The following is a 57,671-nucleotide window of genomic DNA, read 5'->3' on the forward strand; positions in this document are numbered from 1 at the left end:
TTCGACGCGTCGACCTACGAACTGTGGGTCCCGTTGCTGCGCGGCGGCACCGTGGTGGTCGCGCCACCGGGAGAGCTCGGGGTGGAGGACCTGCGCCAGGTGCTTTCCCGGCACGGGGTGACGGCGCTGTGGCTCACCGCGGGCTTGTTCCGGGTCGTCGCGCAGGAGGCCCCGGAGTGCTTCCGCGGGGTTGGAGAGGTCTGGACCGGTGGGGACGTGGTGCCGTCGGCGTCGGTCCGGCGGGTGCTCGAGCACTGCCCGGGGTTGACCGTGGTCGACGGATACGGGCCGACGGAGACCACCACCTTCGCCACCGCCTACCGCGTGCCGTCCACCGGGGTGCCGGAGCAACTGCCCATCGGGCGGCCGCTGGACGAGATGCGGCTGTACGTGCTGGACGCGGCGCTCGATCCGGTGGCCGACGGTGAGCCGGGTGAGCTGCACATCGCCGGAGCCGGGCTGGCGCGGGGCTATTGGGCGCGGCCCGGACTGACCGCGGAGAACTTCGTCGCCGATCCGTTCGCGATGCCGGGCGAGCGGATGTACCGGACCGGTGACCTGGTGCGCTGGAACCGGCTCGGCGAGCTGGAGTTCCTCGGCCGCGCCGACGACCAGGTCAAGGTCCGTGGCTTCCGGGTCGAACTCGGGGAGATCGAGGCAGTCCTCCACGGACATTCCGAGGTCACCGAGGTCGTGGTGGTAGCGCGGGAGGACCGCCCCGGCGTCAAGCGCCTGGTGGCGTACCTGGTCACGAACGACGGCGCGGAACCCGCGGATTTGCGTGCGCTGGCCGCGGCTTCACTGCCGGAGTACATGGTGCCGTCGGCATTCGTGGTGCTGGACCGGCTGCCGCTCAACGACAACGGCAAGGTCGATCGCCGTGGGCTGCCACGCCCCCCGGCCGAAGGGAACCAGTACGTCGAGCCGCGCACCGATGCGGAACGGCGGATCGCCCAGGTGTGGGCGGAGGTGCTGGGGGTCGAGCGCGTCGGTGCCGAGGACGACTTCTTCGCGCTGGGTGGCGACTCGATCCTGAGCGTGCAAGCCCTTTCGCGATTGCGCGCGGTGTTCGGAGTGGAACTTCCCACCAGAGTTCTGTTCGATGCCCGGACCGTCGAGCGGCTCGCCGAGAGCCTGCCGTCCCGGCCTCGGACCGCCGGCGCGGAGCCGATCCAGCCGGTGCCGGCAGGCGTCGAAGTGCCGCTTTCCCCGGCGCAGCGAAGACTGTGGTTCCTGGACGAGCTCTCCGGGAACGCGGGGGCCGAATACAACACCGGCGTCGGCCTGCGCCTGTCCGGACCGCTGGACGTCGCCGCGCTGGCCGGCGCCTTGAACCAGTTGTGCGCCCGCCACGACGCGCTGCGCACCACCTTCGACGAGGTGAACGGGCGGAGCATCCAGCGAATCGCGGAAACGGCGGAAGTCCCGCTCCCGGTTGTCGATTCGGTGTCCGATGTGGACGCCACCGTGGCCGAGGAGCTGAACCGCCCGTTCGATCTCCGGAAGGGGCCGCTGGCCCGTGCGGTGCTCTACCGGCTCGGCGCGGAGGACCACCTACTCCTGCTGTGCCAGCACCACATCGTCACCGACGGCTGGTCCATCGGCCTCCTCACCCAGGAGCTGGTGGACCTCTACGCGGGCGCCACCCCACCCGAACCGCCCCTCCGGTACGCCGATTTTTCGGTATGGCAGTGCGCAACGCTCACCGACACGGCACTCGAACCGCAACTGGACTACTGGCGGCGCACCCTCGACGGCCTGGAACCGCTGGCCGTGCCGACGGACCGGCCCCGGCCGGCGAAGCGGACGACCGCAGGTGCGGTGCACCGGTACCCGCTCGGGCAGCCATTGCTCCACCGGCTCACCGAAGTGGGCCGCGAGCACGGCGCCACCCTGTTCATGACGCTGGCCGCCGCCGTGCAGATCCTGCTGGCCCGGTACAGCGGGCAGCGGGACATCGCGCTCGGTACCGCGGTCTCCGGGCGCCAGCGCGCCGAACTCGAGAAACTGGCCGGATTCTTCGTCAACACGCTGGTCTTGCGGTCCCGGATCGAGAACGAGCAACCTTTCGCCGATTTCCTCGCCGATGTACGGGAGACCGTGCTGGATGCCTTCGCCAACGCCGACGCGCCGTTCGACCGCGTCGTGGACGCGGTGCGGCCGGAACGCGACGCCTCGCGGACACCGCTCGTGCAGGCCGTGGTCGTGCTGCAGAACCCGCTCGTGCGCCCGCGCCAGGTCGGCGGGCTCCGGGTGCGCGAGCAGGACCTGCCCCGCCCGTCGGCGCGGTTCGACCTGGTGGTGGAGTTCTGGCCGCGCGAGGACACCTTCGACGTCGCCATCGAGTACAACACCGACCTGTTCGACGCCGGGACCGTCGAGCGGCTGGCGCGGCAGCTGGAGGTGCTGCTCACCGGCATCGCCGAAAACCCGGCCCGGCCGGTCGCCGAACTGCCCTCGCTCACCAGCGAGGATCGCCGGTTGCTGCTCCAAGAGCACGCCGGCACCGCCGACCCGGTCAGGACGGTCCCCGATCTGTTCGACGAGCAGGCACGCCGGACACCCGACGCCCCGGCGGTCACCGGGCTCGACTATCGCGAGCTGCAGGTCAAAGCCAACCGGCTCGCGCACCACCTGATCGCGCTGGGGGTGCGGCCGGAGGACCGGGTCGGGGTCCTGATGGACCGCTCATCCGAGTTGGTCGTTGCCCTCCTCGCCATCCTCAAGGCGGGCGGCGCGTACCTGCCGCTCGACCTGCGCGCCCCCGCCGACCGGATGCGACGGCTGCTCGATGGCACCGCGCTGCTGCTCACCGACGACTCCTGGCTGGCGGTCGCCGAGGACGTGCACCCGCGTGCCGTCCCGGTGGCCGATCCGGCGGAGTCCGACGACCCCCCGGACGTGCGGCTGGACGCCCGGAACCTGGCCTACGTCGAGTACACCTCCGGCTCGACCGGGGCCCCCAAAGGGGTGGCCGTGCGGCACGCCGACGTGGTCGCGCTGGCCGCCGACCCGAGCTTCGCCGGTGACGCGCACGAGCGGGTCCTGCTGCATTCGCCGCTGGCCTTCGACGCATCCACCTACGAGCTGTGGGTGCCGCTGCTGAACGGCGGCGAGGTGGTCATCGCGTCGCCCGGTGAGCTGGACGTCGACCGCCTGCGCGAGCTGATCGCCCAGCACCGCGTGACCGGGCTGTGGCTCACCGCCGGGCTGTTCCGGCTGGTGGCGCAGGAGGCGCCGGACTGCTTCGCCGGCGTGCGCGAGGTGTGGACCGGCGGGGACGTGGTGCCGGCCGGAGCCGTGCGCCGGGTTCTTGCCGCCTGCCCGGGACTGACCGTGGTCGACGGCTACGGGCCGACCGAGACCACCACCTTCGCGACTTCGTTCCCAATGTCCTCGGCGGACGCCGTGCCGGAGGTGGTGCCGATCGGCGCGCCGCTGGCGGCCATGCGGGCGTTCGTCCTGGACGCCGGGCTGCGCCTGGTTCCGCCGGGCGCCATCGGCGAGCTGTACCTCGCCGGGGCGGGGCTGGCCCGCGGCTACTGGGACCGGCCAGGGGCCACCGCGGAACGCTTCCAGGCGAACCCCTACGGCGAGCCCGGCAGCCGGTGCTACCGCACGGGAGACCTGGTGCGCCGACGCGCGGACGGCCTGTTCGAGTTCGTCGGCCGCGCCGATGATCAGGTCAAGATCCGTGGCTTCCGGGTGGAGCCCGCCGAAGTCGAGGCCGTGTTGAGGGCAGATCCCGCGGTGGCGGAGGCGCTCGTGCTCGCGCGGGACGACTCGGAGCGCAAGCGGCTGGTGGCCTACGTCGTTCCGGCGCCCGGTGCGGTGGCGGATCCGGTGCGGCTGCGTTCGGCGCTGGCCGCCGTCCTGCCCGACTACCTGGTGCCATCGGCGATCGTGGTGCTCGACGCGTTGCCGTTGAGCCGTAACGGAAAGGTGGATCGGGGGGCACTGCCCGCGCCGGTGTTCGACAGCTCCGGCACCCGGCACCTCGCACCACGCACGGAGACCGAACGACTGCTCGCCGGGATCTGGGCCGAGGCGCTGGGCCTGGACGAGGTCGGGATCGAGGACAACTTCTTCGAACTCGGCGGTGATTCGATCGTCAGCATCCAGGTCAGCGCGCGGGCGCGGCGGGCCGGGCTTCGGCTCACCACGAGCGACCTCTTCCAGCACCAGACGATCGCTTCGCTGGCGGCCACGGCCACCACGGCCCCCGTGTCCGCGACGAGCGGGCCGGTGACGGGCAAGGCGCCGCTCACCCCCATCCAGCACTGGTTCTTCGCCACGCAGACCGCTGAGCCCGAGCGGTTCCACCAGTCCATTTCGCTCGAACTCGCCTCGGACGTCGACGAGGACGCGCTGCGCACCGCCCTGTCGGCGCTGGTCGGGCACCACGACGCACTGCGGATGCGGTTCACCCACGTGGACGGCCGGTGGCAGCAGGAGAACGCGCCTTCCGAGCCGGTGGACGTGTTCTCGGCGCGGGCCGATCTCGCGAGCGGACCGTTGCTGCGGGCTTCGCTGTCCGGGAACGTGCTCCGGATGGCGGTGCACCACCTCGTGGTCGACGGGGTGTCCTGGCGAATCCTGCTGGAAGACCTGGACCAGGCCTACCGGCAGGCCGTGCGCGGCGAGGCCGTCGATCTCGGGCCGAAGTCGACCTCGTTCCGCGACTGGGCGTGCCTCCTCGCCGAGCACGCCGCGACGGGAGCCTTCGACGACGAACTGGGCCACTGGCGCGCGGTGGCCGGTGACACCGCGATCCCGGTGGACGGGGACGGGCCGAGCACGGTCGCGTCGGCGCGTTCGGCGACCGTGCGGCTGACCGAGCAGGAGACCACCGCGCTGCTGCGGGACGTGCCGGGCAGCTACCGGACGCAGGTCAACGACGTGTTGCTGGCGGCGCTCGGCCACGTGCTGTGCGACTGGACCGGCCGCGACCGGGTGGTAGTGGACCTGGAAGGCCACGGCCGGGAGGACCTGTTCGACGACGTCGACACCTCACGCACGGTGGGCTGGTTCACCAGCATGTTCCCGGTGACGCTGAGCTCGGCCGGGGACTGGGGCACGGCGCTCAAGGTGGTCAAGGAACGGCTGCGCGCGGTGCCGCGGCGGGGCATCGGCTACGGGGCTCTGCGGTACCTCACCGGAACCGCACCGGAGATCTCACCGCGGGTGAGCTTCAACTACCTCGGCCAGTTCGACCTGCCGGTGACCGAAGGCGGGCCGTACTCGTCCGCCGGCGATCTGGTCCTGGACGCGTGCCCGGTGGAGGTCCGCCCGCACCTGCTCGACGTCGTCGGCCGAATCGACGGGGGTGCGCTGCGATTCGACTGGTTCTTCGCCGAGGGTGTGCACGACCCTGCCACGATCACCGCCCTCGCGCGTGGGCTGGTGGACGCGCTGCGCGGAATCATCCGTCACTGCGCCGAGCCGGGCTCCGGTGGGCGCACGCCATCGGACTTCCCCCTGGCCCGGCTTGACCAGTCCGGAGTGGACAGGCTGGTCGGGGATGGGCGTGCGGTCGAGGACGTCTACCCGCTGACCCCGATGCAAGCGGGCATGGTGTTCCACGGACTGGCACAGGGGGAGCAGCAGGTCTACTTCGAGCAACTGGCCTTCGTGCTCGGCGGGGTGGCGGACCCGCACCGGTTCGGTGAGGCGTGGCAACGGGTGGTGGACCGGACGCCGGTGCTGCGCAGCCGGATCGCCTGGGAGGGCGTACCGGAGCCGCTGCAGGTGGTGGAGTGCGAGGTGGTGCTGCCGATCACCCACCTGGACTGGACCGGACTGTCCGAAGAGGAGCGTGCGGAGGAGTTGCGCCGCTTGCTGGCGGCGGACTCCGCCGAGCGGCTGGAGCTGACGCGGGCGCCGTTGACCCGGCTCGTGCTCGCCCGGTTGCCGGGTGACGAGGTGCAGGTGGTGTGGACGTTCCACCACGTGCTGCTGGACGGCTGGAGCCTGTTCCAGGTGCTCTCCGACGTCGCCGCGCTGATGCGCGGGGATGCCGCGGCGCTGCCCGAACGGCGGCCGTTCCGCGACTACCTCGCCTGGCTGGCCCGGCAGGACGGCCGGCTCGCCGAGGAGTACTGGCGAGGGGAACTCGCCGGCTTCTCCGCGCCGACGCCGCTGCCGTACGACCGGGTGCCCGCGCGTGCTCAGGCGTCCGGTGCCACTGGCCGGTTCGCCGCCGACCTGGGGGAGCCGGAATCCAGCCGCCTGTACGAGTTCGCCAAGCACCACCGGTTGACGGTGAACGCCGTGGTGCAAGGCGCGTGGGCGTTGCTGCTGTCGCGGTACAGCGGGGAGCGCGAGGTCTGCTTCGGCGCGACGATCTCGGGTCGTCCGCCGGAGTTGCCCGGGGTGGACGACATCACCGGCATTTTCATCAACACCCTGCCGGTGCGGGCCGGCGTGGACCGCGAGCGGGGGGTGGTGGAGTGGTTGCGGGAGTTGCAGTCGGCGCAGGCGGAGGCACGCCGATTCGGGCACGTGCCGCTCAACCGGTTGCAGTCGTGGAGCGGACTGCCGGGCGGAACGAACCTGTTCGACAGCATCGTGGTGTTCGAGAACTACCCGATCGACGAACTGGGCCCCGGCATGCGGGTGCGGGAGCTGCAGGCTGCTGAGCGGACCAACTACCCGCTGAGCGTGGTGGTGTATCCGGGTGCCCGGCTGTCACTGGCGTTCGACTACGACTCCTCGCTGTTCGACGCCGCGACGGTGGAGCGGATGGCGGGCTGGTTGCGTGTGCTGCTGGACGGTATCGCGGCGGATGCCGATCGTTCGCTGGGTGGGTTGCCGTGGGTGAGTGGTGCTGAGCGGGAGCTTGTTCTGCGGTCGTGGAATGGGCGTGCTGTTGCCGGGTCTGGGGTGCCGCTGTCTTCGTTGTTTGAGGAGCGGGTGCGGCGTGCTCCTGCTGCGGTGGCGGTGTGGTGTGAGGGGGTGGGGTTGTCGTATGGGGAGTTGAATGCGCGGGCGAATCGTTTGGCGTGGTGGTTGCGGGAGCGGGGTGCTGGGCCGGAGCGGTTGGTGGGTTTGGTGTTGCCGCGGTCGGTGGAGTTGGTGGTGGCTGTGGTGGCGGTGTTGAAGTCCGGCGCCGGTTATTTGCCGATTGATCCTGCTTATCCGGCTGCTCGGATCGAAGGCATGCTGGCCGATGCCGAGCCCGTGGTGGTTCTGGATTCTTTGGAATCGGTGAATGATACGGCTGGTTATCCGGATGCGGATCCGGGTGTAGGGGTTGATCCGGGGAGTGTGGCGTATGTGATTTATACGTCGGGTTCGACGGGGAGGCCGAAGGGGGTGATGGTGTCGCATGGGAATGTGACTCGTCTTTTTGAGGCGACGCGGGGGTGGTTCGGGTTTGATGAGTCGGATGTGTGGACGTTGTTTCATTCGTATGCGTTTGATTTTTCGGTGTGGGAGTTGTGGGGGGCGTTGGTGCATGGTGGCAGGTTGGTGGTGGTGTCGCAGGAGGTGGCGCGGTCGCCGGAGGATTTTGTGGGGTTGCTGGTTGAGCAGGGGGTGACGGTGTTGAATCAGACTCCGTCGGCGTTCTACCGGTTGGTGCATGATGACCGTGAGCTGGCTTTGCGGTATGTGATTTTTGGTGGTGAGGCGTTGGATCCGGGCCGGTTGGTGCCGTGGTTGGAGCGGCGTGCGGGGGTTCCGGCGTTGGTGAATATGTATGGGATTACTGAGACGACGGTGCATGTGACGTATCGGTTGCTGGGGGATGGTGGTGGGGGGATTGGGGTGCCGATTCCGGATTTGCGGGTGTATGTGCTGGATGGGGGGTTGGGTTTGTTGCCGCCGGGGGTGGCGGGTGAGTTGTATGTGGCGGGTGCTGGGCTGGCGCGTGGTTATTTGAACAGGCCGGGGTTGTCGGCTTCCCGGTTTGTGGCGGATCCGTTTGGGGGGCCGGGTGCGCGGATGTATCGCACGGGGGATGTGGTGCGGTGGTCGGTGGGTGGTGAGTTGGAGTATGTGGGTCGTGTTGATCATCAGGTGAAGATTCGGGGGTTCCGGGTCGAGTTGGGTGAGATCGAGGCTGTGTTGAGGGGGCATGTGGATGTGGCTGAGGCGGTGGTGGTGGCGCAGGAGTCGGAGGGGACGCACCGGCTGGTGGCATATCTTGTCGCGCCTCCAGGAAAGGTGATTCCGGGGTCCGCTGCTGTGCGGGAGTTTTTGGGGAGGACGTTGCCGGGGCATATGGTGCCTGCGGTGTTCGTGTCGTTGGATGCGTTGCCGTTGACGGGGAATGGGAAGCTGGATCGGCGGGCGTTGCCTGCGCCGGGTGGGCGGGTGGAGACCGGCATGCGGTATGTGGCGCCGAGGACACCGGTCGAGATCGAGCTGGCCCGCATTTGGTCTGCGGTACTCAACGTGGACCAGGTCGGGGTCGAGGACAACTTCTTCGGCCTGGGCGGCGACTCGATCCTGAGCATCCAGGTCGTCTCCCAAGCTCGCCAAGCCGGGTTGAATCTCCTGCCCGGTGACCTGTTCACCCATCCGACGATCGCCGCACTGGCGATCTCGGTGACGCCCACCGAAGCCGCGGTCGAGCGCGGGCCGGTGAGCGGGGCAGTCCGGCTGACGCCCGCCCAGCGGTGGTTCTTCGAGACGCAGACCGAGGACCCCGGGCACTTCGACCAGCGTGTCCAGGTGTGGTTGGCCGAGCCGGTGGACGAGCAAGCGTTGCGAGCGGCGTTGTCCGCGTTGGTCGAGCACCACGACGCGCTTCGGATGCGGTTCGAACGGATCAACCAGGAGTGGCGGCAGGACAACGCCACCGTGGAAACCGCCGACCCGCTCCGCGACTCCTTCGAGGCGGACTTGGCGACAGGGCCGATGTTGCGGGCCGTCCTTTCCGGACAAGAACTCACCCTCGCGGTGCACCACCTCGTGGTCGACGGCGTGTCCTGGCGGGTGCTGCTGGAGGACTTCCACCGCGCCCACCGCCAAGCCCGGCGTGGTGAGCCCATCGACCTTCCGGCCAGGACGACCTCCTTCCAGGAGTGGGCGGACCTGCTGGCCGAGCACACCGCAGCCGGGCGGTTCGACGACGAACTGGACCATTGGCGCGGCCTGGCCGGGTCCACCGCACTACCGGTGGACGGCGATGGGCCCAACACGGCTGGCGCGGTGCGCGAGGTGACCACCCACCTCGACCAGCAGGAAACCGCGGCTCTCCTGCGTGAAGTGCCGGAGGCGTATCGCACGCAGGTCAACGACGTCCTGCTGACAGCACTCGGCCGGGTGCTGCGGGACTGGACCGGTGAGCAGCGCGTCCTGGTCACCCTCGAAGGCCACGGCCGGGAGCAGTTGTTCGATGGGGTCGACCTGTCCCGGACGGTCGGCTGGTTCACCACGCTGTTCCCGGTGGCGCTCGAAGTCCCCGACGACTGGGGCACGGCGCTGAAGTCGGTCAAGGAGCAGTTGCGGGCTGTACCGAGGCGCGGCATCGGGTACGGCGCCCTGCGTTACCTCGCCGGAACCGCGCCTCGAATCGATCCGCAGGTCAGCTTCAACTACCTGGGCCGCTTCGACGAGAACTCCGGCAGGCTGGAGTCCGCCGAAAGCCCGCGCTCGGCGCGGCCGCACCTGCTGGACGTGGTCGGCCGCGTCGAGGACGACCGCTTGGAGTTCACCTGGTACTTCGCCGACGGCGTGCACCACGAAGGCACGATAACCCGCTTGGCGGAAGCCCTGCTCACCGCGTTGCGCGAGATCATCGCGCACTGCGAGGCCGGTGCGTGGGGTCGAACCCCGTCGGACTTCCCGCTCGCCCGGCTCGACCAGGCGACCGTGGACCAGCTGGCCGACCGGTCGGTGGAAGACCTCTACCCGCTGACCCCGATGCAGGCCGGCATGGTGTTCCACACCCTCTCGAACGGTGATGAGCGGCTCTATTTCGAACAGGTCGCGTTCGTGCTCGACGGGGTGACCGATCCCGGGGTCCTCGCACGGGCTTGGCAGCGGGTTGCCGACCGGACGCCGGTGCTGCGGACGCGAATCATCTGGGAAGGCGTGGCCGAACCCGTCCAGGAGGTGCGGCGGAACGTCCGGGTGCCGATCACCCACCACGACTGGCGAGCGCTTTCCGAGGCTGAGCGCGAGGCAGCCTGGCGGCGAGTGGTCGATGACGACCGCGCGCAGGGGCTCGACCTGGCGGAAGCCCCGTTGCTGCGCCTGGTGCTGGCGAGGCTTTCCGACACCGAGGTCCGTCTGCTGTGGACGTTCCATCACGTGCTGCTGGACGGCTGGAGCGTGTTCCGCGTGCTCTCCGACGTCTTCGCCTGCCACGCCGCGCTGACCACCGGCGAACCCGAGGCGCTGCCGCACCGGCAGCCGTTCCGCGAGTACGTCCGGTGGCTCACCGACCAGGACGACGAGCTCGCGGCGCAGCACTGGCGAGCCGTGCTCGGTGACCTCACCGCCCCGGCGCGACTGCCGTTCGACCGCCCGCCTGCGCGGGCGCACAGCTCCAGCTCGTCGGAGTGGCTCCGGTTGCACCTGGACGAAGAGGCGACCACTGCGCTTCGGGACACCGCCCAACGGGCCGGGCTCACCCTGAACACGATGGTCCAGGGCGCCTGGGCGCTGCTGCTCGCGCGCTACAGCGGCGACCGGGACATCTGCTTCGGCACCACGGTGTCCGGCCGTCCGGTGGATCTGCCGGGCGCGGACGACATCGCGGGCCTGTTCATCAATACCTTGCCCGTGCGCGTCGCGGTCGACGGCACCGCGAACACGATGGCTTGGCTGCGGGACCTCCAGGCCGCACAGGTCGAAAGCCGCCGCCACGGGCACCTGCCGCTCACCCGGCTGCAGAGCTGGAGCGGGGTGCCCGCTGGGGCCGACCTCTTCGAGAGCATCGTGGTGTTCGAGAACTACCCGATCAACGACGAAGCCGCCGCCGAGCACGGTCTGCGGCTGCGGGCGCTGGACGCGGTGGAGACGACGAACTACCCGCTCAGCGTGGTCGCGTCCCCCGGCGAGCAGTTGTCGATCGACTTCGGTTACGACCCGGAGCTGTTCGACGGGACCTCGGCCCAGCGGATGGCCCGGCAACTGGGTGACATCCTCCGCAACCTCGGCGAGAACGCCTCCTGCTCGCTCGACGAGATCGACCTGCTCACCGACGAGGAACGGCGCCAGGTGCTCGTCGAGTGGAACGACACGGCGAATCCGGTTCCACGGGGCACGATTGCCGGGCTGTTCGAGGAGCAGGCGCGGCGCACACCGGACGCCACCGCGGTGGCCTCCGGTGGCGTCGAGCTGAGCTACGCCCAACTGGACGAACGGGCGACCCGGCTCGCCTGGCACCTCGTAGAGCTGGGTGTGGGCGTGGAGGACGTCGTCGGCCTGCTGATGCGGCGGTCGGTCGAGCTGGTGGTCGCCCAGCTCGCGATCGTCAAAGCGGGCGCGGCGTACCTGCCGCTGGACGCCCGCGCTCCCGAGGCACGGCTTCGGCTGCTCTTGGCCCAGGCGGGAACCCGGGTGGTGATCACCGATCCGGCGGGGGAGGGCCTCAGCCGCAGTGTCCACACCGGACACGTGGTGGTGGGCGAGCGGCCGGGGGAGCAGGTGGCACTGCCCGTGGCGCGGCCGGACAACCTCGCCTACGTCATGTTCACCTCCGGCTCCACCGGCGTGCCGAAGGGCGTGTCGGTCCGGCACCGTGACGTGGTGGCACTGGCCTTCGACCGCCGATTCGCCACCGGCGCGCACGAGTGCGTGCTGCTGCACTCACCACAGGCCTTCGACGCGTCCACCTACGAGTTGTGGGTGCCGCTGCTGACCGGTGGGCGCGTGGCGGTCGCCCCGCCCGGTGAGGTGGACGCCGATGTGCTCCGCCGGGCGGTCGCCGAGCACGGGATCACCGGACTGTGGTTGACCGCGGGCCTGTTCCGCCTGCTGGCGCAGGAGGACGCCGAGTGCTTCGCGGGCCTTCGCGAGGTGTGGACCGGTGGAGACGTGGTGCCTGCCGAGTCGGTGCGCCGGGTGCTGCGGGCCTGCCCCGGGGTGACCGTGGTGGACGGCTACGGGCCCACCGAGACCACCACGTTCGCGACCTCGCGGCCGATGTCCGCCGCGGACGCCGTGCCGGAGGTGGTGCCGATCGGCTCGCCGTTGGACAACATGCGGGTCTACGTGCTCGATCGCGCCCTGCGGCCGGTGCCACCCGGTGTGCCCGGCGAGCTGCACCTGGCCGGAAAGGGGCTGGCTCGCGGTTACCTCGGCGAGCCGGGGTTGACGGCCGACCGGTTCCTCGCCGACCCGTTCCGGGCTGGGGAGCGGATGTACCGCACCGGTGACGTCGTGCGCTGGACCGCCGGCGGGGAACTGGAATTCGTCGGACGGGTCGACGAGCAGGTCAAGATCCGCGGCTTCCGGATCGAGCCGAGCGAGATCGAAGCAGTGCTGGCCGCACACCCCGTCGTCAGCCAGGCGGCGGTAGTCGCCAGGCAGGACCAGCCAGGGGTCAAACGGCTGGTGGCCTACGTGGTCTCGGCGTCGAGCGAGCCGGATACCGCGGCACTGCGGGAGTTCCTCGGGCGGGAGCTGCCGGACTACATGGTGCCCTCCGCGATCGTCGTGCTGGACCGATTGCCGTTGACCACCAACGGGAAACTGGACCGCCGCGCCCTGCCCGCCCCGGACTTCACGGAAGCCGCCACCGAGTGGACGGCCCCGCGGTCGGAGGCCGAACGCACGCTCGCCGCGATCTGGAGCGAGGTGCTGGGCGTCGGCGACGTCGGTGTCGAGGCCGACTTCTTCCAACTCGGCGGTGACTCGATCCTGAGCATCCAGGTGGTGTCGCGGGCCCGGCGGGCGGGGCTGAACCTGCTGCCCAAGGACTTGTTCCGCTATCCCACGCTCGGTGCGCTGGCCGCCAACGCGCAGGGCCCGGCGCGCACTCACGCCGAGCAGGGCCCGGTGACCGGCGCCGTGCCGCTCACCCCGATCCAGCACTGGTACTTCCGGAATCAGCCCGAGCGCTTCAGCCAGTCCGTGCTGGTCGAACTCGCCGAGGACGTCGACGAACAGGCGCTGTGCGGGGCGCTGGCCTCGGTGCTGGAACACCACGACGCGCTGCGTCTGCGGTTCGACCAGGAAGACGGCCGCTGGGTCCAGCACAACGCACCGGTGACCGGGGAGGACGTGCTGCAGCCCGGTGAACCCTCCGAAGTGGACTTCGATCTGCGGCACGGGCCGTTGCTGGCGGCGAGGTTGTCCCGGACCGAGCAGGGCAGGCCGCTGCTGTTCCTGGCCGCGCACCACCTCGTGGTGGACGGGGTGTCGTGGCGGGTGTTGCTCGAAGACCTGGACACCGCCTACCGCGGTGGCCGGCTGGGCCCGAAGACCACCTCCTTCCGCGACTGGGCCCATCGGTTCGCCGAGCACACCGCGGCGGGCGGGTTCGACGATGAACTGGTCCACTGGCGGGCCGTGCCGCGTCCAGCAGCAGGGCTGCCGGTGGACCGCCACGGCCCGAACACCCACGATTCGGCACGCACGGTCACCGTGCGGCTCGATCGGGACGGGACCAGGGCACTGCTCCAGGACGTGCCCGAGGTGTACCGGACCCAGATCAACGACGTGCTGCTCGCCGCGCTCGGCCGGGTGCTGGGCGAGTGGACCGGCGACGGCACCACCGTGGTCGATCTGGAGGGCCACGGCCGGGAGGACCTGTTCGAGGACGTGGACACCTCGCGCACGGTGGGCTGGTTCACCAGCATGTTCCCGGTCGCGCTGGAGTCGCCGCCGGACTGGGGCGCGGCGCTGAAGTCGGCCAAGGAACGCCTGCGGGCGGTGCCCCGGCGCGGCATCGGTTACGGTGCGCTGCGCTACCTCGCCGGCACCGCGCCCGAGCTCTTCCCGCAGGTCAGCTTCAACTACCTCGGCCGCTTCGACTGGACGGTGGACGGGCTCTACCAGGCGTTCCACGGGAGCCTGGGCGGGGACGTGGACCCCGCCGCACCGAGGACGCACACCTTCGACGTGGTGGCCAGCGTCGAGCAGGACGAGCTGGCGGTGTCCTGGTCCTACTCGGCGAACCTGCACGACGAGTCCACGATGAACCGACTGGCGAACGCGCTGCTGGCGGCGTTGCGCGGGATCATCGAACACTGCGCACAGCCGGACGCGGGTGGCCGGACCCCCGCCGACTTCCCGCTGGCCGGGCTTGATCAGGCACAGGTCGACCGATTGGCCGGAGATGGGCGCTCGGTCGCGGACATCTACCCACTGACCCCCATGCAGAGCGGCATGCTCTTCCACACGCTTTCGCAGCCCGAGCTGTACTTCGAGCAGGCGACGTTCGTGGTCGAGGGCGCCACCGACCTGGCCGCACTGGGTGATGCCTGGCGGGAAGTGGTGGACCGCACACCGGTGCTGCGGACTTCGTTCGTGTGGAACGGCGTCGCCGAGCCGGTGCAGGTGGTGCACCACGGCGTCACGCTGCCCGTCCAGTACCTCGACTGGTCCGCTCTCTCGGACACCGAACGGGCGGAGGAACTGCGGAAACTGCTGGCCGAGGACCGCGCGCAGGGGCTCGACCCGGCGCGGGCGCCGCTGACCAGGGTCACCTTGGCCCGGTTGTCGGCGACCGAAGTCCAGGTGCTGTGGACCTTCCACCACGTCCTGCTGGACGGCTGGAGCGTGTTCACCGTGCTCACCGACGTGTTCACCGCCTGCTCCGGGCAGCCACTGCCGCCCCGGCCGCCGTTCCGGGACTACCTGGAATGGCTGGGCGGACGGGATCGCGCCGAGGCCGAGCGGTTCTGGCGTCGGGCACTCGACGGCCTGGAGTCGTCGACCCCGCTGCCCTACGACCGGACACCGGCGCGGGCACACGAGTCGTGCTCGGCGGAGTGGATGCCGTTCTCACTGGACGAGGACGAAACGGCGCACCTCGACGAGTTCGTCAAGCGGCACGGGCTCACCGTCAACGTCGTGCTCCAGGGCGCCTGGGCGCTGCTGCTGTCCACCTACAGCAGGCGGCGCGACGTGGTGTTCGGCGCGACCGTCTCCGGCAGGCCCGCGGAGTTGCCCGAAGTGGACGACATCGTGGGCATCTTCATCAACACCCTGCCGGTGCGGGTCGAGGTGGACCCGGGAGCGACGGTGGTGCGGTGGCTGCACGAGCTGCAGTCCGCACAGGCCGAAGCCCGCGGCTTCGACTTCGTGCCGCTCACCAGCCTGCAGAACTGGGCCGGGCTGCCGGGCGGCACGAACCTGTTCGACAGCCTGGTGGTGTTCGAGAACTACCCGATCAAGGACGACACCGGGAACGCTCTGCGGTTGCGCGGGCTGTCCGCGCTGGAGACCACGAACTTCGGCCTCACCGTGGTGGCGTCACCGGGTGAGCGGATGTCGGTGGAGGTCGGCTACGACCCCGCCCTGTTCGACACCGCCACGGTCACCGGCCTCGCCGGCCGGCTGCTCCTGCTGCTGCGGGAACTGGTCGCCGACGCCGACCGGCCGCTGGGCCGGGTCCCGGTGCTCAGCGCCGCAGAAGAGCGACTGGTGGTGCGGGAGTTCAACGCCACCGGTGACGGGCCGCCGGCGCGGTCGCTGCCCGAGCTGTTCGCCGAGCGGGTCCGGGCCCAGCCGGACGCGACGGCGGTCGTGGCGGACGGCGAGGCGCTGACCTACGCGGAACTGGACCGGCGCGCGAACCGGCTGGCCCACCGGCTGCTCACGCTCGGCCTGCGCCAGGAGGACCGGGTCGGGCTGATGCTGGAACGGTCCACGGCGGTCGTGGTCGCCGAACTCGCGATCGCCAAGGCCGGTGGTGCCTACGTCCCGCTGGACGTGCGGGCTCCGGCCGACCGCCTGCGCCGGTTGCTCACGGGCGTGGATTTCGCGGTCACCGACGAAACCTGGTTCGGCACGCTCGACGGGGTGCACGACGGGCACCTGGTCGTGGTGTCCCGAGTGGACGACCAGCCCGACCACGAGCCCGCCGTGGTGGTGGAGCCCGAGCAACTGGCGTACGTGATGTACACCTCGGGCTCGACGGGAGCGCCGAAGGGAGTCGCCGTCCGGCACCGGGACGTGGTCGCGCTGGCGGCCGAGCACCGCTTCGCCGGTGGCGCCCACGAGCGGGTGCTCCTGCATTCGCCGCTGGCCTTCGACGCGACCACCTACGAAATCTGGGTGCCGCTGCTGAGCGGGGGCCAGGTGGTCGTCGCGCCGCCGGAGGAGGTGGACGCGCACGTCCTCCGGCAGGTGATCGCCGAGCACGGGGTCACCGGCGTGTTCATGACCATCGGCTTGTTCCGCGTGCTCGCCCAGGAGTCGCCTGGTTGCTTCGCCGGACTGCACGAGGTCTGGACCGGTGGGGACATCGTGCCGGCGGCCGCGGTGCGCCGGGTGCTGGACCACTGCCCCGGCCTGCGGGTGGCGAACGTCTACGGGCCGACCGAGACCACCACCTTCGCCACCGCGCGGCTGATGGCGGGTTCGGCCGCGGTGCCCGACGTGCTGCCGATCGGCGGTCCGCTGGACGGGATGCGCGCCCATGTGCTCGGGCCGGACCTGTCCCCGCTGCCACCGGGCGTGCCAGGGGAGCTGTACCTGTCCGGCGCTGGTGTGGCACGCGGGTATCTCGGCGCTCCCGGGTTGACGGCTGATCGGTTCGTCGCGGATCCGTTCGGGCCACCCGGGTCCCGGTGTTATCGCACCGGTGACGTCGCGGCGTGGACCGCCGACGGCGAGATCCGCTTCCTCGGCCGGGTCGATCAGCAGGTGAAGCTCCGCGGCTTCCGGATCGAGCCGGGCGAGATCGAAGCGGCGCTGGCCGAGCACCCGGCCGTGGCGCTGGCCGCCGTCCTCGTCCGCGAAGACCAGCCGGGGAGCAAGGTGCTCGTCGCCTACGTGGTGCCGGAAGCGGTGGCACCCGAGGTGACGGAACTGCGGACGTTCCTGGCCCGCACGCTGCCGGACTACTCGGTGCCCTCCGCGTTCGTCGTGCTCGACCGGCTTCCCCTGAACATCAACGGGAAGCTCGACCGGCGCGCGTTGCCCGCGCCGAGCCTCGCGGACGCGGGCAGGGAGTACACCGCGCCCGAGACCGAAACCGAACACGCCGTCGCGGCCATCTGGGCGGAGGTGCTCGGCCTGGAGCGCGTCGGCGTGGACGACAACTTCTTCGACCTCGGCGGGGACTCGATCCGGAGCCTGCACATCGCGTCCCAGGCGAGCGCGGTGTTCGACATCCGGCTGACCCCGCGCGACGTCCTGACCGCCCGCACCGTGGCCACGCTGGCCGAGACGGTCGAGGAGAAGATCCTGCGCGATCTCGAACTCCTCGCGTCCGGCGACCACCAAGACCAGTGAGGACGCAACCCATGTCGTCATCCAGACAGGACCGCATCGCGGCACTCCCGGCCCACTTGCGGGAGAAGCTGCGCACCCGGCAGGCAGGCCGCGCCGGACGGGCCGACCGGATCCCGGTCGCGGACCGCGACCGGCCGCTGCCGCTGTCCTTCGCCCAGCGCCGTCTGTGGTTCTTCGACCAGCTCCACCCCGGCGACCCGGAGTACAACAGCGCGCTGGCGTTGCGGATGCGGGGCCCGCTGGACGTTCCGGCACTGGCCTCGGCGCTGCGGGCGCTGGTCGCCCGGCACGAACCGCTGCGGACCACCTTCGCCGAGGCGGACGGGGACGCCGTACAGGTCGTGCACCCGCCGTTCGACCTGCCGTTGCCGGTGGTGGACACCGATCCCGACGATTTGGGCGAGGTGCTGCTGCAGGAGTACTCCCGGCCGTTCGACCTGCGGCGCGGGCCGCTGGTCCGGGCGGTGCTGGTGCGCACCGCGCCCGCCGAGCACGTGCTCCTGCTGTGCGTGCACCACATCGTCACCGATGGCTGGTCGATGGGCCTGCTCACCGGGGAACTCGCCGAGTCGTACAACGCGGGCGGGAAGGCGGGGCTGCCACCGCAGCCGATCCAGTACGCGGATTTCGCGGCCTGGCAGCGGGAACAGCTGACCGACGCGGTGCTCGAAGACCGGCTCGGTTACTGGCGGCGCAAGCTCACCGGTGTCGCTCCGCTCGAACTGCCCGCCGACCGGCAGCGCCCGCCCACCCGGAGCACCGCGGGCGCGGTGCGTGAGTTCAGCCTTCCGGACGGTACCGCCGCGCGGCTCGCCGAGCTGGCCAGGACCGCCGACACCACGTTGTTCACCGTGCTGCTCGCGGCCTGCCAGGTGTTGTTCGCCCGGTACGCCGGGCAGCAAGACGTGGCACTGGGCACGGTCGTGCAGGGCCGCAACCGGCCGGAACTGGAGCGACTGGTCGGGTTCTTCGTGAACACCGTGGTGCTCCGGTCCGAAGTGGACGCCTCGGCGACCTTCCGCGAGTTCCTGGGTTCGGTCCGGGAGACGGTGCTCGACGCGTTCGCGCACGACGATGTTCCGTTCGAGCGGCTGGTGGACGCCGTGCACGCCGATCGTGACGCCAGCCGTAGTCCGTTGTTCGACGTCATGGTCCTGCTGCACAGCGCGCCGGGCGGTGACGGCGGATTCGACGGGCTCGCGGTGGAGAACGTCGGGGTGGCCAGGAGGTCGTCCAACTTCGACCTGAGCGTGGAGTTCGAGGAACGCGACGGCACGCTCGCCGGGCTGGTCGAATACAGCACCACCTTGTTCGACGCGGACACCATCGACCGCATGGTGGCGCACTTGGCGGTGCTGCTGGACGCCGTCGCGGCCGACCCGGACCGGGCCGTCGCGGACCTGCCACTGGCGAGCGAGGCCGAACTCCACCGCACGCTCACGTGCTGGAACGACACCGGTTTCGAGGTGCCGGACACGACCGTCGCGGACCTGCTCGCGGCTCAGGCCGACGCGAGACCGGACGACACGGCCCTCGTCTGCCGGGGCGAGTCGCTGACCTTCTCGGAGTTGACCGAGAAGGTGAACCGGCTGGCCACCGGCCTGGTGGCGCGGGGAGCCGGGCCGGAGCGGGTGGTCGCCGTGGTGCTGCCGCGCTCGGCCGACTCCGTGGTGGCGTTGTTCGCGGTGCTCAAGGCAGGGGCGATCTATTTGCCGATCGATCCGCGACTGCCGGCCGAGCGGGTGGAGACCCTGCTGCGGGACGCGGACCCGGTGGTGGTGCTGCGGGACATCACGCCGGTGCACGAGGGGCCGGTGCCGCCCGGGCCGGAGCCTGAGCACGCGGCCTACGTCATCTACACCTCGGGCAGCACCGGCACGCCCAAGGGCGTCGTGGTCGAGCACCGGGCGCTGGTCAACCTGCTGCACAACCACCGGCGGGTGTTCGGCACCGAGCGGATGCGGGTGGCGCTCACCGCCGCTCTGTCGTTCGACACGTCGTGGGAGGGACCACTGCTGCTGGCCGACGGGCACGAACTGCACCTGGTCGACGACGACACCCGGCTCGACCCCGCGGCGCTGACCCGGTACGTCGGCGAGAACCGGATCGACTTCCTCGACCTGACCCCGTCCTACCTCCAGCAGTTGCTGCCCGCCGGCCTGCTGAGCGGCGCGCACCGCCCGAAGCACCTGATGCTCGGCGGCGAGGCGATGGGGGAGGCGCTGTGGCGGGAGCTCGGCGCGCTGCCGGAAACCACCGCCCACAACTACTACGGGCCCACCGAGACGACCGTCGACGCGGTGTGCACGCCGGTGACCGGTGACCGGCCGCTGATCGGCCGGCCGCTGGGCAACCTGCGGGCCTACGTCCTCGACGCGTCGCTGTCGCCGGTGCCGGTCGGGGTGCCGGGGGAGCTGTACCTGGGTGGGGCGCAGCTCGCCCGCGGATACCTCGGGCGGCCGGGGCTGACGGCGGACCGGTTCGTGGCCGATCCGTTCGGCGAGCCGGGCGCCCGGCTGTACCGGACGGGGGATCTGGCCAGGTGGACCGCGGACGGGCAGTTGGACTACCGCGGGCGGGCCGACGAGCAGGTCAAGATCCGCGGGTTCCGGGTGGAGCCCGGTGAGGTCGAGGCGGCGCTGCTGCGTCACGTGGCCGAAGCGGCGGTGGTGGCCCGTGAGGACCCGGCCGGTGGCAAGCGGCTGGTGGCCTACGTCGTTCCGGCCGAGAAGGCGCTGACGCCGCGGGAACTGCGTGAGCTGCTGGCCGCTTCGCTTCCCGACTACCTGGTGCCTTCGGCGTTCGTCACCCTGGACCGGCTGCCACTGACCCGGCACGGCAAGCTCGACCAGGCAGCACTGCCCGCGCCGGACTTCTCCGCCGCCCGTGCGCACTACGTCGCCCCTCGCGACGACGCCGAACGCCTTGTCACCACGGTCTGGACCGAAGTGCTCGGCGTGGACAGCGTAGGCGTCGACGACAACTTCTTCGACCTCGGCGGCGACTCGATCCTCGGCATCCGGGTCATTTCCCGCCTGCGCGTGGCGCTCGGGGTGGACGTGCCGGCGCGGTTGCTGTTCACCGCACCGACCCCCGCCCGGCTCGCCGCCGCGCTTCCCCGCCACGGGCAGGCCGAGGCCGCCATACCGGTGCTGGAGCGGGACGGCGGGACGTTCTCCGCACCACTTTCCTTCGCCCAGCAGCGGTTGTGGTTCCTGGACGAGTTCGAGCCGGGCAGCACGGAATACGTCTCGCCGACGGCTCTGCGGTTGCGCGGGGAACTGGACACCGAGGCGCTGGATCGGGCACTGACCGCGCTGGTCGAGCGGCACGAGTCCCTGCGCACCACCTTCGGCGCCGTAGACGGGCACGGCATTCAAATGGTGCACCCGCCATCACCGATCCACGTGCCGCTCACCGATCTCAGTGGGGCGTCCGACAGCCTCGCCGAGTTGGACGGGTTGCTGGCGTCGTCCGCGACCGAGCCGATCGACCTGCGCGAGGGCCCGCTGCTGCGCGCCCGGCTCGTGCGCCTGGCGCCGCAGGATCACGTGCTGACGCTGGTGCTGCACCACATCGTCACGGACGGCTGGTCGTCGGGGATCCTGGTCGGCGAGCTGAGCGCCCTCTACACCGCCTTCGCCCGTGGTGAGCGACCTGAACTGCCGCAGTTGCCGGTGCAGTACGCCGACTTCGCCGTGTGGCAGCGGGAACGGCTGGCCGGGAGTGCGCTGGACGGCCAACTGGCCTACTGGCGCAGGCAACTCGAGGACGTGCCGCCGCTGGAGCTGCCGGCCGACCGCCCACGGCCGCCGGTGCGCACGAAGAACGGCGCGTTGCTGGAGTTCGAGATCTCGGCGGCCACCACCGCGCGGCTCAAGGAACTTTCCCGCCGCCAGGACGGCACGCTGTTCATGACCCTGCTCGCCGCGTGTCAGTTGCTGCTGGCGCGGTGGTCCGGGCAGGAGGACGTTGCGGTCGGCACGGTCACCTCCGGCCGTGAACGCGGTGAGCTGGAGGGGCTGATCGGGTTCTTCGTGAACACCCTGGTGCTCCGGTCCACTGTGGATCAATCGCGGCCGTTCGGCGATTTCCTGGCGGACGTGCGGGCGATGACGCTGGACGCGTTCGCGCACCAGGAAGTCCCGTTCGACCGGGTGGTGGATGACCTGCAACCGGTGCGCGACACCAGCCGGACACCGCTGTGCCAGGTGATGGTGGTGCTGCAGAACACACCGGAGAGCCAGTCGTCGCTGCCGGGGATCGAGGTCGAAGAACTGGCGCCGCCGGTGGTGAACGCCGCCTTCGACCTGATGATCCAGTTCCAGGAGTACGCCGGGCGACTCGATGCGGTGGTCAACTACAACACCGACCTGTTCGACGCCGCGACGGTGGAGCGGATGGCGGGCTGGTTGCGGGTGCTACTGGACGGTATCGCGGCGGATGCCGATCGTTCGCTGGGTGGGTTGCCGTGGGTGAGTGGTGCTGAGCGGGAGCTTGTTCTGCGGTCGTGGAATGGGCGTGCTGTTGCCGGGTCTGGGGTGCCGCTGTCTTCGTTGTTTGAGGAGCGGGTGCGGCGTGCTCCTGCTGCGGTGGCGGTGTGGTGTGAGGGGGTGGGGTTGTCGTATGGGGAGTTGAATGCGCGGGCGAATCGTTTGGCGTGGTGGTTGCGGGAGCGGGGTGCTGGGCCGGAGCGGTTGGTGGGTTTGGTGTTGCCGCGGTCGGTGGAGTTGGTGGTGGCTGTGGTGGCGGTGTTGAAGTCCGGCGCCGGTTATTTGCCGATTGATCCTGATTATCCGGCTGCTCGTATTGAGGGCGTGGTCGCGGATGCGAAGCCGGTGTTGGTGCTGGATTCTGTGCCGGACACGGCTGGTTATCCGGATGCGAATCCGGGTGTGGGGGTTGATCCGGGGAGTGTGGCGTATGTGATTTATACGTCGGGTTCGACGGGGAGGCCGAAGGGGGTGATGGTGTCGCATGGGAATGTGACTCGTCTTTTTGAGGCGACGCGGGGGTGGTTCGGGTTTGATGAGTCGGATGTGTGGACGTTGTTTCATTCGTATGCGTTTGATTTTTCGGTGTGGGAGTTGTGGGGGGCGTTGGTGCATGGTGGCAGGTTGGTGGTGGTGTCGCAGGAGGTGGCGCGGTCGCCGGAGGATTTTGTGGGGTTGCTGGTTGAGCAGGGGGTGACGGTGTTGAATCAGACTCCGTCGGCGTTCTACCGGTTGGTGCATGATGACCGTGAGCTGGCTTTGCGGTATGTGATTTTTGGTGGTGAGGCGTTGGATCCGGGCCGGTTGGTGCCGTGGTTGGAGCGGCGTGCGGGGGTTCCGGCGTTGGTGAATATGTATGGGATTACTGAGACGACGGTGCATGTGACGTATCGGCCTGTGGGGGCGGGGGATGCTGGGGGGATTGGGGTGCCGATTCCGGATTTGCGGGTGTATGTGCTGGATGGGGGGTTGGGTTTGTTGCCGCCGGGGGTGGCGGGTGAGTTGTATGTGGCGGGTGCTGGGCTGGCGCGTGGTTATTTGAACAGGCCGGGGTTGTCGGCTTCCCGGTTTGTGGCGGATCCGTTTGGGGGGCCGGGTGCGCGGATGTATCGCACGGGGGATGTGGTGCGGTGGTCGGTGGGTGGTGAGTTGGAGTATGTGGGTCGTGTTGATCATCAGGTGAAGATTCGGGGGTTCCGGGTCGAGTTGGGTGAGATCGAGGCTGTGTTGAGGGGGCATGTGGATGTGGCTGAGGCGGTGGTGGTGGCGCAGGAGTCGGAGGGGACGCACCGGCTGGTGGCATATCTTGTCGCGCCTCCAGGAAAGGTGATTCCGGGGTCCGCTGCTGTGCGGGAGTTTTTGGGGAGGACGTTGCCGGGGCATATGGTGCCCGCGGTGTTTGTGTCGTTGGATGCGTTGCCGTTGACGGGGAATGGGAAGCTGGATCGGCGGGCGTTGCCTGCGCCGGGTGGGCGGGTGGAGACCGGCATGCGGTATGTGGCGCCGAGGACACCGGTCGAGGTTGAGCTGGTCCGCATTTGGTCTGCGGTACTCAATGTGGATCAGGTCGGGGTCGAGGACAACTTCTTCGGCCTGGGCGGCGACTCGATCCTGAGCATCCAGGTCGTTTCGAAGGCCCGCCAGGTGAACCTCAACGTCTCCTCCAAGGACCTGTTCCTGCACCAGACGGTCGCCGAACTCGCGGCGGTGGTGCAGCAACGTGCGGTGCCCGAGCCCGTCGTGCAACCGGAGCCGTCCGGGCCTGTGCCGCTGGGGCCGATCCAGTCGTGGTTCTTCGACAGCGGACTCGCCGACGGGCACTTCACCATGTCCGTCCACGTGGAACTGGCCGCCGATGTGGACATCCGGGAGCTGCGCCGGGCGATGGCGAAGGTGGTGAGCCACCACGACGCCCTGCGAATGCGCTTCTCCCGCCCGGCGGGCGAATGGCTGCAGGAGCCCGCCCCGGACACCGCCGAAATGAGTGTGGTCGAGGCATCCACCATGGAGGCGATGCACGCGGCGGCTTCCAGAGCCCAACGTGAGTTGAGCATCACCGAAGGGCCGCTTTGGCGCGCCATCGTGTTCACGCCGGACAACGACACGCCACCGCGCCTCTTCCTCACCGTCCACCACCTGGTGATGGACGGCGTATCCTGGCGCATCCTGCTCGGCGATCTGGAAACGGCCTACCGCGGTGGCGAGCTGGAGCCGGTGGGAACCTCCTTCACCCACTGGGCGCGCTCGCTGGCCGAGCACACCCGCGCCGGCGGCCTCGACGCGGACCTCGAGTCCTGGAAAACCGTGCTCAGCGGCGCACGCACGGACCTACCGGTCGACCGGCAAGGCCCCAACACGGCGGGCTCGGCGCGCACGGTTTCCGCGACCCTGGGCCGCGCCGAGACCACCGCGTTGCTGCGGGAGGTGCCGGAGGCCTACCGCACCCAGGTGAACGACGTCCTGCTGTGCGCGCTCGGCCGTGTGCTGGCGGCATGGACCGGCCGCGAACGCGTCGTGGTCGCGGTGGAGGGCCATGGCCGCGAGGAAATCGTCGAAGGACTGGACCTCTCCCGGACGATCGGCTGGTTCACCGCCCAGTACCCGGTCGCGCTCAGCGTGCGGCCGGGCGCGGACTGGGGTGTTGAGCTGAAGTCCGTCAAGGAGCAACTCCGCGCGATCCCGCACAAGGGCGCCAGCTATGAGGCGCTCCGGTACCTGAGCCGGGAAGGGGCCCCGGCCAACCTGCTCCGCGACGACCCGGCTCCGCAAATCTCCTTCAACTACCACGGGCAGTGGGACGTCGCACCGTCCGGCGAGAGCCTGTACCAGGCACGGCACGAAAGTCTCGGCCAGGATTCCCCGCCGGAGGCCCACCGGACCTACCTCCTGGACGTCATCGGCGTCGTCGAGGACGGCGAACTGCGGTTGTCGTGGGAGTACTCCGCCGACGTGCACGACGAGGAAGTCGTCCGCCGCCTCGCCGAGGACACCATCGGCGCGCTGCGGGAGATCGTCGAGCACTGCGCCGGCCCGGACGCCGGTGGGCGCACCCCATCGGACTTCCCCTTGGCCGGCCTCGACCAAGCGGCGGTGGACCGGCTGGCCGGCGACGGCCGCGAAGTCGAGGACATCTACCCGCTGACCCCGCTGCAGGCGGGCATGGTCTTCCACAGCCTGGTGGACACCGGTTCCACCGCCTACTTCGACCAGTTCCGCATGCGCCTGTCGGGCGTAGGCGACCCGGAGGCCCTCGGTAAGGCGTGGCAGCAACTCGTCGACCGGACACCGATCCTGCGCAGCAGCGTGGCCTGGGAGGGCGTCAGCGAGCCGGTGCAGGTGGTGCACCGGCGAGTGCAGGTGCCGATCGCGCGGCATGACTGGCGCGGACAGTCCGAAGAGAACCAGGCAGCCGCGCTGGAGCGGCTCCTCGATGAGGACCGCGCGGCAGGCATGGACCTGACCACTCCACCGCTGATGCGGCTGGCGATCGCCCAGCTGTCCGATGACGAGGTGCAGCTCATCTGGACTTCGCACCACGTGCTTCTCGACGGCTGGAGCACCGCCCAGGTCTTCGGCGAAGTGTGTGAGCGCTACAGCGCGCTCGTCGAGGGCAGGCCGCCCGAGGTACCGACCCGGCGTCCGTTCCGCAACTACCTGACCTGGCTGGCTGCCCAGGACCGGCCCGAGGCCGAGCGGTACTGGCGTCGCGTGCTCGGTGACGTCACCGCGCCGACCCCGTTGCCGTACGACCGCACGCCCGTCGAAGCGCATCGCGCCGAATCCGGAGCGACGGTGCTGGTCGAGTTGTCGCCAGAGGAATCCCGGCGGCTGCACGACCTGGCGAAGCGGTCCGCGCTCACCGTCAACACCGTGGTGCAAGGGGCGTGGGCGCTACTGCTGTCGCGCTACAGCGGGGAAGCCGACGTGCTGTTCGGCACCACCGTGTCCGGGCGCCCGGCGGAACTACCCGGCGTCGAGTCGATGATCGGCATGTTCATCAACACGGTGCCGACCAGGATCCACGTTCCGGGTGACCAGGACGTCGCCTCCTGGCTGCGCGAGACGCAGGCCGCGCAGGCCGACTCCCGCCGATTCGACTTCCTGTCGCTGACCCAGCTCCAGGCGCTGAGCGAGGTCCCGGCCGGGACGAACCTGTTCGACAGCGTGGTCGTCTTCGAGAACTACCCGATCGACGACGCGGTGGGCGAAGGCAGTGAAGTTATCGCAGTCCGGGACGTCGATTCGCTCGACAACACCAGTTTCTCCTTGAACCTCACCGCCTACCTGCACGAACGCCTCGGCCTGGAAGTGTCCTACGACCCGAGGTTGTTCGACGCGACGACGGTGGAGCGGCTGGCTGCGCACCTGGCCACCCTGGTCCGCCACCTTGTCGAAGACTCCGGCTGCCGCGTCGCCGACCTCCCGATGCTGAGCGCGGACGAGCGGCACCGGGTGCTGGTGAAGTGGAACGACACCGCGGCCGAGGTGCCGTCCGGCACGATGCTCGACGCGTTCGAAGCCCAGGTGGCCCGGCTACCGGAGGAAACCGCGCTCGTCTTCGGCGACACCGCGCTGACCTTCGCCGAACTGGACGATCGGGCGAACCGGCTGGCGCACCACCTCGCCGAGCGCGGTGCCGGGCCGGAGCGCACGGTCGCCGTGGTCCTGCCGCGGTCCGCCGAGTCGATCGTCGCCATCCTGGCCACCTTCAAGGCGGGAGCGGTGTACCTGCCGGTGGATCCCGGACTGCCCGCCGAACGCATCGAGTGGCTGCTCCGCGACGCGGAAGCCGTGGTCGTGCTCGACGACCTGGCCAGCACCCGTGACTGGTCCCGGCGCACCGCACCGCTGCGAGCAGCCCGACGGCCTTCGCCGGGCGAAGCCGCGTACGTCGTCTACACCTCGGGTTCCACCGGCACCCCCAAGGGCGTGGTCGTCGAGCACCGGGCGCTGGCGAACCTGCTGCACAACCACCGGCAGGCTTTCGGCGGCCAGCGGATGCGGGTGGCGCTCACCGCGGCGCTGTCCTTCGACACGTCGTGGGAGGGACCGCTGCTGCTGGCGGACGGCCACGAACTGCACCTGATCGACGAGGAAACCCGGCTGGACCCGCCCGCGCTCACCGGGTACGCCGAGCGGCACCGGATCGACTTCCTCGACCTCACCCCGACCTACCTCCAGCAACTCCTCCCCGCCGGGCTGCTGACCGGGCAGCACCGCCCGAAGCACCTCATGCTCGGCGGTGAGGCGCTCGGACCGGCGCTCTGGCAGCAGCTCACCGACCTGCCGGGCACAACGGTGCACAACTACTACGGTCCGACCGAGTTCACCGTGGACGCCGTGTGCTCGCCGGTGTCCGGCTCCCGGCCGGTGATCGGCAGGCCGCTGGCGAACCTGCGGGCGTACGTGCTGGACGCGTCGCTGTCGCCGGTACCCGCCGGCGTGCCGGGTGAGCTGTACCTGGCGGGAGATCAGCTCGCGCGGGGTTACCTCGGCAGGCCGGGGCTGACCGCCGACCGCTTCCTCGCGGACCCGTTCGGTGAACCCGGGGCGCGCCTGTACCGCACGGGCGACCGGGTCCGCTGGGTCGAGGGCGGTCTGCTCGAGTACCTCGGGCGCACCGACGAGCAGGTCAAGATTCGCGGGTTCCGCATCGAACCCGGTGAGGTCGAAGCCGTGCTGCTGGGGCATCCCGAGGTCACCGAAACGGTGGTCGTCGCCCGCGAGGACGAACCGGGGGACAAGCGGCTGGTCGCCTACGTCGTACCCGGTCGAGGCAGGCCCGGTGCCGCCGAGCTGCGGGCGTGGTTGAGCAGGGTGGTGCCCGGGCACCTGGTGCCCTCGGCGTTCGTGGTGCTCGACCGGCTGCCGCTGACCCGGCACGGCAAGATCGACCGGGGGGCGCTGCCGGCGCCCGAGGGCCGGCCGGCCGTTGCCGCCCACGTGGCACCGCGCACCGCCGCCGAGCGCACGCTGGCGGCGATCTGGGCCGAGGTGCTCGGCGTGGAGCGGGTCGGCGTCAAGGACAACTTCTTCGAGCTGGGCGGCGATTCGATCCTGAGCATGCGGATCATTTCGCGGGTGCGCGAAGTGTTCGGGGCCGACGTGTCGCCGCGCGCGTTGTTCACCACGCCCGAACTCGGGCGGTTCGCGGAGAGCTTGCCGGAAAGCCCGGTCGCCGCCGCGGCCATTCCGGTGGCTTCGCGCGATGGTGCGCTGCCGCTGTCGTTCGCGCAGCAGCGGTTGTGGTTCCTCGACCAGTTCGAGCCCGGCGGTACCGAATACGTTTCCCCGACGGCAGTGCGCTGGCGTGGCGAGCTGGACGCCGGGGCGCTGGACCGGGCGGTCACCGCGCTGGTCGCCCGGCACGAGTCGCTGCGGACGACCTTCGACACCGTCGAGGGGAAGGGTGTGCAGATCATCGGCGCGCCGTACGAGGTCAGGGTGCCGTTGCTCGATCTGTCCACCGGGGAGTCCTCGCTGGCGGACGTGCTGGAGCGGGACGCCCGCGCGCCCTTCGACCTGCGGCACGGGCCGCTGCTGCGCACGCGGCTGATCCGGCTGGCTCCGGACGAGCACGTGCTCGCCTTGGTCCTGCACCACATCGTCACCGACGGCTGGTCGTCCGGTGTGCTCCTCGACGACCTGCACGAGCTGTACGCGGCGTACGTCCGCGATGTCCAGCCGGAGCTGCCCGAGCTGCCGATCCAGTACGGCGACTTCGCCGTGTGGCAGCGGGAAATCCTCGACGGTGAGGTGCTCACCGGCCAACTGGACTTCTGGCGGGAGCGGCTGGCGGAGCTGCCCCCGCTGGAACTGCCCACCGACCGGCCCCGGCCCGCCGTCCGCACCACCGAGGGCGACTGGCTGTCCTTCGACCTCTCCGCCGACCTCGCCACCGGCCTGAAGGAACTGGCCCGCGGCCATGACGGCACGCTGTTCATGGTGCTGGCCGGAGCCTGCCAGGTGGTGCTGAGCCGGTGGTCGGGCCAGGACGACATCGCGGTGGGCACGGTCACCTCGGGCCGGGACCGGGCCGAACTGGAACGGCTGGTCGGCTTCTTCGTGAACACGCTGGTGCTGCGGTCCTCAGTGGACTCCACGCGGTCATTCCGCGAGTTCCTCGGCGAGGTCAGGGAAACCGTGCTGGACGCCTTCGCCCACCAGGACGTGCCGTTCGAGCGGGTGGTGGACGCGGTGCAACCGGCCCGCGACGTCAGCCGCACGCCGATCTTCCAAGCGATGGTCGTGCTGCAGAACACCGGTGCCACCACCGCCGAGGAGGTCGCCTTCCCGGCGACGACCGCCGCCTTCGACCTGCTGGTGCAGTTCGAAGAGCACGACGGCGGCCTGCGCGGCGCGATCAACTACCACACCGGCCTGTTCGACGCCGCCACCATCGAGCGGCTGGCCGGTTGGCTGCGCCTGCTCTTGGCCGCCGTGGTGGCCGACCCGGACCGGCCGCTCGGCGAAATCTCGCTGCTCACCGGAGGCGAGCGGAACCACCTGCTGCACACCCTCAACGACACCGGCCGTCCGCTGGCGGCGGAAACGCTGCCCGGAGCATTGCGCGCACAGGCCGCCCGCACACCGGACGCGATCGCGGTGGACGACGGCACCACCACGCTCACCTACCGCGAGCTGGACACGCGGGCGAACCGGCTGGCGCATCGGCTGATCGCCGCGGGTGCCCGCGCCGAGCGGCGGGTCGCGGTCATGCTGCCGAACTCGGCCGAATTGCTGGTGGCGTTGCTCGCGGTGCTCAAGTCGGGCGCGGCCTACGTGCCGATCGACCCGGCCTACCCGCCGGAGCGCGTCGCGTACCTGCTCGACGACTCCGGTGCGTCGATCGTGCTGGACAGCCGTGAGTCCGTCATGGACACCGCCGCGCTACCGGAAACCGACCCAGCGGTCCGCCTGCTGCCCGAACAGCCCGCCTACGTCATCTACACCTCGGGGTCGACGGGCAGGCCGAAGGGCGTGGTGATCACCCATCGCAGCGTGCTGAACTACCTGCGCTGGGCCGTCGACGCCTATCCGGGCCTGCGGGGTACGGCGGTCCTGCACTCCGCGCCCGCCTTCGACCTGACGGTGACCACGCTGTTCGGCCCGCTGCTGACGGGCGGCCGGATTCGCGTCGCCGAGCTGGCCGAGGCTCCTCCGGGACCGGCCTGCTCGTTCCTCAAGGCGACACCGGGGCACCTGCCGATCCTCACCGTGCTACCGGACGACCTGTCACCGACGGGGGAACTCGTGGTCGGCGGCGAACAGTTGCTCGGTGCGGTCGCCGACGGCTGGCGCGCGGGCCACCCGACCGCGACGGTGATCAACGAGTACGGCCCGACCGAGGTCACGGTCGGGTGCATGGAATACCGGATAGCGCCGGGTGAACCGGTCGCCGCCGCGGCGGTGCCCATCGGCCACCCCATCTGGAACACCCGGCTGTACGTGCTCGACGGCTCGCTGAACCCGGTGCCGATCGGGGTTCCCGGCGAACTCCACGTGGCCGGCGCCGGACTGGCCCGCGGTTACCTGGATCGCCCTGGGCTGACCGCCGGCACCTTCGTGGCCTGTCCGTTCGGCGAACCCGGCGAGCGCATGTACCGCACGGGCGACTTGGTGGTCCGCCGCGCGGACGGTGAGCTGAGTTACCTCGGCCGTGCCGACGAGCAGGTGAAGATCCGGGGCTTCCGCGTGGAACCCGGGGAGATCGAGACCGTGCTGCGCGGCCACCCGGACGTCGCCGAGGCGGCGGTGGTGGCGCGGGACGACGACGGCCACCGGCGGCTCGTGGCGTACCTGGTTCCCGCGGGGGACGCGCCGGGCGACCTGCGGGAGTTCCTGAGCCGTTCGCTGCCCGAGCACATGGTGCCTTCGGCGTTCGTGGTCCTGGACGCGCTTCCGCTGAATCGCAACGGGAAGCTGGACCGTGCGGCACTGCCCGCACCGGACGCGCCGGTGGCCGGGGCGACCTACGTGCCGCCGGACGGGCCGACCGAGAGCACGCTCGCCGGAATCTGGCGCGAGGTGCTCGGGCTGGAGCGGATCGGCGCGCAGGACAACTTCTTCGAGCTGGGCGGCGACTCGATCCTGAGCATCCAGGTGGTCCACCGCGCGCGCCAGTCCGGGCTGCGAATGACCTCGAAGGCGTTGTTCCTGCACCAGACCATCGCGGAACTGGCGCGGGTGGTGACGGTGGCCGAGCCCGAGGTGGCCGCGCGGGAACCGGTGACCGGGCCGGTGCCGCTGACGCCGATCCAGCGGTGGTTCTTCGACGTGCACACCGCCGATCCACACCACTTCAACCAGTCCGTGCTGCTCGAACTGGACCCTGCGGTGGAGCCGGAGGTGCTTCGGGGCGCCTTGGACACCGTGGTGGCGCACCACGACGCGTTGCGGATGCGTTTCGAACTGGTCGACGGCGAGTGGCGGCAGCACAACGCACCCGTCGAGCCGGCGCAGGTGCTCCAGGTGCACGCGCTGGCCACTGCGGACCTCGAGGAACTCCGGGTGGTGATGGAGAAGGTTGCCGACGAAGCCCACACCGGCTTCGACCTGTCGGTGCCGCCGCTGCTCAAGGCGGTGTTGTTCGAAGGGGGACCAGGGCCGGTGCTGTTCGTCACCGCGCACCACCTGGTGGTCGACGCCGTCTCGTGGCGGATCCTGCTGGAAGACCTCGACCAGGCCTATCGGCAGCTGGCGAGCGGTGGGGTGGCGGACCTGGGCGCCAAGACGACCTCGTTCCGCGACTGGTCGATCCGGTTGCGCGAGTTCGTCGACAGCGGTGGCCTCGACCACGAACGGGAGCACTGGTCCCGTGCGCTGCCTGCCGTTCCGCTGCCGGTCGACGGGACCGCCGCCGGTGCGGAGCAGGACTCGGTGGCGATATCGCTGGACGCCGAGGACACGGGTGCTCTGCTGCGGTCCGCACCCGGCGTCTACCGCACGCGCATCAACGACGTACTGCTCACCGCGCTCGCTTGGGCGCTGGCGCGGTGGACGGGGGAGTCCACGGTCACCGTGGACCTGGAGGGTCACGGTCGGGAGGAGATCTTCGACGACGTCGACCTCACGCGGACCGTCGGCTGGTTCACCACGCTGTTCCCGCTGGCGCTGCGGATCACCGCGGTGGATGAACCGCAGTGGCGGGCGGCGGTGAAGTCGATCCGCAACCAGCTGCGCGCGGTGCCGGGCAACGGGTTCGGCTTCGGTGCGCTGCGGTACCAGCGGTTCCCGGAGTTGGGGGAGCGCACGTCGCAGGTCGCGTTCAACTACCTCGGCCAGGGTGATGGCACCTCCGGCGCGGCCGGTCTCGTCCGCGTCTCCCACCCGCCGATCGGCCGTGAGCAGGCCCCGGCGAACTCCGGGCACCTGCTGGAGGTCGTCGGCGGCGTCCACCACGGCAACCTCGAGTTCTCCTGGTTCTACCGGCCGGGCGTCCACGACCGGGCAACGGTGGAGGCGGTCGCCGCCGACTTCACCGACGCGCTCCGCCGGATGGCGGCGGACTGCCGGGGTGCGGGGAAGTGAGCGCGCCGACAGCGCCGTCCCGGTTGTCCCGCAACCGGAACTACCAGCTGCTCTGGGGCGGACAGGTGTTCTCCGAAGCCGGGTTCAGCGCCTCGATGATCGCGTTCCCGTTGCTGGTGCTCGCCATCACCGGCTCGGCCGCGCAGTCGGGACTGGTGCTCGGCGCGGTCGCGGTGGCGCAGCTGGTCGCCGGACTGCCCGCCGGTGCGCTGGTGGACCGCTGGAACCGCAAGAAAATCATGCTCGCCTGCGAGGCTGCACAGGCGGTGGCGGTGGCGAGCCTGGTGTTCGCGCTGTGGTGGGGCGAGGTGAACCTGGTGCAGCTGGTCACCGTCGCCGCGGTGATGGGATTGTGCCGGGCGTTGTTCGAACCCGCCGAAGACGCGAGCCTGCCGCGCCTGGTGACCACCGCGCAGGTGCCCGCGGCCGTGTCGATGAACGCCGCGCGGTCGAGCGCCGGACAGCTGGCGGGCACCGCGCTCGGTGGTTTCCTGTTCGCGCTTGGCCGGATCGTGCCGTTCATCTTCGACCTGTGCACGCACGTGGTGGCGTTCTTCGCGTTGCTTTTCGTGCGGCTGCCCGCGAAGGTGGTGGCCCCGGCAGCCGATCGGCGGCTCGGCGCGGACATGCTGGAAGGCCTGCGCTGGGTGTGGCATCAGCCCCAGGTCCGGGTCACCGCGCTGTGCGCGATAAGCCTGAACCTGTTCTTCAGCGCGTACTACCTGATCATCATCGTGCTGGCGCAGGCACGCGGGATCCCGTCCGGCGAGATCGGTGTGATGGCCGCGATGCTGGGCGGCGGCGGCATCATCGGCGCGCTCGTCGCGCCATACCTGCACCGCCGGTTCAGCCCGTACCTGATGATCATCGGCGTGTTCTGGGCACTGACCGTGCTCACGCCCTTCGCGGTGTTCGTGCACAACGGCTACCTGATGGGCGCCTTGTTCGCGGCGATGGCGTTTCTGCCCCCCGCGGCCAACACCACCATCAACACCTACCAGCTCCTGCTCACCCCGGACGAACTGCGCGGCAGGCTCGGCGGCGCGATGGGCGTGGCAGGCGGCGTGGCCGCCGCCGTGGGCCCGGCCCTCGGCGGCTGGCTCGCCGACACCCTGCCCGGCGAAGTCGCCGTACTCGTGTGCACCGGCGCGATCGCCGGCGTCACCCTCTTCGCCACCGCGAACCCCACACTCCGCCGGTTCCCCCGGCGAATCGAAAACAACGAGGAAGGAAAAAACGATGGACGATGACGCTACCTACCAGGTCCTGATCAACGACGAGGAACAGTACTCGCTGTGGCTGATGGAAAAAGAGGTGCCCGCCGGCTGGAGGCCGGTGGGCAAGCACGGCAGTAAAGAGGAATGCATGGACTACGTCGATTCCGTCTGGACCGACATGCGTCCCCGCAGTCTCCGCGAGCGGATGGCCTCTCAAGGGGGTTGAGCTCCTTCGCAAGGGCATACGCGGCGGATACCGGTGCGGGGACCGTGAGCAATGCGGCGAACACCCTGCCAGCCGCCCACTGACTGCCGGTCCGCTCGCATGGTGGGATGAAGGTGATGGGCGGGCCGTTCGAACCCGTCCATCACTTCCCTGCGTGAGGTACTCCGGCAGCTGACCGGGCGCGGCGATACACGCCAGCGACCGCCGGACGATGACCTGCCTGCTGGAGTCGGCAACGGCATCGGCGTGGCCGGAGTTGGTGACTGCGCGGTGTTTTGACTTTCTGGTCGGCTAACAGCACGTGCAGGTGCTGGCCGACCAGCACCCGGAATCGCGGGTCGGTGTAGGCGGCGTCCTTGCCCGAAGGTCCGTTGAACGGGGCGTCGGGCTCGAGCACGGTGGCCAGCAGCACGTGCAGGCGGTGGTGTGCGAGGTGGCCAGGGTCTGTAGCCGGGTGAGGTCGTCGGGGTCGGGCTGTTCGCCCCGCTGTGCGAGAGCGGCGGTGTAGTAGGCGAGGGTGTCGTGGGCAGTGCGGTCGATGAGGACGACGTCGGCATCTAGTTCGGCGGCGAGCGCGTCGGCTGTGCGGCACAAACTCACCCAGCTCGGACTGTCCCACCTCGTGTAGCCGCTCGGCCGGCCAGCACGGCCGCGCGCCACTGCTGGTCAAGGACAAGGTGCGGATCACCGGCCTGGCGAAGCACGATCGCCTGATCGGCATCGACGCCCGCCCCGCCACCGGCGCGGTCTACGCACTGGGCGACTCGGGGCAGCTCTACACGGTCGACCCCAAATCGGGGAAGGTGACCAAGATCGGGGTGCCCGTCCCGCTCGGGGGCAAGGCGGCCGGGTTCGACTTCAACCCCACTGTCGACCGGATCAGGCTGGTCACCGACACCGGCCAGCTCTTCACCGTCGGGCGGCTCGGCCTCGACATCACCTCGGTCAACGGGTTCGACATCGGCGCCGACCACGCCGTCGCGGCCGTCCGTTTCCACGGACTGTCGATCTCCGCGCTGGTGAAGATCGACCCCGGCACCGGCCACGCGAAGGTGGTCGCGCCCCTGCTGAGCACACCGATCGGCGTCACCTTCGTGAAGTAGGGCACCAGCCGGGCGTTCGGTGGGTGGACCAATCCACTTCCTCTCCGGCGGCGAATGCCCGGCGAAGACACCGGCCGCCCGGCCTGGGTGGTAACCAGCGGAGGTCGTTCGGTGAAGCCGGCACACGGCGGTGCGATCGAGGCGGTGCACCGTCCCGAAGAACTACTGAGCCGGGTCGCCGGTGGGGAAAGCGGAGCGTTCGAAGCGCTGTACGACGTGATCGCCGGCCCGGTGATGGGTGTGGTGGTGCGGGTGCTGCGTGATCGTGCGCAGGCGGAGGAGGTCACCCAGGAGGCGCTGGTCGAGGTCTGGCGGCAGGCGGCGCGGTTCGCACCTGAACGGGCGAGTGCGTTGTCGTGGGTGCTGATGATCGCCCACCGTCGTGCGGTGGACCGGGTGCGCTCGCACCAGGCCGCGCTCGACCGGGACGACCGCGCGGGCCGGATGGACGTGCAACGGCCGTTCGACCAGGTCGCCGAATCCACCATCGCGAACGTCGACCGGCAGCGCGTGCGGCAGTGCCTGACGGCGCTGACCGGACTGCAGCGTGAATCCATCGTGCTCGCCTACTACAACGGCTACACCTACCGCGAGGTCGCCGCGGTGCTGAAGGTCCCGCCGGGAACGGTGAAGACCCGCATCCGGGACGGACTGATCCGGCTGCGCGACTGCCTGGGAGTGACAGCATGACCGCCGATCTGCACATGATGACCGGCGCCTACGCGCTCGACGCCTTGCCGGAGTTCGAGAATGCCGCGTTCGAACGCCATCTCGGAATATGTTCCGCCTGCTCGCAGGAGGTCCGGGAACTACGGGCCACTGCTGCGCGCCTGGGTGCTGCGACGGCTGTCGATCCCGCCGCCGAGTTGAAGCGGGCGGTGCTGGCCCACATCCGTGGTGTTCGCCAGTCGCCCCCGCAGGTTCCTGCACGGGAAGCCGGTAAACAGCCGAGGAAGCGCGGCACCGTAATCGCTCTGTTCGGTGCCGCGGCGGCCGCGGTGGTGGCACTCGCCGTGGGTATCGAAGTCGGCGGCCAGGAGGTGCCCAGGGCCGGTGTCGCCCGGCCGGCGGTGGACCCGGCCGGCGCGGTGCTCACCGCCTCGGACGCGGCGACCGTGCGCGACCCGGACGACGAAGGCGGGACGACCGTGGTCCTGTCCCGCAGCCTGGGCAAGGCCGTGGTGCTGCCCGCGAACCTGCCGCCGCTCGAAGCCGGCCGGGTGTACCAGGTGTGGCTGATCGGATCGGCCGGTCCACACTCGGCCGGCGTGCTCCACGCCGGCGCGCAGCAGCGCCTGCGGCCGATCGTGACCGGGCTGCCGCCGGGCACCGACCGCGTCGGCATCACCGCCGAACCCGCGGGCGGCTCGCCCGCCCCCACCACGCCCGCGGTCACGATGATCGCCTTGTCGTGAGGACGGTTCCTCCCATCGGGTGACCCATCCGGCGAGGTGACGGCTCCGAATCACCGGCATGAACACCGCGAAGCATGCGACAGCCACCCTCGGCGCGGTCCGGGCGGCCCTGCTGGGGGTGCTGGCACTGGCCGCGGCCTTGGCCGCTGGTCACCTGGTCGCGGCGTTCATCAACCTCAACGCGTCGCCCTATCTGGCCGTGGGCAACGGCGCGATCGATCTGACTCCGGTGGAGCTGAAGGATTACGCGATCCGGACCTTCGGCACCTATGACAAGCTGGTGCTGCTGGTGGGTATGGCGGTGGTGATGGTCGTCGCGGCCGCGCTGGCCGGGATCGCCTCGCGCCGGACCCCGGTGCCGGGTGCGGTGGCGATCGTCCTGTTCGGACTTCTCGGGGCGGTCGCGGTAGTGCAGCGGCCGGACCTGGGGACCGTGGCGCTGCTCGCCCCGGTGGCGAGCCTGCTGACCGGCACGGGTGTCTTCCTGTGGCTGCATGGTCTGGCCCGCTCTACCAGTGGTGACACCGTCGAGAACGGGCGACCGTCGCGCCGCAGTTTCCTGCTTGCCGGGGCCGGTGTGGTGGTGGGTGCGGGAGTGGCCGGCGCGGGCGGGCAGTTGCTGGCCGGAACGCGTGATGCCGCTTCCTCACGCGCCGCGGTCGGCGCACTGGTGCCTGCCCGCACGGCTCCGGCGATCCCGGCAGACGCCGACTTCGCCAAACTCGGCACACCGACTTTCCTGACCTCCAACAAGGACTTCTACCGCGTCGACACGGCGTTGTCGCTCCCTCAGGTGCGCACCGAGGACTGGAGTCTGCGGCTGCACGGCATGGTCGACAACGAGCGCGACTACAGCTACACCGACATCCGCGACCGGCCCCTTGTCGAGCGCACCATCACCATGACCTGCGTGTCCAACGAGGTGGGCGGCACCTACGTGTCCACGGCGAACTTCGTCGGCGTGGACCTGGCGGATCTGCTCGCCGAGGCCGGGGTCCGGCCCGGGGCCGAGCAGTTGTTCTCGACCAGCGCGGACGGCTGGACCTGCGGCAGCCCGGTCGCCGCGGCGGCCGACCCCAGCCGGGGCGCGATGCTGGCGATCGGGATGAACGGTGAACCGCTGCCGATCGAGCACGGGTTCCCGGCGCGGCTGGTGATCCCGGGTTTGTACGGCTACGTCTCAGCCACCAAGTGGGTCGTCGATCTGGAGGTCACCACCTGGGCGGCGCGGCGGGCGTACTGGCTCGAACGCAGCTGGGCTGAGCAGGCTCCGATCAAAACCCAGTCCAGGATCGATTTCCCGAAGGGGTTCGAGACCGTGCCCGCGGGGAAGGTCCGCGTCGGCGGTGTCGCCTGGGCTCAGCCCACCGGGATCGCCAAGGTCGAGGTGCGCATCAGCAAGGGAGCGTGGCAGGAAGCCACCCTGACCCGCGAGGTCAACCCGGACACCTGGCGCATGTGGTGGCACGAATTCGAGGTGCCCCCGGGCAGCCATCAGGTCACCGTGCGCGCCACCGACAGATCCGGCTACACCCAGACCGATGCCCGCGCGGGCACCGTGCCCGACGGTGCCACGGGCTGGCACGTCATCAACTTCACGACCCGTTGAGAAATTTCCGCACCACCACCAATCCGGATCGATCCCTGCTCCGAATCCCCATCAACAAGCAAGCCGGACCTGGCTTTCCGATAAATGGAGTGATTTTTGTGAAGAAGCTTCGCGTCGCTGGAATCGGCATCACCGCGGTGGCCGCACTTTCGCTGGCCGCCTGCGGCACTGACGACCCCGCGCCTTCGGGCAGCGGCGCCACCAACGCTCCCGCGCCCGCACCGACGAGTGAGATGGCTCCGTCGATGCCCGCCCCCGCCGCGGGGGGTGCCGGGGTGACGACCAACGCGGACGTGTTCGGTCCGGCGTGTTCGCAGCTGCCGCAGGGCAACGAGCCGGGTTCGCTGGACTCGATGGGCCCGCAGCCGGTGGCCAGCGCCGCCTCGACGAACCCGCTGCTGACCAAGCTGGTCGCCGCGGTGAAGGCGACCAATCTGGTGGACACGCTGAACAGCCAGGAGGCGATCACCGTGTTCGCCCCGGCCGACCCGGCGTTCGCCGAACTGGGCGACGCCAAGTTCACCGAGCTGGCGGGCAAGCCGGATGAGCTGGCGCCGATCCTGCAGTACCACGTCGTGGCCAAGCGCTACGACGCCAAGGGCCTCGAAGCCGCCGGTGGTTCGCTGGACAGCCTGAACACCGCCGGTGGCCCGCTGAAGATCGTGGGCAGTGGCGAGAACATGACCGTGAACGGCGCGAAGGTGCTGTGCGGCAACATCCCCACCAAGAACGCCACCGTCTTCGTCATCGACAAGGTCATGATGCCCGGCACCAACCAGTAGCCACCTGAAACCGCTGCGGCGGCAACTCCACCCCGGGTTGCCGCCGCAGCTTCCCGACCGGGTGCCCTGGCCAGGCGGGGCAGGTATCCCGGGCCGCCGCTGTGGCCATCCATCACTCCGTGGCCACAGCGGCGGCGCTCCGATTCCCCGGCAGACCAATCCACTCCGCGCGCGGCATCGAAGTCCCCGTACCGGCGTGGCACCACCCCGCCTGCAGCAGCATCGGCCACCGCCGGCCCACCCGGAGACCAACTCGGTCCCGGGGTCGAAAGGAGACCGCAGGTGTTCGGCAAACGATACGCAGCAGCCATGATCAACCGCAGCGCCGAGAACGAGCGAGACCGACGGCGGTTCCTGCACGCGGCGGGCATGAGCGGGCTGGGGGTGGTCGGCGCCGGCGCGCTCGGCGGGCTGACCGCGCCCCTGGCCACCGCCGCACCCGCCCGGCAAGCACCCGGAGGCGAGATCAGCGACGCCGCGGTGCTGAACTTCGCGCTCAACCTGGAATACCTGGAAGCCGAGTTCTACCTCTACGCCACCACCGGCAAGGGCTTGCCGGACTCGCTCACCGGCGGCACCGGCATACCCGGCGGGGTGACCGGCGGGAAAGCCGTGCGATTCAAGACAAAAGCGGCCCGGCAGTACGCCCAGGAAATCGCCGGCGACGAAAAGGCCCATGTCGCGTTCCTGCGGACTGCGCTGGGTTCGGCCGCGGTGAGCAGGCCGGCGATCGATCTGCAGAGCAGTTTCACCGCCGCCGCGCAGGCAGCCGGCCTGGTCAAACCCGGCAAACGCTTCGACCCCTTCGGTTCGGAGGAGAACTTCCTGCTCGCGGCGTTCCTGTTCGAAGACGTCGGGGTCACCGCCTACAAGGGGGCCGCGCCACTGATCAGCAACAAAACCTACCTGGAGGCCGCAGCGGGCATCCTGGCGGTCGAGGCCTACCACGCCGCGAACATTCGCACCGCGCTCTACGCACACCGCGGTGGCCTGCTCGACCTGGGTCTGCTGGGCCGTGATCTGGCCGAAGCAGCCGGGAAGCTGTCCAACGCCCGGGACAGCCTCGACGGACCCACCGATCTCGACCAGGGCGTCACCGACGGCCAAGGGCGCGCCAACATCGTGCCCGCCGACGAGAACGGCATCGCCTACTCCCGCTCACCCGGTCAGGTGCTCAACATCGTGTACCTGACCAACAAGGCGGCGACCTCGGGCGGGTTCTTCCCGAAGGGCGTCAACGGCGAGGTCAACACCAGCGCCGCCAACGGCTGACCCTCGCGTGAACTCCCACCGGCCCGGTGCGCCACGGCCTCGGCCACCGGGCCGGTGGGTCCGCAAAGGACGACCACAGTGGATGTGAACCGACGCGAGCAACTCGTGCGAGCCATCACCGGCCAGCCGGTGTCCGGTCGGCTCTGGAGCCGAGCGCACGCGGTGTGCACGGTGACCACCAGGGAACTCGGCCTGGACGCGGCCGCGCTCTCGCTCTACCTCGAACCCCGGATCCAGGAACCCATCGTCACGACCAGCTCCTGGGCCGCTCACCTCAACGACCTGGAATACACCCTCGGCGACGGACCGAGCGTTACCGCTTTCCAAGCCGAACGCGCCATCCACCTCCCAGATCTGGCCGCAGCACACCGGGATCGGACCGGCTATGCCACCTTCGCCGGTGCGGAGGAACTCGCCGCCCAGTTCTGCTGGCCCGTGCTCACCGGCGATGGGGAACCGATCGCCGTGCTCAACGGCTACCGGCGCCGTCCCGGTCCCCTGTCCGCCCGCCAGACACAGGACTCCGATATCCTCGTGATGCTGCTGGCACGCGCGCTCGAGGACCGCGACACCGGCCTGCCCGCCGCCCTCGCCGCAGTCGAACGTGGGCAACTCCGCCACTACGCGACCGTGGCGCTGGCCATCACTTTCACCGCCGCACGGCACAAGCTCAGCTCCGATGACGCCTACGCGCTCCTGCGCGCACACGCCTTCAGCCACGGCAAAACCCTGCGCGACATCGCCGACGCCGTCGCCAGCAGGCGCCTTGACCTGGGTCCTCGTTGACGACAAGGGTTCGATTCCCGAGGTTGGATCGTCGGTCATACCAGCCGTATGGGCAACGGAAGTGCGCCTGCACGTGGGTAGCTGCTGGCCGCCTCGTCATGGTCGCGTACTGCTGCAAGGCGCTAGTGCTTTGTTAGGTGTTGCTGACCTGGGCTGTTGTGTTGGGTGTTCGGGTTTGGATGGGTTGTCGGCAGGTGTGGCAGACGCCTGTCCAGACCGCGAGCAGGGCCTGGAGTTCGCGCAGGACCGCGTAGGGGCTCAGGCCTGCGCAGGGGCTTGTGGGGTGCGGCGGAGCTGGGTGCAGATGGCTTGGGCGATGGCGGCGAGGGTGACGTGGCGGTGCCAGCAACTGGACGCCGTTGCCGACCTGGCCGTGATCGACACGTGCGACTGGTCGGCTGTCGACGACAGCACCCCGCGGTCGAGTGCGGCCCACCGCTGACGACGGTTCGCCACCCATGGGGACAAGGCGGCCGAGATGATCCGGCTCCTGGTGGAACGCATGGAGCAACCGGATCGCCCGATCAGTTCCGCCGTGTTCCAGCCACCCTGGTGGTCCGCCGGTCCGGGTGACGCGCTCAGCCCACCTGCCGGCGCATGTCGAGCAGGTGGTGGCGCACCTCGTGGACGGTGTGCACCGCCACCCAGCGAAGTGATCGCTCACGCGGTTCGGGGCTCGGATACGGATACAGGAGAGTGCGCTCCCAGTCCGGTCCCAGCCGATCGAGCACGGTGCCGAACAACCGGGCCGCGTCGAGGAGTTGGCGGGCGACATCGCCGGAGTCCTGCTCGGCGTAACCGTCGTGCTCGACCCGCTCATCCCGGCCCATCGGCGCGCAGACCGGCCGAGCGGTCCGACGCGCGGTGAGCACCCGTTCCCTCTGCACGAGCAGCACGTCGCGAACGTGACAGCCGTACTCCAATGGCGACCACACGCCAGGACGCGGTCGGGTCCGCAGGTCGCCGATCCGGTGGGCCCGCAGGATGGCCGCGACCTCGGCGACACCGTCCCTGACCGTCCGCGCGGCGGCAGGGGCCTCGTCCTCGTCGTAGGTGAAGCCGCACTCAGGACAGTGATCCACCGCGACACGCTATGCCCGATAGCGGCCACCTGTCGACACTGTTGATTCCTCGAACGGCGGAACACGCGCGGATGACGGTTCGTCTGTGAGCGAGCACATGTGTCGTACTACGGCGGCGCCACCCAGGGTATGGCCTGATCATCGAAGTCTGGGACGTCGACCCCGCACCACCAGGCCAGCTACCCGCTGTCGAGCAGGTGAGTACCCGGACCGGGATGTTCCGGCCCGTGAGGGCGGGAAGGTCGGCTGGGCAGAGATCCACACGCTCCCGCCGCCCGCGCGCGGAGCAGGGCACGCTCCCGCGCCGTGTTGCGCAAGCCATTCCACCCTCGCGGGCGGCTTCACCGTCGCCGGTTCTGCGCCGTGTCCTTGACGGACTTCATCGCCTCGGATGACAACCCGCGGGGACGGCACCAGAACAGCGGTGAGGTGCTGTGTCTCGGGCGGCACGGCCCTGGGTGACTCGGACAGTCAGCACAGTTTTGCTTGATTCAGCGAAAGTTTGCTCCGTTTCGGCGAACTTTCGTAAATGATGTTCAAAAGTGGCTATGGTCTACCTGCCACCTCGGTCTGCTCCCGCTCAGACAAGGCCGTCTGGAAGGAAGACCTACATGCTGAGAACCCTGCGTACGCTCACCCTTCTCGGCTCGGCTGCCCTGCTCGTCGCCGCCGGTGCCACCGCGACACTTTCCCCGCCGGAATCCGCTGCCGCTCCCGCGGCCCCCTCGTTCCAACAGGTCACGCTCGCCAAAGGGGAGAGTGAGATGGGCGAGCCGATGTCGATGACCGTGCTCCCCGACCGTTCGATCCTGCACACCTCACGCGACGGCACAGTCCGGCGCACCGACGCCGCAGGTAATACCACAGTGTCCGGGGAGCTCTCCGTCTACTCCCACGATGAGGAAGGGCTGCAGGGCATCGCGGCCGACCCGAACTTCGCCGCCAACCGCTACGTCTACCTCTACTATGCTCCGCCACTGTCCACACCGGCCGGCGACGCACCTGGCGACGGGACCGACTTCTCCGCCTGGAACGGCGTGAACAGGCTGTCCCGTTTCGTGCTCAACAGCGACGGCACGCTCAACCTCTCCAGCGAGAAACCCGTGCTGGACGTGCCCACCAGTCGCGGGATGTGCTGCCACGTCGGCGGGGACATCGACTTCGACGCCGCAGGCAACCTGTACCTGAGCACCGGCGACGACACCAACCCGTTCGCCTCCGACGGCTACACCCCGATCGACGAACGCGCCAACCGCAATCCCGCCTTCGATGCCCAGCGCAGCAGCGGCAACACCAACGATCTGCGCGGGAAACTCCTGCGGATCAAGGTGAACGCCGACGGCGGCTACTCCATCCCGGCCGGCAACATGTTCGCGCCCGGCGCGGCCGGCACGCGGCCCGAGATCTACGCGATGGGCTTCCGCAACCCGTTCCGCTTCAACGTCGACAAGGCCACCGGTGTGGTCTACCTCGGCGACTACGGACCGGACGCCGGCTCGGCCAACAGCGCCAGGGGGCCCGCGGGGCAGGTGGAGTTCAACCGGATCACCGGCCCCGGCTTCTACGGCTGGCCGTACTGCACCGGCACGAACACCACGAACGAGACCTACAACGACTACAACTTCGCCGCCGGCACCTCCGGCGGGAAGTTCGACTGCGCGGGCGGGCCGACCAACAACTCGCCACACAACACCGGACAGCAGAAACTGCCCACGGCCAAGTCAGCGTGGCTCAACTACGATGGCTGCTCGCTGGCGGCGCTCGGCTGTGGCAGCGAATCACCCATGGGCGGGCCAGTCTACCGGTACGACCCCAACCTGAACTCGTCGATCAAGTTCCCGCAGTCCTACGACGGGCACTTCTTCGCCACAGAGTTCGGCAGGCGCTGGATCAAGGACGTCACGGTGAACGCCGACGGTTCCCCTGGCGCCATCAACCCGTTCCCATGGAGCGGCACACAGGTGATGGACGCCGCCTTCGGCCCCGACGGCGCGCTCTACGTGCTGGACTACGGCACGGGCTGGTTCAGCGGCGACGAGAACTCGGCGCTGTACCGCATCGAGCACACCGCGGACGGCTTCGCGCCGATCGCGAAGGCGGCCGCGGACAAGACGAGCGGACCGGCACCGTTGACCGTCGCCTTCTCCTCCGCCGGCTCGTCCGATCCGGACGGCGACGCGATCTCGTACTCGTGGAACTTCGGCGACGGCGGCACCTCGACAGCGGCGAACCCTTCGCACACCTACTCGGCCAACGGCACCTACACCGCGACACTGACAGTGCGCGACAGCACCGGAAAGACAGCCACGGCGAGTGTGCAGATCACGGTCGGCAACACCGCGCCGACCGTGCGGATCAACCTGCCGCAGGACGGGCAGCTGTTCAACTTCGGTGACGCCGTCCCGTTCCAGATCACCGTCAATGACCCGGAGGACGGCGCGATCGACTGCGGCAGGGTCAAGATCAGCTACATCCTCGGCCATGACTCGCACGGCCACAAACTGACCGAGGCAACCGGCTGCTCGGGCACCGTCCAAACGCCCACGGACGGCGAGCACGACCCGAACGCCAACATCTACGGGGTCTGGGACGCCGAATACACCGACAACGGCGGCATCACCACCCACACCCAGCACGTCACCCAGCCCAAGGCCCGGCAGGCCGAACACTTCGGCTCCTCCAGCGGTGTCCAGGTCACCGATCACGGCCCCGCGCATGGCGGGAAGACCGTCGGTTACATCGAGAACGGTGACTGGATCGCCTTCGAGCCGTACGTGTTGTCCAACGCGACATCGTTCACGACACGCGTGTCTTCCGGCGGCGCGGGCGGCACGGTGGAGATCCGGGCCGGCTCCGCGACCGGCACCCTGCTCGGCTCGGTGGCTGTGCCGGTGACGGGCGACTGGGAGACGTTCACCGACGTCAGCACCACGCTGTCCAACCTGCCGACCGGAACGACCACGTTGTACCTGGTCTTCCAGGGAGGCGCCGGTCCACTGTTCGATGTGGACGACTTCTCGTTCACCACGACGACGAGCGGCGCCCGAGTCGGTGAGATCACGGGCATCGACGGGAAGTGTGCGGACATCAGTGGTGCCAACACCGCCGACGGCACCAAGATCCAGCTCTGGACGTGCAATGGCACCGGCGCACAGCGGTGGACGCTGCCGGGTGACAACACGATCCGTGCCCTGGGCAAGTGCCTCGACATCCAGCACAGCGGCACCGCCAACGGAACCACCACCTGGCTGTGGACCTGCAACGGCAGCGGCGCGCAGCAATGGGTTCTCCAGTCCGGCGGAACACTCAGGAACCCGCAGTCTGGCCGCTGCCTCGAGGCCGCGGGCACCAGCGCCGACGGCACCCCACTGCACATCTGGGACTGCCACACCGGAGCCAACCAGAAATGGACCCTGCCATGATCCGTTCTTCCCTGACCGTGACGAAACCGACGAGATCCGGACCGCGCACCGCGTTCCTGGCGCTGGCCCTGTCGCTGGTGATGATCGTGGCGACGGCACCGGGGTGGTCCCCCGCAGCGGACCCGGGGGACAAGGTGCTGGTTTTCTCCAAAACCGCGGGCTTCCGGCACTCTTCCATCCCGAACGGCATCCAGGCGATCCGTGACATCGGCGCGGCGAACAACTTCACGGTCGAGGCCACCGAGGACGCCGCCGCCTTCAGCAGCACCAACCTGGCGCAGTACCGTGCGGTGGTCTTCCTGCTGACGACGGGAGACATCCTCGATGACGGGCAGCAGGCAGCCTTCGAGTCCTATGTGAAGTCCGGCGGCGGCTACGTCGGCGTGCACTCGGCGTCCGATACCGAGTACCAGTGGCCGTTCTACGGCGGTATGGTCGGCACCTACTTCCACTCACACCCCGCGATTCAGCAGGCGACGCTGCGAGTCGAGGACCGTGCGCACGCATCCACGGCCCACCTGGGCGACGACTGGGTACGCACCGATGAGTGGTACAACTTCCAGACGAACCCGCGGGCCGACGTGCACGTGCTGGCGCGCCTGGATGAAGGCACCTACTCGGGTGGCAACATGGGTGACCACCCGATCGCCTGGTGCAAGACCTATCAGGGGGGCCGGTCCTGGTACACCGGCGGCGGGCACACCGAGCAGAGCTACGCCGAACCGGCGTTCCGCACGCACCTGCTCGGCGGCATCCGTTACGCGGCAGGCATGACAGAGGCGGACTGCCGTCCGGAGAACGGCTACACGTCGCTGTTCAACGGAACCAACACCAACGGGTGGAGCCAGGCAGGCCCGGGCGGCTTCGCCCTGGCGAACGGCACGCTCACCTCGTTCGGCGGGCTCGGCATGCTGTGGTACTCGGCGAAAGAATTCCGGTCCTACTCACTGAAGATGGACTGGAAACTCGCCGGCGACGACAACTCCGGCGTGTTCATCGGGTTCCCGTCGAGCAGCGACCCGGCATCGGCGGTGAACAACGGCTACGAAATCCAGATCGACGCCACCGACACCGCCGACCGGACCACGGGCTCGGTGTACGGGTTCAAGTCGGCGGATATCGCCGCCCGCGACGCCGCGCTCAACCCGCCGGGCGAATGGAACACCTACGAGTTGCTCGTCGAGGGTGAACAGCTGCAGGTGTTCCTCAACGGCGTGAAGATCAACGACTTCACGAACACCGACCCGAACCGGAGCCTGCTGCGGGGACACATCGGCATCCAGAACCACGGTGACGGCGACGATGCCTCGTTCCGCGACATCCGGATCAAAGAACTCGGCGGCGGTGGCGGTGCACGCACCGGTGAGGTCACGGGCGCCGGCGGAAAATGCGTGGACGTCAGCGGTGCCAACACCGCCGACGGCACCAAGATCCAGCTCTGGACCTGCAACGGCACCGCCGCACAGCGATGGACCCTGCCCGGCGATAACACCATCCGCGCCCTCGGTAAATGCCTCGACGTCCAAAGCGGCGGCACCGCCAACGGAACCATCACCTGGCTGTGGACCTGCAACGGCAGCGGCGCGCAGCAATGGGTCTCCCAACCCGGCGGAACACTCAAAAATCCCCAGTCCGGCCGCTGCCTCGAGGCCGCGGGCACCAGCAGCGCCGACGGCACCCCACTGCACATCTGGGACTGCCACACCGGGACCAACCAGAAATGGACCCTGCCATGACCGGGTAGTGAACGGCTCGTCCGCCACGCCGCAACAGCGTGGTGGACGAGCCCCCGGCACACCGACCATTCACCACGCAGCGACTGAGCCGTCCACTACGGACTGGCAGTCGAGACGGCCCCTGCCACCGACCAGTCCCCACCGAGCGAGACCGTGTCTGCCAGATATTCGGGAACGCTTGCACAGATCTCGGTAATTCGTCCTGCGCCCGGGTTCGGCCTGTACGACGTGCCGCAGCAGGCGTTCCGCGAGCCGTACTCGTCGCGAGTGGACACCCTCTTCGATGGCAACCACCAACAGCGAGAGATCGCCACCGCATTGCCGAAAACGTCGAAGGAGCTGTTCACCGACGGCTTCCTCGACTCGGCGCGGCAGCCGAGTCCGGTCTGGCAGCGGCATCTTGCTCCGCTGGACACTACCTGCGACTGGCGTCCGGAGGTGCCGGTGCACCTCTACCAGGCGGCCGGCGACCGGGACGTGGTTTTCGACAACGTCCGGCACTGCGAAAGCCAGCTGACGGCCAGAGGCGTTCGGCCGGACGTGAGTGACCTCGGCGAGGTGGACCACAACATCAGCGTGCGCCGGGCCGTTCCGCTGATCGCCGCGGAATTCAGTCGCGTGACGGGCTAATACCGCAACGGTTGGTTGGGTGAGCGGGTCGCCGCGGCGTTTGTAGTGCGCAGGATCAGCTTCGTGAGCAGGCGCCGGATCTCCGGTAGCGTGAATCCGATCATGCCCGGCTCGTCGACACCGATTCCCCTTTTATGGCAAGGGATCGTGATACGGCGAGCCAGGCGTGGGCGAGCATCGACAAGGTGATGTGGGCATACCAGGCCCCGCAGGACCGGACCTGATAGTGATCGAGTCCGGCTTCGTCCTTGGCCTGCTGGAAACACTCCTCGATCCGCCAGCGCGTCCCGGCGATCCAGGCCAGATCCGGCAATGTCGAGCGGCGGGGTCCGTAGCAGAGGTAGTAAGCGAGCTCGGCCGGATCCGAGAGGGAGCGGCGAGCGAGCAGCCAGTGCCCGCGCCCCGGCTGCCAGCCGATCCGGATCGGCACCCGAGCCCAGTCGTACTCGCGGGGCCCGTGCGCGCCGGCTCCGACCGACAACCGCCGCCACGAACGGGCGGGCAGAACCGTGATCAGCTCGTCGGCTCGGGCTTCGCGGCCGCCGATGGTGACCAGGGTGTCGTTGACCTTGGTGGCCAGCACGTGCGCGGCGTCGTGGACTTCCAGCCACACAAACAGGTACTTGACCCGACCGTAGGCCTCATCAGCGGTGATCCACGCGAACGACACCTTCGCGGCGAACGTTCGGGCCAGCATCGCCATCGCCTGCCGCGGCTTGGTCTCGAACTCGGTGCCCTCCGGCATCCCTGCCCGCCGACACCGGGCGGGGGGCGGCGATCCAGGGCTCGGGCAGATACAGCTCGCGATCGATCAGCGCATGCCCACGAGCGATGCATAGGCAAGAAACGTGCGATCTGGCAGTTCTCGATCCGGCCCGCGGTCCCGCAGTACTGCCGCTGAACCCCCGCCGACACCGTGCCTTTATTCAGGAACCCAGGGTCGTCCACGATCAACACGCCACCCGGTTCGCCGAGATGCTCGATGGCGTAGTCCCGCAGGTCGTCGCGGACTCCGTCGATGTCCCAGTCCGCCCACCGCAGCAGCCGCTGCATCCCGTCCGGCGACACCTCGCCGGCCTGCTCGGCCAGCGTCCAGCCGTTCTTCCGCTCCAGGCCGCGACCAGCCCGGATACATACTCCCGCGCCCGGGCCCGCGGCTCCCGTATCCGAAGGGGCCGGATCGTCAACTGCAGCGGCTCAATCACTCCTACCAAAGCCCGGCATGGTCACGCGCCGGGAATTTCTCGGCCAGGCCATGGGTGATCGCGCGCACCCCGGCCATACTCGGCACCTACCTGCGCCGAGCCCACCACGGCGACCTCGCAGCCCGCCGCGAGCTCGACAACCGCATCGCCACACACTCCGGCGAAGCCTGGAGCTGACCGTATGGACGGCTCGCTGAGGCCGTGTCTCACCTCGATTTGGTGACCTTGCCGCCATCACCTTGGGCTGTGGTTGACCCGGACGGCCGTATCGGCGAGCGAGCGGACCCTTTGGTCCAGCGCCGCCCGGGCCGCTATCAGCCCGAGCGGCGTCACGGTCCTGTTCTGTGCGGCCACTACGGCACGCTCGCACAGTCAGCAGATGCACTTGCCGTGCGGGTGCTTACCTGAGCTGCGCGCCGGCCCGCGTTGCGTTCCCAGCACCCGAGGGGCAGGTTGCCGACGTCAACGTGCCGTAAGGAACCCAGTTCCCGTACTGGACGGTGCCGTTCTCGCACTGCACCATGGCTCGGAACTGGGTAGTGCCAGCAGGTCCGCTGTAGCAGCGGACGAGGCCCGTCGCGCCGCTCACGAACGCCTCACAGTCGGCGGCCACGCTTGCTGCGGTGCTGCTCTCTTCCGCAGAACCCACCCACGTGCTCTGGCTGGTGACGTCGACCGCTTCCTGGGCGCCCGCCGAGGCGGGAAGGGACAGGCCGAGCGCCACGAAACACGCGGCGGAGGCGACAATAGCCCTGCGAATGTTGAACATGATTCCCCAGACATGATCGTGAGATAAACACCCGCTGGTGCGAGGGTCCGATTAGGAGGTTATAGACGCGGCTCGCAGACCGGAAGCCCTTGCTGCAGAAGGTCGCACAGTGTCACCTATTTTCAAGCAGGCTTGAAACATTCCTCGAGTTCTTGACATCACTATGGTGGCACTGTTTGACTCAATAAACACCAAAGCTCGCGAAGGCTCTTCAAATTCCCGACCCCTTGCCTGCAAAGTGGGCAATGTTCACATGTGCAGAACGCTGGTGACACTCAGCACTCTGACCGCGAGCATGTTTCCGCAGGCCACGACAGTTCAGTTCGAGCCGCCGGGCGCGTCTCAGTGCAGTTGGCCGCATCCGCCGGCTCCCATTTTGCTCCACAGTGAGGCCTCACCTCAAGCTTTCCGCCGGAAAGGGCAAACGCATGCGCAAAATATTCAGCCTAGTGCTCGGATTGCTGACCGTGCTGTCGATCGCAGTTTTCGGTCCCGGTTCGGCGCAGGCCGAATCGTCCGACGCGAAGCAAACCCGCGAGCTCATCGCCGCGGGCTACGTGCTGGTGGAACAGGTCCCGCTGTTCGAAATGCGGATCAACCTCTGGAAGCTGGAGGGCGCCGGCCAGTACCACGGTCAAATCACCTCCGCGGCGCACGGCGACTACGTGTACCTGCAGGGAGGTGGCTGCCCGGGCGGCGCGACCTGCAACCACTCGTGGGTTCAACCTGGGCAGAACTTCGCCAACACCATTCCGGTCAACGGGGCGGTGGACGCCTGCGCGAGGTACATCCACGACGGACTCAACACGATGGGCTGCACGTGTGTCATCTGCTTCGCGGACAAGCCGGTGACGGACAGTGCGAAAGGTGAAGGCTTGCCGGTGCGCAGTCAAGAGAGCCCGGCAACGGCCGGCTGATCCGCGAAGGACCGAATGGCGCTCTGCATTCAGAAAGTGATGTGCCGAGGCTGACGAGCGGCGCCATGAAGAGGACCATTTCTCGCTTCACGGCACGTGCGGTTCAGTCAGGTATGAAAGGCTCGGTGGCGGGCGCAAATGGCGGATACGGTGCGGACCGTGACTCCGGTGTTCGGAAAGCAATTTCGAGTTTGGAGAAGTCGAGTGAGTAAATCCAGACGAATCAAAGCTCTGCTGGTCGCCTTGAGTGCATTGTTCCTCACCGCGGGGCTCTCCACGTCAGCGGCCTCCGCGAAGCCGGTGAAGACGGCGCCGTCCGCGGGCATCGCCGCGTACCCGGCGCAGTGCAAAGTCACCATCACGGCGGTGCAGCGAGGCAGGAATCTTCGCACCGACAGTCTCAGGCGTGTGTTCGCCGACAGCACCGGCACGGGCGCGGCCGAAGAGTTCTGGATCCAAGATCTCAACGACACTCAGACGCGGTTGCAGTCGAACAGCACTGGCGGCTATCTCGCCAACCGCGGTGGAGTGATCCGCGCCGATGCCAACAACACCTCCATCGAGGCCCTCCTCAACTGGGTCGACGTCGATGCGTCCAACCGCACGTTCCGCTTGACGTCGATCTTGGCGCCCAGCAACGTCGTGCGAGCCGCGCCGGATACCGGCGAGCTTTTCGTGGACAACCGGAACTTCGACGGCTGGACCCTTTTCCAGTACAACATCGTCTATTGCCTCTGATCGACTGACCGGTTTCGCGGAACCGCCCTGCCCGTTCTCAACGGACGGTCAGGGCTTCAGTCACGAAGTGCGCCTGGATGTGCAAGCGCTACCGGGAGGCAATGATCGCGGGCAGTGCGGGCAGTGCGGGCAGTTCGGCGTCGCGGTAGCCCGGGGATCGGCGCACTCGCTGGCGGCCTCTTCGAGACGGGGCCGGGTGATCGGCACGGGTTCCTGGCGGCCGTCGGCGGGGTGCGCGGTCCGGCAGTTCGCGCGGGCGCAAAGCGCAATGATCTCGGCCAGTTCCCGCGTGCCCTCGGGCGGCTCACTGACGCGAGCGCCCGCGTGAACGCCTGCCCGGCTTCGCGCTGCGCTGTCTCCAGCGAGTCGGCCTTGCCGATCCCCAGTACGCGGCCCCCTGGGACTCGCCCCGTGAGACGCCAGGGCTATCGGCGATGGTCAGGGCGTCCAGAGAACCGGGCTGGCGATCACCCGCCGGGGTGCGGTAGTTCGAGCATTTCGTTGGCGACCTCGACGACGGTTCCGGTGCGGTGCCACACGGCTTCGCCGTCCGGGTTGACGCGCACGCTGGCGGCGTCACCCTCGGCGCAAAAGATGAGGATGTCCTCTCCCGCGGGTGCCCAGCGGCGGATGGCACAGATCGCGACCACCTCGCCGGCTTCGTTGCGGGGATGCCAGAATTCCCGGCCCGCGGCGATGAGGCGGTGCAGTGTCTCATCGCTCATGCGTGTGTGTCCCGGAATCGGTGGCGGCGGCCTGCGGTGGCTGTGGGGTACGCGGCGCGGGAAGGCCGGTGGGTGGGGGAGTGGTGGCGGGGAAGCCGGGCGGGATGTGCCAGTGCGGATGTGGGTTGGCCAGGATCCGCCACAGCGCCCGGTCACCGCGGAATTCCCGGTGGCCGTGCAGCCACCAGCGGTTGTGCACCACGAGGTCGTCCCCGGCACCCAAGAGCACCGTGTGGGTGTGCTCGCTGATGAGGTGGTGCAGGGTGGCGTGCCAGGGCCGCGCGAGTGGGGAGAGCTGTGAACGCTGGTCGGTGCTCCACCGGATCGATCGTGTGCCGGGGTGCGCGGCGGTGAACACCGGGCCGCTGTAGCCGTTGGCGCCGCCGAAGTACGCCGCGCCGGGGCTGGACAGGGTGCGCAGTGCCTCCGGGTGCCGGGCGCGGAGGTCGTCGTGCAGGGCGCGTCCGTCGACCAGGACTGTGGCGCCGCCGCGGCGGGCGGGTCGCTGGCAGGCCAGCAACAGCAGTATCGGGGTTCCGCGACGCTGGCGCGGTCGGTGTGCGGGGGCAACGCGTCGACGGTGAACCCTGCGCGGCTGTGCTCCGGGGGCGGGGCGCAGGGTGGTGACGCCGGTGGGGTCGGCAAAGAAAGTCGGACTCGATGAGTACCAGGTCCGGTCCTGGTAGGCCCACATTACCCTCGCGATGCTCGCCCATGCCTGGCTCGCGGTGTTCCGATCCCTTGCGATAAAGGGGGAACCGCCGCACTAGGGCTGGATAGGAATTTGGTATCGGCCGTCGGCTTGAGTTTCACTGGAAGACTGCTCATGCCGCTGAGTAGGTTCGAGTACAGCCTTCGAGGCTCCCCGGCCACTTCGATGTCTGAAACAACCTCACGGAGCGAGTGCAGCATAGCTCGTATTTCGGCCCGTCCAAGATAAGCGCCGAGGCAGAAATGTGGCCCCTTGCCGAATGAAATGTGCTTGTTCGGAGATCTGCCGAGGTCGAATCGTGACGGGTTGTCGAAGACGGTCGGATCCATATTCGCCGAACTGTTCCAGAGTGTGACGATATCACCCGACCTAATTTTCGTTCCGTTGATATCCACGTCTGCCACCGCGGTCCGGCCGAAGTGTATCGCTGGAGTCGTCCACCGGAGAACTTCCTCCACCGCCTTGGAAAGATCGACATCGCCTCGCTTCAGTGCCTGCCACTGGTGGGGGTGCTCTGTGAACGTCAGCACCGCGCCGACCATGGAGAGCCTGCTGGTCTCGTCGCCACCGAGGATGAGGCTGTAGCAGTTGGTGGTTATCTCCTCCTTGGTCAGCTGCTTCCCGTCCATGGTGCATGTGGCAAGTGCGCTGACGGCATCATCGCCGGGCTTTTGGCGGCGCTGGTCGGCGAGTTTGTCGAAGTAGCCAAGGATATCATTTCGCGCTTGCCAAACCTCGACCGGCGACTGTTCGGCTGATTCGGAGCCAAGAGCGGTGGTAGCTCGCTCGTAGAGGAAACCACGATCGTCGGCTGGCACGCCGAGGAGGTCGCAGATGGTGGTCAACGGTATGTGCGCGGCAACATCTTGGGCGAAGTCGATGGCTTGCCCCGTTGCGACTTGCTGCAGCAGGCGCCTCGTGTTCTCCTGCAACTCCTCGACCACAGCCTGCAATGCCCTGGGAGTGAACACCTTCAACAAGATGCTACGTATCCCGGCGTGCCGATGACCATCGCTTACCGCGGCCATCGTCCCGCTCGCGGGATCGCCACCCAGTAGTAGCGTGGCGAGGACGTTCCCGTTCGCCGAGGTGAATCTTTTGTTGTCGAGGTAAACGGCAGATACGTCAGCGTGTCTGGTCAGAACCCAGAATCCAGGTCGTCCGTTCACGGATCGATGCCAGAATACGGGCTCATGTTCACGCAGATGTCTCCAGACGTCAGACAAGTCGTGGTCGACGTGTGTCACCGGATCTGCGAGGTCGAGGAGGTGAAGGTGTTCTGGAGTAGCCGATGTGCGTGTTGACATTTGATCCCAACCAACTCGATGGATTCATTATTACGAGGTTCATCTTGTCCCGAGCGTGGGTGCGACTTCCCCAATCGCTTCCAGTGGGATGTCGACCAGTTCAAGAGTGCTGCAATTTCAGCCTACCTTGGAGTATTGAAAGCTGCTGTCACGTCCCGGAAGCCCTTGGGTGCGTAAGTCTGGTTGATACTTGGGTTCTCGGCAAGGGGTTGGAGATGGGTCGCCGCGGGGGCGGGAAGGAGCATCTGGCCGGGCAGATGCGCAGCCCGTTGCTGATGCGGTTCCTCAGGGGACTGCTGGAGGGGCCGTGCAACGAAGCCGGAGCAGGAGTCGGTCGGCCTCTGGCATCGACGTTACGTGGCTTGCCCCTGCGCCACGGTGGCACTCATCCCGCTTCACGTGTGGTTCGAACGTACCCTAGGCAGTCCTGTCCGGTCGGTCTAGGTTGACCGCTGTCGGGCTGATGTTCCAACGAGTCAACCGGCCACTGTGGGGAGAGCTGTGATGGCGAAGAACGTGACGCTGCTGCAGACCTGCGTAGCTGGTGGGCTCGGGCTGGCGGCGGACACCGCGCAGGCCGGACCGCTACCTGCGGTGCGCAACGCGAACACCGGCCATCCCGACGTCCGCAGCCAACGCCTCGAACGAGCACGCATCCGCAGCGAACGCCACCCGCACCTGGGGCCAGCGCGCCACACACGCCGCCTGACCAGCCCGGCCAACCTATGTGGTCACAGCACTGGCCGCCATCCTCCGGGATCCGTCACCGCGCCTGTATCGCTGGGCAGCGCTCACGGTGATCGGCACTCCCTGAGCCCATAACGACCCTCGGCATCGTGGCCTAACTCCGGCCTCGGACACCCCTCCTACCCCACGGATTTCGGCTCCCGGGAGGCGAGAGCGACCCGACGAAGGCCAAGGCCCGAGCCGGATGGACGTCCGCCTGCGGCCACGATCTACCGCAGTCGAGTCGCCGACAAGCGGATGCTGGTCGTCCTGAGGAACGCCGCCACCATGGACCAAGTGGTCCGCCATTGCCGGGTACGGTCTCTGCACCGCGCTGTTCACCAGCCGCAACCGGCTGCGCATGGCGAGACGTGGACAGCCCTGCCACCGGCAATCGTATGGCGGTGGCCAGACAGCAACTGGTGCGCGGGCGCCTTCGCTGTCGATGTCTACAGTACGTCCAGCCGAGGGAGCACGATGAGGTTTGGGATACTGGGTCCGCTGGCGGTGTGGCGGGAGGACGAGCAGCAGCTCGATCTCGGCACGCCCAAGGCGCGGGTGCTGGTGGCGGTGTTGCTGTGCCGGGCGGGTCACGCCGTTTCGGAGGGTCAGCTGGCGGTCGCGTTGTGGGGGGACACTCCGCCGAAGAGCGCAGCCAAGAATGTGCAGACCTACGTCCATCGGCTGCGGCGGCAGCTGGGTGACCCGGCTCGTGTCGTGCGCCAGGGTGCGGGTTACCTGGTGCCGTTGGACCGCGACGAGCTGGACGCGGCGACATTCGAGCACCTGGCCGACGCGGGGCGGGCGGCGGAGGCGGCCGGTGCGCCGGATGAGGCGTCGCGGCGTCTGCGCGAGGCGCTGCGGCTTTGGCGTGGGCCCGCGTTCGCTGGGATGACCGATGTTCCGATGCTGGCCGCGGAGGCGGCCCGGCTGGACGAGGTGCGCCTGTCGGCGCTGCAGACGCGGATCGCTGTGGACTTGACGCTGGGGCGCCACGCCGAGTTGCTGGCGGAGCTGACCGCGCTCACCCGCGAGCATCCGCTGCGAGAGCGGCTGCGCGCACAGTTGATGCTGGCGTTGTACCGCTGTGGGCGGCGGGCGGACGCGCTCGCCGAGTACACCCGTGCCCGCACGACCCTGATCGAGGAGACCGGTCTGGACCCGGCTGATGAGCTGCATGACCTGCAGCAGCGAATCCTCGCCCAGGATCCTTCCCTGGATCTCGCTGCCCGCGTCGCGGTCACGCTCGCGGGTGCGCCCGCGGCGCCCACTCCCGCGGAGTTGCCGATGGACATCGCGGACTTCACCGGCAGGGACGACGAGGTGGCTGAGCTCACCGAGGTCATCACCGCGCCTCGAGCCGGCACCGTGGCCATAGCCGGCATCGCGGGTCTGGGTGGTCTGGGCAAGACCACGCTCGCCGTGCACGTCGCGCACCGGATCGCGGATCGTTTCCCCGACGGCCAGCTCTACGCGGATCTGCGTGGCGCCTCGGCCGACCCGGCCCGCCCGGAGGACGTGCTCAGCCGGTTCCTGTTCTCCCTGGGCATCAGCGGCACCGGCATACCCGGATCCCTGGACGAACGCGTGGCGTTGTTCCGCAGCTGCCTGGCCGGTCGCCGGGTCCTGGTCCTGCTCGACAACGTGGCCGGGGAGGAGCAGGTGCGCCCGCTCCTGCCCGGGAGCCCGGGCACGGCCGTGCTGCTCACCGGGCGGGTGCGGCTGGTCGGCCTCGAGGGCGCCAGCCTGCTGGAACTCGACGTCCTGCCCTCGGCCCAGGCCATGGACCTGCTGACCACCATCGTCGGTGACGAACGCGTGCGCAACGAGCCCGACGCCGCCCGGGAGATCATCCGGCTGTGCGGTCGCGTTCCGCTGGCGGTGCGCATCTCCGCGGCCAGGCTTCTGAGCAGGCGCCAGTGGACGCTGTCCCACCTCGCCGACGTCCTCCGGGAGGAACGGCACCGGCTGGACGAACTCGTCGCCGGCGACCTCGACGTTCGCGCGGGATTCGAGATGAGCTACCGGATGCTGCCCGCGGGCGCGCAGCGCGCGTTCCGGCTGGCCGGGCTGCTCGACGCGCCCGACTTCGCCTCCTGGGCGGTGGCCGCCCTGCTCGACGTTGCGGTGCGCCAGGCCGAACACGAGATCGAAGTCCTGGTCGACGCCCATCTGCTGACCCTCACCCGGACCGATGAGACAGGCAACCTCAGGTACCGGTTCCACGACCTGATCCGGTTGTACGCGCTCGAGCAGGCGCGGCGCGACGACACCGGAACCGGGCGGCAGGCCGCGCTCGCGCGGGCACTGGGCGCGTGGCTCGCGCTGGCGGAGCACGCGGCGGAGCACGTTCCAGGCCCCTGCTACGCACTCATGCACAGCGGCGCGCCACGCTGGCGGTTGCCCGCGGCGGTCTCCGGGCGCCTGCTGGCCGACCCGATGGCCTGGTTCGGCGCGGAGCACGCCGCCCTGATGGCCGGGGTCGCCCAGGCGTGCGAGGCGCGCCTGACCCCACTGGCCTGGGACCTCGCGGGGTCCACCGAGACCTACCTCAACGTGCGCGGCGTCTATGACGGCTGGCAGCGCATGCACGAACAGGCGCTCGCGCTCTGCCAGGAAACCGGCGACAAGCGCGGCGAGGCCGTGCTGATGCGCGGCCTGCTGGAGGTCACCACCTGGAGCTCACCGCCCGGCCACGGACCGGCGATGACCCGGATGCGGACCAACGCCTCCCAACTCCTCGACCTGTTCACCACGCTGAACGATCCAGCCGGGACATCCGACGCGCTGGCGACCCTGGCCTGGAGCATGACCGCCGAGGGGAACCGTGCGCGAGCACTCGCCGTGGCGGAGCGCGCTCTGCGCACGGCCACCGACGCCGGCTACCTCGGCGGCCAGGCCCGGGCCT

At 69.2% G+C, this 57,671-nt stretch carries 22 protein-coding genes and 2 pseudogenes (2 of these 24 running past the window's edge); 17 read left to right on the forward strand and 7 right to left on the reverse strand.

The window, feature by feature from the left end; translation table 11 throughout:
- From L3Q67_RS32215 to L3Q67_RS32265, 11 genes are all read left to right on the forward strand, one after another.
- A protein-coding gene (locus L3Q67_RS32215) for a non-ribosomal peptide synthase/polyketide synthase (RefSeq protein ID WP_499191693.1) crosses the window boundary here: on the forward strand, positions 1–17,361 show its 3' portion. 585 nt of this gene lie to the left of the window's left edge; only the last 17,361 of its 17,946 coding nucleotides appear in the window; its start codon lies off the left edge, out of view; its stop codon occupies positions 17,359–17,361.
- A gap of 11 nt (positions 17,362–17,372) precedes the next feature.
- On the forward strand, positions 17,373–32,384 hold the full coding sequence (locus L3Q67_RS32220) for a non-ribosomal peptide synthetase (RefSeq protein ID WP_499185197.1): 15,012 nt from the start codon (positions 17,373–17,375) through the stop codon (positions 32,382–32,384).
- On the forward strand, positions 32,381–33,634 hold the full coding sequence (locus tag L3Q67_RS32225; protein ID WP_499185198.1) for an MFS transporter: 1,254 nt from the start codon (positions 32,381–32,383) through the stop codon (positions 33,632–33,634). Before L3Q67_RS32220 ends, L3Q67_RS32225 begins: the two co-directional genes overlap by 4 nt.
- The gene (locus tag L3Q67_RS32230) at positions 33,624–33,827 is read left to right on the forward strand and encodes an MbtH family protein (protein ID WP_499185199.1); all 204 of its coding nucleotides are present in this window, start codon (positions 33,624–33,626) and stop codon (positions 33,825–33,827) included. Before L3Q67_RS32225 ends, L3Q67_RS32230 begins: the two co-directional genes overlap by 11 nt.
- 677 nt (positions 33,828–34,504) lie before the next feature.
- Complete coding sequence (locus L3Q67_RS32235) at positions 34,505–34,930, forward strand: DUF4394 domain-containing protein (protein WP_499185200.1); 426 nt, start codon at positions 34,505–34,507, stop codon at positions 34,928–34,930.
- A gap of 111 nt (positions 34,931–35,041) precedes the next feature.
- The gene (sigK, locus tag L3Q67_RS32240) at positions 35,042–35,620 is read left to right on the forward strand and encodes a sigma-70 family RNA polymerase sigma factor (protein ID WP_499185201.1); all 579 of its coding nucleotides are present in this window, start codon (positions 35,042–35,044) and stop codon (positions 35,618–35,620) included.
- Positions 35,617–36,345, forward strand: coding sequence for an anti-sigma factor (locus L3Q67_RS32245; protein WP_499185202.1), 729 nt, complete (start codon positions 35,617–35,619; stop codon positions 36,343–36,345). Before sigK ends, L3Q67_RS32245 begins: the two co-directional genes overlap by 4 nt.
- A gap of 58 nt (positions 36,346–36,403) precedes the next feature.
- Positions 36,404–37,954: a molybdopterin-binding protein gene (locus L3Q67_RS32250; RefSeq protein WP_499185203.1), complete on the forward strand. Its 1,551-nt coding sequence runs from the start codon at positions 36,404–36,406 to the stop codon at positions 37,952–37,954.
- A 98-nt stretch (positions 37,955–38,052) separates the two neighbouring features.
- Positions 38,053–38,736, forward strand: coding sequence for a fasciclin domain-containing protein (locus L3Q67_RS32255; RefSeq protein ID WP_499185204.1), 684 nt, complete (start codon positions 38,053–38,055; stop codon positions 38,734–38,736).
- Between the two features lie 282 nt (positions 38,737–39,018).
- Complete coding sequence (locus L3Q67_RS32260; protein WP_499185205.1) at positions 39,019–40,008, forward strand: ferritin-like domain-containing protein; 990 nt, start codon at positions 39,019–39,021, stop codon at positions 40,006–40,008.
- 78 nt (positions 40,009–40,086) lie between these two features.
- Complete coding sequence (locus L3Q67_RS32265; RefSeq protein ID WP_499185206.1) at positions 40,087–40,794, forward strand: ANTAR domain-containing protein; 708 nt, start codon at positions 40,087–40,089, stop codon at positions 40,792–40,794.
- Between the two features lie 258 nt (positions 40,795–41,052).
- Here L3Q67_RS32265 and L3Q67_RS32270 read toward each other — a convergent pair whose 3' ends face one another.
- Positions 41,053–41,298, reverse strand: a complete 246-nt coding sequence (locus L3Q67_RS32270; RefSeq protein WP_499191802.1) for a hypothetical protein — start codon at positions 41,296–41,298, stop codon at positions 41,053–41,055.
- A gap of 74 nt (positions 41,299–41,372) precedes the next feature.
- Positions 41,373–41,876, reverse strand: a complete 504-nt coding sequence (locus L3Q67_RS32275; RefSeq protein WP_499185207.1) for a DinB family protein — start codon at positions 41,874–41,876, stop codon at positions 41,373–41,375.
- Between the two features lie 611 nt (positions 41,877–42,487).
- Between L3Q67_RS32275 and L3Q67_RS32280 the strand changes: the two genes are divergently transcribed.
- From L3Q67_RS32280 to L3Q67_RS32290, 3 genes are all read left to right on the forward strand, one after another.
- Positions 42,488–45,298, forward strand: a complete 2,811-nt coding sequence (locus L3Q67_RS32280; RefSeq protein WP_499185208.1) for a carbohydrate-binding protein — start codon at positions 42,488–42,490, stop codon at positions 45,296–45,298.
- The gene (locus L3Q67_RS32285; RefSeq protein WP_499185209.1) at positions 45,295–47,034 is read left to right on the forward strand and encodes a ThuA domain-containing protein; all 1,740 of its coding nucleotides are present in this window, start codon (positions 45,295–45,297) and stop codon (positions 47,032–47,034) included. Before L3Q67_RS32280 ends, L3Q67_RS32285 begins: the two co-directional genes overlap by 4 nt.
- 228 nt (positions 47,035–47,262) lie before the next feature.
- Entirely contained in the window at positions 47,263–47,664 is a 402-nt protein-coding gene (locus L3Q67_RS32290) for a hypothetical protein (RefSeq protein ID WP_499185210.1), read from the forward strand.
- Between the two features lie 100 nt (positions 47,665–47,764).
- On the opposite strand, the pseudogene L3Q67_RS32295 reads toward L3Q67_RS32290, so the two are convergent.
- Positions 47,765–48,824 (reverse strand): annotated as a pseudogene (locus tag L3Q67_RS32295) (IS701 family transposase); the annotation flags it as partial.
- A 445-nt stretch (positions 48,825–49,269) separates the two neighbouring features.
- Entirely contained in the window at positions 49,270–49,638 is a 369-nt protein-coding gene (locus L3Q67_RS32300; protein ID WP_499185211.1) for a hypothetical protein, read from the reverse strand.
- A gap of 428 nt (positions 49,639–50,066) precedes the next feature.
- On the opposite strand from L3Q67_RS32300, the gene L3Q67_RS32305 reads away from it, so the two are divergent.
- Both L3Q67_RS32305 and L3Q67_RS32310 read left to right on the forward strand, forming a co-directional pair.
- On the forward strand, positions 50,067–50,555 hold the full coding sequence (locus tag L3Q67_RS32305; protein ID WP_499185212.1) for a hypothetical protein: 489 nt from the start codon (positions 50,067–50,069) through the stop codon (positions 50,553–50,555).
- A 159-nt stretch (positions 50,556–50,714) separates the two neighbouring features.
- Positions 50,715–51,293, forward strand: coding sequence for a hypothetical protein (locus tag L3Q67_RS32310; RefSeq protein WP_499185213.1), 579 nt, complete (start codon positions 50,715–50,717; stop codon positions 51,291–51,293).
- Between the two features lie 467 nt (positions 51,294–51,760).
- Here L3Q67_RS32310 and L3Q67_RS32315 read toward each other — a convergent pair whose 3' ends face one another.
- From L3Q67_RS32315 to L3Q67_RS32325, 3 genes and pseudogenes are all read right to left on the reverse strand, one after another.
- Positions 51,761–52,018, reverse strand: coding sequence for a hypothetical protein (locus tag L3Q67_RS32315; protein WP_499185214.1), 258 nt, complete (start codon positions 52,016–52,018; stop codon positions 51,761–51,763).
- On the reverse strand, positions 52,008–52,538 hold the full coding sequence (locus tag L3Q67_RS32320) for a Fe(II)-2OG oxygenase family protein (protein WP_499185215.1): 531 nt from the start codon (positions 52,536–52,538) through the stop codon (positions 52,008–52,010). The genes L3Q67_RS32315 and L3Q67_RS32320 overlap by 11 nt, the downstream gene beginning before the upstream one ends.
- A gap of 437 nt (positions 52,539–52,975) precedes the next feature.
- Positions 52,976–54,037, reverse strand: a pseudogene (locus L3Q67_RS32325) (cytochrome P450); the annotation flags it as partial.
- A 1,203-nt stretch (positions 54,038–55,240) separates the two neighbouring features.
- Between L3Q67_RS32325 and L3Q67_RS32330 the strand changes: the two are divergent.
- Positions 55,241–57,671 carry the 5' portion of an AfsR/SARP family transcriptional regulator gene (locus L3Q67_RS32330; RefSeq protein ID WP_499185216.1) on the forward strand. 611 nt of this gene lie beyond the right edge of the window, so 2,431 of the gene's 3,042 nt are visible here — the first part of the coding sequence; it begins with the start codon at positions 55,241–55,243; its stop codon lies off the right edge, out of view.

This window comes from Saccharothrix sp. AJ9571 (genome assembly GCF_021725495.1).
GTDB classification, from domain to species: domain Bacteria; phylum Actinomycetota; class Actinomycetes; order Mycobacteriales; family Pseudonocardiaceae; genus Amycolatopsis; species Amycolatopsis magusensis.

Coding starts and splice junctions, on each gene's coding strand:
- L3Q67_RS32315 (WP_499185214.1), bottom strand. CDS start 52,018: ATGAGCGATGAGACACTGCACCGCCTCATCGCCGCGGGCCGGGAATTC.
- L3Q67_RS32305 (WP_499185212.1), top strand. CDS start 50,067: ATGCGCAAAATATTCAGCCTAGTGCTCGGATTGCTGACCGTGCTGTCG.
- L3Q67_RS32285 (WP_499185209.1), top strand. CDS start 45,295: ATGATCCGTTCTTCCCTGACCGTGACGAAACCGACGAGATCCGGACCG.
- L3Q67_RS32245 (WP_499185202.1), top strand. CDS start 35,617: ATGACCGCCGATCTGCACATGATGACCGGCGCCTACGCGCTCGACGCC.
- L3Q67_RS32230 (WP_499185199.1), top strand. CDS start 33,624: ATGGACGATGACGCTACCTACCAGGTCCTGATCAACGACGAGGAACAG.
- L3Q67_RS32250 (WP_499185203.1), top strand. CDS start 36,404: ATGAACACCGCGAAGCATGCGACAGCCACCCTCGGCGCGGTCCGGGCG.
- L3Q67_RS32270 (WP_499191802.1), bottom strand. CDS start 41,298: ATGCGTTCCACCAGGAGCCGGATCATCTCGGCCGCCTTGTCCCCATGG.
- L3Q67_RS32280 (WP_499185208.1), top strand. CDS start 42,488: ATGCTGAGAACCCTGCGTACGCTCACCCTTCTCGGCTCGGCTGCCCTG.
- L3Q67_RS32220 (WP_499185197.1), top strand. CDS start 17,373: ATGTCGTCATCCAGACAGGACCGCATCGCGGCACTCCCGGCCCACTTG.
- L3Q67_RS32300 (WP_499185211.1), bottom strand. CDS start 49,638: ATGTTCAACATTCGCAGGGCTATTGTCGCCTCCGCCGCGTGTTTCGTG.